The sequence below is a fragment of the Streptomyces sp. NPDC012835 genome (genome assembly GCF_042900885.1).
Classification (GTDB): Bacteria; Actinomycetota; Actinomycetes; order Streptomycetales; family Streptomycetaceae; genus Streptomyces.
The window spans coordinates 127281-184951 of sequence record NZ_JBIBBW010000002.1; the positions used below are offsets into that span (position 1 = coordinate 127281).

General features: G+C 71.9%; 48 protein-coding genes (2 of these 48 cut by a window edge). 18 read left to right on the forward strand and 30 right to left on the reverse strand.

What is annotated here, in order from left to right; genetic code table 11:
- The 4 genes in view from tal to pgl are tightly spaced (at most 4 nt apart) and all read left to right on the forward strand, a layout consistent with a single transcriptional unit that may run on beyond the window.
- Positions 1 to 1035, forward strand: the 3' portion of a protein-coding gene (gene tal, locus ACFY6S_RS08105) for a transaldolase (RefSeq protein ID WP_388820211.1). Its footprint begins 84 nt before the window's first position; only the last 1035 of its 1119 coding nucleotides appear in the window; its start codon lies off the left edge, out of view; the stop codon is at positions 1033 to 1035.
- 4 nt (positions 1036 to 1039) lie between these two features.
- A complete protein-coding gene (gene zwf / locus ACFY6S_RS08110; RefSeq protein ID WP_388820213.1) occupies positions 1040 to 2572 on the forward strand; it encodes a glucose-6-phosphate dehydrogenase in 1533 nt (510 codons plus the stop codon).
- A complete protein-coding gene (gene opcA, locus ACFY6S_RS08115; protein ID WP_388820216.1) occupies positions 2569 to 3621 on the forward strand; it encodes a glucose-6-phosphate dehydrogenase assembly protein OpcA in 1053 nt (350 codons plus the stop codon). Before zwf ends, opcA begins: the two co-directional genes overlap by 4 nt.
- On the forward strand, positions 3618 to 4400 hold the full coding sequence (gene pgl / locus ACFY6S_RS08120) for a 6-phosphogluconolactonase (RefSeq protein ID WP_388820219.1): 783 nt from the start codon (positions 3618 to 3620) through the stop codon (positions 4398 to 4400). The genes opcA and pgl overlap by 4 nt, the downstream gene beginning before the upstream one ends.
- 122 nt (positions 4401 to 4522) lie before the next feature.
- Here the strand turns inward: pgl and ACFY6S_RS08125 are convergent, their stop codons facing one another.
- From ACFY6S_RS08125 to ACFY6S_RS08195, 15 genes are all read right to left on the reverse strand, one after another.
- Positions 4523 to 5365 (reverse strand): poly-gamma-glutamate hydrolase family protein, encoded by an 843-nt coding sequence (locus ACFY6S_RS08125; protein ID WP_388820222.1) that lies wholly within the window; start codon positions 5363 to 5365, stop codon positions 4523 to 4525.
- Positions 5366 to 5390: 25 nt separating this feature from the next.
- Positions 5391 to 7058 (reverse strand): PH domain-containing protein, encoded by a 1668-nt coding sequence (locus tag ACFY6S_RS08130; RefSeq protein WP_388820225.1) that lies wholly within the window; start codon positions 7056 to 7058, stop codon positions 5391 to 5393.
- The gene (locus tag ACFY6S_RS08135) at positions 7055 to 7549 is read right to left on the reverse strand and encodes a PH domain-containing protein (RefSeq protein WP_388820228.1); all 495 of its coding nucleotides are present in this window, start codon (positions 7547 to 7549) and stop codon (positions 7055 to 7057) included. The genes ACFY6S_RS08130 and ACFY6S_RS08135 overlap by 4 nt, the downstream gene beginning before the upstream one ends.
- A 4-nt stretch (positions 7550 to 7553) precedes the next feature.
- Entirely contained in the window at positions 7554 to 9206 is a 1653-nt protein-coding gene (gene pgi, locus ACFY6S_RS08140) for a glucose-6-phosphate isomerase (protein ID WP_388820231.1), read from the reverse strand.
- 223 nt (positions 9207 to 9429) lie between these two features.
- A complete protein-coding gene (locus tag ACFY6S_RS08145; RefSeq protein WP_114622478.1) occupies positions 9430 to 9765 on the reverse strand; it encodes an RNA polymerase-binding protein RbpA in 336 nt (111 codons plus the stop codon).
- 174 nt (positions 9766 to 9939) lie between these two features.
- Entirely contained in the window at positions 9940 to 10170 is a 231-nt protein-coding gene (gene secG / locus ACFY6S_RS08150) for a preprotein translocase subunit SecG (RefSeq protein WP_181957609.1), read from the reverse strand.
- A gap of 170 nt (positions 10171 to 10340) precedes the next feature.
- Positions 10341 to 11135 (reverse strand): triose-phosphate isomerase, encoded by a 795-nt coding sequence (tpiA, locus tag ACFY6S_RS08155; protein ID WP_388820235.1) that lies wholly within the window; start codon positions 11133 to 11135, stop codon positions 10341 to 10343.
- 7 nt (positions 11136 to 11142) lie between these two features.
- Complete coding sequence (locus ACFY6S_RS08160; RefSeq protein ID WP_388820238.1) at positions 11143 to 12354, reverse strand: phosphoglycerate kinase; 1212 nt, start codon at positions 12352 to 12354, stop codon at positions 11143 to 11145.
- Between the two features lie 122 nt (positions 12355 to 12476).
- Complete coding sequence (gene gap / locus ACFY6S_RS08165) at positions 12477 to 13481, reverse strand: type I glyceraldehyde-3-phosphate dehydrogenase (protein ID WP_388820241.1); 1005 nt, start codon at positions 13479 to 13481, stop codon at positions 12477 to 12479.
- A 326-nt stretch (positions 13482 to 13807) separates the two neighbouring features.
- Positions 13808 to 14797, reverse strand: a complete 990-nt coding sequence (gene whiA / locus ACFY6S_RS08170) for a DNA-binding protein WhiA (protein ID WP_388820244.1) — start codon at positions 14795 to 14797, stop codon at positions 13808 to 13810.
- Positions 14788 to 15822, reverse strand: a complete 1035-nt coding sequence (yvcK, locus tag ACFY6S_RS08175) for a uridine diphosphate-N-acetylglucosamine-binding protein YvcK (RefSeq protein ID WP_388820247.1) — start codon at positions 15820 to 15822, stop codon at positions 14788 to 14790. Before yvcK ends, whiA begins: the two co-directional genes overlap by 10 nt.
- Positions 15819 to 16766 (reverse strand): RNase adapter RapZ, encoded by a 948-nt coding sequence (rapZ, locus tag ACFY6S_RS08180; protein WP_388820250.1) that lies wholly within the window; start codon positions 16764 to 16766, stop codon positions 15819 to 15821. Before rapZ ends, yvcK begins: the two co-directional genes overlap by 4 nt.
- Positions 16763 to 18958, reverse strand: coding sequence for an excinuclease ABC subunit UvrC (gene uvrC, locus ACFY6S_RS08185; protein ID WP_388820253.1), 2196 nt, complete (start codon positions 18956 to 18958; stop codon positions 16763 to 16765). The genes rapZ and uvrC overlap by 4 nt, the downstream gene beginning before the upstream one ends.
- Positions 18959 to 19063: 105 nt before the next feature.
- Positions 19064 to 19492: a Rieske (2Fe-2S) protein gene (locus ACFY6S_RS08190; RefSeq protein ID WP_388820255.1), complete on the reverse strand. Its 429-nt coding sequence runs from the start codon at positions 19490 to 19492 to the stop codon at positions 19064 to 19066.
- 65 nt (positions 19493 to 19557) lie between these two features.
- Positions 19558 to 20172 (reverse strand): MarR family winged helix-turn-helix transcriptional regulator, encoded by a 615-nt coding sequence (locus ACFY6S_RS08195; protein WP_388820258.1) that lies wholly within the window; start codon positions 20170 to 20172, stop codon positions 19558 to 19560.
- Positions 20173 to 20369: 197 nt separating this feature from the next.
- On the opposite strand from ACFY6S_RS08195, the gene ACFY6S_RS08200 reads away from it, so the two are divergent.
- Both ACFY6S_RS08200 and ACFY6S_RS08205 read left to right on the forward strand, forming a co-directional pair.
- The gene (locus ACFY6S_RS08200) at positions 20370 to 20564 is read left to right on the forward strand and encodes a ferredoxin (RefSeq protein WP_388820261.1); all 195 of its coding nucleotides are present in this window, start codon (positions 20370 to 20372) and stop codon (positions 20562 to 20564) included.
- A gap of 42 nt (positions 20565 to 20606) precedes the next feature.
- Complete coding sequence (locus ACFY6S_RS08205) at positions 20607 to 21824, forward strand: cytochrome P450 (protein ID WP_388820264.1); 1218 nt, start codon at positions 20607 to 20609, stop codon at positions 21822 to 21824.
- Between the two features lie 122 nt (positions 21825 to 21946).
- Here ACFY6S_RS08205 and uvrA read toward each other — a convergent pair whose 3' ends face one another.
- Entirely contained in the window at positions 21947 to 24949 is a 3003-nt protein-coding gene (uvrA, locus tag ACFY6S_RS08210) for an excinuclease ABC subunit UvrA (protein WP_388820267.1), read from the reverse strand.
- 251 nt (positions 24950 to 25200) lie between these two features.
- Here uvrA and ACFY6S_RS08215 point away from each other — a divergent pair, with 251 nt between their 5' ends.
- Entirely contained in the window at positions 25201 to 25887 is a 687-nt protein-coding gene (locus ACFY6S_RS08215; RefSeq protein ID WP_388820270.1) for a maleylpyruvate isomerase family mycothiol-dependent enzyme, read from the forward strand.
- A gap of 57 nt (positions 25888 to 25944) precedes the next feature.
- A complete protein-coding gene (locus tag ACFY6S_RS08220) occupies positions 25945 to 26598 on the forward strand; it encodes an MBL fold metallo-hydrolase (RefSeq protein WP_388820273.1) in 654 nt (217 codons plus the stop codon).
- A 149-nt stretch (positions 26599 to 26747) separates the two neighbouring features.
- Here the strand turns inward: ACFY6S_RS08220 and ACFY6S_RS08225 are convergent, their stop codons facing one another.
- The 4 genes from ACFY6S_RS08225 to ACFY6S_RS08240 form a co-directional block, all read right to left on the reverse strand.
- Complete coding sequence (locus ACFY6S_RS08225; protein WP_388820276.1) at positions 26748 to 27767, reverse strand: TerC family protein; 1020 nt, start codon at positions 27765 to 27767, stop codon at positions 26748 to 26750.
- Positions 27768 to 28273: 506 nt separating this feature from the next.
- The gene (locus tag ACFY6S_RS08230; protein ID WP_388820279.1) at positions 28274 to 28888 is read right to left on the reverse strand and encodes a TerD family protein; all 615 of its coding nucleotides are present in this window, start codon (positions 28886 to 28888) and stop codon (positions 28274 to 28276) included.
- A gap of 139 nt (positions 28889 to 29027) precedes the next feature.
- The gene (gene uvrB / locus ACFY6S_RS08235; RefSeq protein ID WP_388820282.1) at positions 29028 to 31151 is read right to left on the reverse strand and encodes an excinuclease ABC subunit UvrB; all 2124 of its coding nucleotides are present in this window, start codon (positions 31149 to 31151) and stop codon (positions 29028 to 29030) included.
- Between the two features lie 72 nt (positions 31152 to 31223).
- On the reverse strand, positions 31224 to 32138 hold the full coding sequence (locus ACFY6S_RS08240; protein ID WP_388820285.1) for an MHYT domain-containing protein: 915 nt from the start codon (positions 32136 to 32138) through the stop codon (positions 31224 to 31226).
- A gap of 204 nt (positions 32139 to 32342) precedes the next feature.
- Between ACFY6S_RS08240 and ACFY6S_RS08245 the strand changes: the two genes are divergently transcribed.
- From ACFY6S_RS08245 to ACFY6S_RS08265, 5 genes are all read left to right on the forward strand, one after another.
- Entirely contained in the window at positions 32343 to 33230 is an 888-nt protein-coding gene (locus ACFY6S_RS08245) for a glycerophosphodiester phosphodiesterase (protein ID WP_388820288.1), read from the forward strand.
- Between the two features lie 69 nt (positions 33231 to 33299).
- Entirely contained in the window at positions 33300 to 33851 is a 552-nt protein-coding gene (locus ACFY6S_RS08250; protein WP_388820291.1) for a methylated-DNA--[protein]-cysteine S-methyltransferase, read from the forward strand.
- 314 nt (positions 33852 to 34165) lie between these two features.
- Positions 34166 to 35395 (forward strand): formaldehyde dehydrogenase, glutathione-independent, encoded by a 1230-nt coding sequence (gene fdhA / locus ACFY6S_RS08255; RefSeq protein WP_388820294.1) that lies wholly within the window; start codon positions 34166 to 34168, stop codon positions 35393 to 35395.
- A 114-nt stretch (positions 35396 to 35509) separates the two neighbouring features.
- Positions 35510 to 36448 (forward strand): pseudouridine-5'-phosphate glycosidase, encoded by a 939-nt coding sequence (locus tag ACFY6S_RS08260; RefSeq protein WP_388820297.1) that lies wholly within the window; start codon positions 35510 to 35512, stop codon positions 36446 to 36448.
- Positions 36445 to 37350 (forward strand): carbohydrate kinase family protein, encoded by a 906-nt coding sequence (locus ACFY6S_RS08265; RefSeq protein ID WP_388820299.1) that lies wholly within the window; start codon positions 36445 to 36447, stop codon positions 37348 to 37350. Before ACFY6S_RS08260 ends, ACFY6S_RS08265 begins: the two co-directional genes overlap by 4 nt.
- A gap of 131 nt (positions 37351 to 37481) precedes the next feature.
- Here ACFY6S_RS08265 and ACFY6S_RS08270 read toward each other — a convergent pair whose 3' ends face one another.
- The 3 genes from ACFY6S_RS08270 to ACFY6S_RS08280 all read right to left on the reverse strand — a co-directional run bounded on the left by ACFY6S_RS08270 (position 37482) and on the right by ACFY6S_RS08280 (position 41625).
- Positions 37482 to 38138: a uridine kinase gene (locus ACFY6S_RS08270; RefSeq protein ID WP_388820302.1), complete on the reverse strand. Its 657-nt coding sequence runs from the start codon at positions 38136 to 38138 to the stop codon at positions 37482 to 37484.
- A gap of 76 nt (positions 38139 to 38214) precedes the next feature.
- Positions 38215 to 40851, reverse strand: coding sequence for a SpoIIE family protein phosphatase (locus ACFY6S_RS08275; protein WP_388820305.1), 2637 nt, complete (start codon positions 40849 to 40851; stop codon positions 38215 to 38217).
- Positions 40852 to 40938: 87 nt separating this feature from the next.
- Positions 40939 to 41625: a winged helix-turn-helix transcriptional regulator gene (locus ACFY6S_RS08280; RefSeq protein ID WP_388820308.1), complete on the reverse strand. Its 687-nt coding sequence runs from the start codon at positions 41623 to 41625 to the stop codon at positions 40939 to 40941.
- A gap of 86 nt (positions 41626 to 41711) precedes the next feature.
- Between ACFY6S_RS08280 and ACFY6S_RS08285 the strand changes: the two genes are divergently transcribed.
- The 3 genes from ACFY6S_RS08285 to ACFY6S_RS08295 all read left to right on the forward strand — a co-directional run bounded on the left by ACFY6S_RS08285 (position 41712) and on the right by ACFY6S_RS08295 (position 46475).
- On the forward strand, positions 41712 to 42923 hold the full coding sequence (locus ACFY6S_RS08285; protein WP_388820311.1) for a pyridoxal phosphate-dependent aminotransferase: 1212 nt from the start codon (positions 41712 to 41714) through the stop codon (positions 42921 to 42923).
- A 369-nt stretch (positions 42924 to 43292) separates the two neighbouring features.
- On the forward strand, positions 43293 to 44456 hold the full coding sequence (locus tag ACFY6S_RS08290) for a S1 family peptidase (RefSeq protein ID WP_388820314.1): 1164 nt from the start codon (positions 43293 to 43295) through the stop codon (positions 44454 to 44456).
- A gap of 213 nt (positions 44457 to 44669) precedes the next feature.
- Complete coding sequence (locus tag ACFY6S_RS08295) at positions 44670 to 46475, forward strand: translation initiation factor 2 (protein WP_388820317.1); 1806 nt, start codon at positions 44670 to 44672, stop codon at positions 46473 to 46475.
- A 103-nt stretch (positions 46476 to 46578) separates the two neighbouring features.
- Here the strand turns inward: ACFY6S_RS08295 and ACFY6S_RS08300 are convergent, their stop codons facing one another.
- The 4 genes from ACFY6S_RS08300 to ACFY6S_RS08315 form a co-directional block, all read right to left on the reverse strand.
- Complete coding sequence (locus ACFY6S_RS08300; protein WP_388820320.1) at positions 46579 to 49044, reverse strand: tetratricopeptide repeat protein; 2466 nt, start codon at positions 49042 to 49044, stop codon at positions 46579 to 46581.
- 47 nt (positions 49045 to 49091) lie between these two features.
- Positions 49092 to 50339 carry an SWIM zinc finger family protein gene (locus tag ACFY6S_RS08305; protein ID WP_388820322.1) on the reverse strand — a complete coding sequence of 416 codons (1248 nt, stop codon included), beginning with the start codon at positions 50337 to 50339 and terminating at the stop codon, positions 49092 to 49094.
- The gene (locus tag ACFY6S_RS08310) at positions 50339 to 53401 is read right to left on the reverse strand and encodes an SNF2-related protein (protein ID WP_388820325.1); all 3063 of its coding nucleotides are present in this window, start codon (positions 53399 to 53401) and stop codon (positions 50339 to 50341) included. Before ACFY6S_RS08310 ends, ACFY6S_RS08305 begins: the two co-directional genes overlap by 1 nt.
- A 236-nt stretch (positions 53402 to 53637) precedes the next feature.
- Positions 53638 to 54699: a slipin family protein gene (locus ACFY6S_RS08315; RefSeq protein WP_388820329.1), complete on the reverse strand. Its 1062-nt coding sequence runs from the start codon at positions 54697 to 54699 to the stop codon at positions 53638 to 53640.
- A 323-nt stretch (positions 54700 to 55022) separates the two neighbouring features.
- On the opposite strand from ACFY6S_RS08315, the gene ACFY6S_RS08320 reads away from it, so the two are divergent.
- A complete protein-coding gene (locus tag ACFY6S_RS08320) occupies positions 55023 to 55367 on the forward strand; it encodes a hypothetical protein (protein WP_388820332.1) in 345 nt (114 codons plus the stop codon).
- A 180-nt stretch (positions 55368 to 55547) separates the two neighbouring features.
- Entirely contained in the window at positions 55548 to 55910 is a 363-nt protein-coding gene (locus ACFY6S_RS08325) for a DUF6343 family protein (RefSeq protein ID WP_388820335.1), read from the forward strand.
- Between the two features lie 147 nt (positions 55911 to 56057).
- Here the strand turns inward: ACFY6S_RS08325 and ACFY6S_RS08330 are convergent, their stop codons facing one another.
- The 3 genes from ACFY6S_RS08330 to ACFY6S_RS08340 form a co-directional block, all read right to left on the reverse strand.
- Positions 56058 to 56438: a tetratricopeptide repeat protein gene (locus ACFY6S_RS08330; RefSeq protein WP_388820338.1), complete on the reverse strand. Its 381-nt coding sequence runs from the start codon at positions 56436 to 56438 to the stop codon at positions 56058 to 56060.
- A 49-nt stretch (positions 56439 to 56487) separates the two neighbouring features.
- Positions 56488 to 57117: a dephospho-CoA kinase gene (coaE, locus tag ACFY6S_RS08335; RefSeq protein ID WP_388820341.1), complete on the reverse strand. Its 630-nt coding sequence runs from the start codon at positions 57115 to 57117 to the stop codon at positions 56488 to 56490.
- Positions 57118 to 57355: 238 nt separating this feature from the next.
- Positions 57356 to 57671, reverse strand: the end of a protein-coding gene (locus ACFY6S_RS08340) for a PAC2 family protein (protein WP_388820343.1). 629 nt of this gene lie beyond the right edge of the window; 316 of the gene's 945 nt are visible here — the last part of the coding sequence; the start codon falls outside the window, past its right edge; it ends in the stop codon at positions 57356 to 57358.

Here is a 57671-nt window from a genome sequence, read left to right on the forward strand (position 1 = left end):
AACCTCGCCGAACTGATCGACCAGCAGCACGTGGTCGGCGTCACCACCAACCCGTCGATCTTCCAGAAGGCGATCAGCGGCGGCGACGGCTACGACCAGCAGCTCGCCGATCTCGCCACCCGCAGGGTCACGGTCGAGGAAGCGGTCCGCATGATCACGACGGCGGACGTCCGCGACGCCGCCGACATCCTGCGTCCGGTCTTCGACGCGACCGACGGCCAGGACGGCCGGGTCTCCATCGAGGTGGACCCGCGCCTGGCGCACAACACCGAGGCGACCGTGGCCGAGGCCAAGCAGCTCGCCTGGCTGGTGGACCGCCCGAACACCCTCATCAAGATCCCGGCGACCAAGGCCGGCCTGCCGGCGATCACCGAGACGATCGGCCGGGGCATCAGCGTCAACGTCACGCTGATCTTCTCGCTGGAGCGCTACCGCGAGGTCATGGCGGCCTACATCGCGGGGCTGGAGAAGGCGAAGGCCGCCGGCCTGGACCTCTCCAAGATCCACTCGGTGGCGTCCTTCTTCGTGTCCCGCGTGGACACCGAGATCGACAAGCGGCTCGACGCGCTGGGCACCGACGAGGCCAAGGACGCGCGCGGCAAGGCGGCCCTCGCCAACGCCCGGCTCGCCTACGAGGCGTACGAAGAGGTCTTCGGCGGCGAGAGGTGGGCGGCCCTGGACCGGGCGCAGGCCAACAAGCAGCGTCCGCTGTGGGCCTCGACCGGCGTCAAGGACCCGGCGTACAAGGACACCCTGTACGTGGACGACCTGGTGGCCCCCAACACGGTGAACACCATGCCGGAGGCCACGCTCGAAGCCGCCGCCGACCACGGCCGGATCACCGGTGACACCGTGCGCGGCACCTACGACCAGGCTCGGGCCGACCTCGAAGCCGTCGCCAAGCTCGGCATCTCGTACGACGACGTCGTGCAGGTGCTGGAGGACGAGGGCGTCGAGAAGTTCGAGGCGTCCTGGACCGACCTGCTCAAGTCGACCGAGGCGGAGCTGAAGCGCCTCGCCCCTTCGGAGGGCTGATCCCTTGACCGCAACCCACGGAGCGAACCCGCTCCGTGACGCCGCGGACCGACGGCTCCCGCGTATCGCGGGGCCGTCGGGCCTGGTCATCTTTGGCGTCACGGGCGATTTGTCCCGCAAAAAGCTGATGCCTGCCGTCTATGACCTCGCCAACCGTGGTCTTCTGCCGCCGGGCTTCTCCCTCATCGGCTTCGCCCGTCGCGAATGGCAGGACGAGGACTTCGCGCAGGAGGTCCACGACGCGGTCAAGGAGCACGCGCGCACCCCGTTCCGCGAGGAGGTCTGGCAGCAGCTCGTCCAGGGGATGCGCTTCGTCCAGGGCGTCTTCGACGACGACGACGCGTTCGAGAACCTGAAGGCGACGATCGCCGAGCTGGACAAGGCGCAGGGGACGGGCGGCAACTTCGCCTTCTACCTCTCCGTACCGCCGAAGTTCTTCCCGCAGGTCGTCCAGCAGCTCAAGAAGCACGGGCTCGCGGACCAGAAGGAGGGCTCCTGGCGGCGCGCCGTCATCGAGAAGCCCTTCGGCCACGACCTGACGTCGGCGATCGAGCTGAACAAGGTCGTCCACGAGGTCTTCCCGTCCAACGAGGTCTTCCGGATCGACCACTACCTGGGCAAGGAGACCGTCCAGAACATCCTGGCGCTGCGCTTCGCCAACACCCTCTTCGAGCCGATCTGGAACCGGTCGTACGTCGACCACGTGCAGATCACCATGGCCGAGGACATCGGCATCGGCGGCCGGGCCGGGTACTACGACGGCATCGGCGCCGCCCGTGACGTCATCCAGAACCACCTGCTCCAGCTGCTCGCGCTGACCGCGATGGAGGAGCCCGCCTCCTTCGACGCCGACGCGCTCGCGGCGGAGAAGACCAAGGTGCTGGGTGCCGTGAAGCTGCCCAAGGACCTGGGCGAGAACACGGTGCGCGGGCAGTACGCGGCCGGCTGGCAGGGCGGCGAGCAGGCCGTCGGCTACCTCCAGGAAGACGGCATCGACCCCCGGTCGAAGACCGACACGTACGCCGCCGTGAAGCTGGAGATCGACAACCGCCGCTGGGCGGGCGTCCCCTTCTATCTCCGGACCGGCAAGCGGCTCGGCCGCCGGGTCACCGAGATCGCGGTCGTCTTCCAGCGCGCCCCGCACTCCCCCTTCGACCACACGGCGACGGAGGAGCTGGGGCAGAACGCCCTGGTCATCCGGGTCCAGCCGGACGAGGGCGTGACCATGCGGTTCGGTTCAAAGGTGCCGGGCACCTCGATGGAGGTGCGGGACGTCTCGATGGACTTCGCGTACGGCGAGTCCTTCACGGAGTCCAGCCCCGAGGCGTACGAGCGGCTCATCCTCGATGTGCTGCTCGGCGACTCGAACCTCTTCCCGCGCGTGGAGGAGGTCGAGCTGTCCTGGAAGATCCTCGACCCGATCGAGCACTACTGGGACAAGCACGGCAAGCCCGCGCAGTACGAGTCCGGGACCTGGGGTCCGGTCGAGGCGGACGAAATGCTCGCACGAGACGGACGGAGCTGGCGTCGGCCATGAAGATCGACCTAACGGACACCACGTCCAGCAAGATCAACAAGGCGCTGGTGCAGGGGCGCCGGGCGATCGGCACCCCCGCCATCGGCATGGTCCTCACCCTGGTCCTCGTCACCGACGAGGAGAACCAGTACGACGCGCTCAAGGCCGCCAACGACGCGTCCCGCGAGCACCCGTCGCGCAAGCTGGTCGTCGTCAAGCGGGTCTCCCGTTCGCCGCGCGACCGCGCCAAGGCGAGGCTCGACGCGGAGGTACGGGTCGGCGCCGACGCGGGCACCGGCGAGACGGTCGTGCTGCGCCTGTACGGCGACGTCATAGACCACGCCCAGTCGGTGGTGCTGCCGCTGCTCCTGCCGGACGCCCCGGTCGTCGTGTGGTGGCCGGTCAACGCGCCGGTGAACCCCGCCAAGGACTCGCTGGGCAAGCTGGCGCAGCGCCGGGTGACGGACACCTACGCCGCGGAGAACCCGGTGGAGGAGCTGACGGCGCGGGCCGATGCCTACACCCCGGGCGACACGGATCTGTCCTGGACCCGGATCACCCCGTGGCGTTCGATGGTGGCCGCCGCCCTCGACCAGGTGGACTGCGAGGTCACCTCGGTGGAGGTGGAGGGCGAGGAGCACAACCCGAGCTGTGAGCTGCTCGCCATGTGGCTCGCGAACCGGCTGCGGGTGCCGGTGAAGCGCAGCGTCTCGGGCGGCCCCGGACTCACGGCCGTACGGATGGAGACGACCTGCGGGCCGATCAAGCTGGACCGGGCGGACGGGTCGCTGGCGACGCTGTCCATCGAGGGCCAGCCGGACCGCGCGGTGGCGCTGAAGCGGCGGGAGACCGCCGAGCTGATCGCGGAGGAGCTGCGCCGGCTGGACCCGGACGACACCTACGCTTCGGCGCTGCGTTTCGGGGTGCACCGGCTGGGCGACGCGGAGCGGCCGTCGGTCTCGACGCCCGCCCACGCGGCGGCCTCGGCAGCGGCCTCCGGGGAGTCGTCCGGCTCCGCTTCGTCGGCGGCCACTCCGGCCACCATGCCGAAGAAGGCGTCCCCGAAGTGAGTACGCCGCAGCTGGTCGTCCACCGCGACAAGGAGCTGATGGCGCAGGCGGCGGCGGCCCGGCTGATCACACGGATCGTGGACGCCCAGGCCGCCCGGGGCTCCGCCTCGGTGGTGCTGACCGGTGGCCGCAACGGCAACGGGCTGCTGGCCGCGTTGGCGGCGGCGCCGGCCCGGGACGCGGTGGACTGGTCGCGCCTCGATCTGTGGTGGGGCGACGAGCGCTTCCTGCCGGAGGGCGATCCGGAGCGGAACGCCACCCAGGCCGGGGAGGCGCTGCTCGACTCGGTGCCGCTGGACCCCGCGCGGGTCCACGCGATGCCGGCCTCGGACGGTCCGTACGGCAGCGATGTGGAGGCGGCGGCCGCCGCCTACGCCACGGAGCTGGCGGCGGCGGCCCGGCCCGGGGACCACGGCCGGGTGCCGACGTTCGACGTGCTGATGCTGGGCGTCGGTCCTGACACCCATGTCGCCTCGCTCTTCCCGGAGTTGCCGGCCGTACGGGAGACGGAGCGCACGGTGGTCGCCGTGCGTGGCGCGCCGAAGCCGCCGCCGATCCGGATCTCGCTCACGCTGCCGGCGATCCGCGCGGCGCACGAGGTGTGGCTGCTGGCGGCGGGCGAGGACAAGGCGGAGGCGGCGGAGATCGCGCTGTCGGGAGCGGGCGAGATCCAGGCTCCGGCGGCCGGCGCGTACGGCCGTGGCCGCACCCTGTGGCTGCTGGACGCGGCGGCGGCCTCGGCCCTGCCGCGCGCCCTGTATCCCCCGGCGTCCGCCTGACGCCACCGTCGGCCCGCCCCCGGGACCTCTTGGGTCCAGGGGGCGGGCCGACGCGTGTGCGGGCGCGTCCGGGTCGGGGCGGGCGCGGGACGCGGGAAGGGCCCGGTCGGAGAATGGCCCGGTCAGAGAATGGCCTGGTCGGAGCGGGCCTCCAGCCGGGCGATGGCCGTACGGGCCGCGCCCACGAACCGGTCGAAGACCTCGTTGGTGGAACCGGGGCGTCCGGCGCGGGTGTTGACGCCGAACATGGACTGGCGCAGCTCGGTGGTGATCTCCAGCTGACCGCCCTTGGAGAGCACGGTGCGGTTGGCGATGTTCAGGGGCTGCACCCCGGCGAGGGCGGGCTTGGTCGAGCCGTCGATCGTCACGAATCCGGCCGCGCCGAAGGCGTCGTGCAGATACTGCTTGAAGGTGTCGTTGAGGCCGCCCACGACGATGGCCTCGGGCCGGCTGCCCGCGACGCCGGCCTGTGCGGCCGTACAGCCGTGCAGGCTCAGCACGTTGAGGCTGCCGCCCGCCATCGACAGGGCCACGCGGTCGTCGCAGTTCACGGACGTGACGTGCAGTTCGCCGTTGTTGCTCGACCGCAGCCCCTCGAACATCCAGTAGTCGTACACCGGACCGGCCGCGGGTCTGACCTCGAAGGTGGCCGGGTGGTAGCCGGCGATCCCGAGGCACAGCTCCGAGGTCCCGGTCTCGATGCCGCCGCCGTGGAGGGCCATGACCGTGGTGCGGTGGAACGGGTAGGCGGCGCCGAGGCTGTTGTCGTACTTCTCGTGCCGCTTGTAGCGGCGGGCGAAGTCGGTGCCTTCCTGTCCCGCGAGCTTGCGGTACAGGTCGGTGTTGGAGGCGTACAGGTCGTCGGCGGCGTAGGCGGGGGCGGCGCCCGCCCCGGTCAGCAGGGGACCGCTCACGGCGGCGGTGGCGAGGACGGTGAGCACCGCACGGCGGCTGGTATTTGTCATACCGTAATGATCCATACGCCCTGCGTCAGCGGGTCGGCGGGGGCACGGCCGTCGCGGACGCGGCCGGACCGTCCGTGGCCGGGTCGCCGGGCCTGTCCCGCACGAGAAAGGGCTCCAGCAGCCCCGGTACGGCCTCGGCGGCGAAGGCGAGCCCCTCGTCCCGGGCCACGTCGCGCAGGTGGTAGGCGCCCTCCCCCGCGGCCGTGGTCGCGGTCACCGTCAGCAGCCCGGCGCGCCGCTGGAAGACGGACTGCTTGACCGTCCAGCCGATCACACCGCCGCGCTGGAGCGCCACGGTGGTACGGCGCAGGGTGCCCGAGCGCGCCAGCAGATAGCCGCCGCTCAGTCCGTGGCCCAGATTGCGGTAGGCGTCGAGGGCCAGCAGCACGGCGAGCGGCAGCGTCACCGCGGCGCAGACCGCGGCGATCCGGAGAAGGACGTCGGTCAGCAGCACGCCCAGCAGAGCGAGGACCGCGACCGGTGCCAGCGCCGCGGCCAGGGCCCAGCGCAGCCGCCGGCCGCGCGCGGCCCGGGGGTGCCGGACGAGGCGGGCGGCACGGGTCGGGGAGACGGCCTCGCGCAGTACCCGCGCGGCCACCGCCTCCGCCACCTCGCGCGGCGCGGCCGGCAGCAGGGTCTTGTGGTCGGCGTGCTCGTCCTCCTCGTCCCGCGCGAGACCGGTGGCGACCGCGTCGAGTCTGGCCGCGCCCGCCAGCCGCACGCCGAGCGGCTCGACCAGCTCCACCCCGCGCAGCCGGCGCTCCTCGATGGAGACCGAGCGGGAGGTGAGCAGCCCCCTGCGCACCCGCAGGGTGGCGCCCGGCTCCCGTTCCAGCCGGTAGTTCCACCACATCTCCGTCCACAGCCCGAGTGCGCCGATCACCCCGGAGAGCGCGGCGGCGGCCACGACGGAGGCGATCAGCCAGCCGAGCGGGGTGTCGTGGAAGCGGTCGTCGGCCCAGTGGAACAGCCGGGCCTGGACGCCGAACCAGTCGCTCACCTGGAGCACGGTCCCGATCGAAGCGCCGCCCAGCACGGGCGCGAGGAACGAGATCGGGGCGTACCGCATCCACCGGAGGTCGAGGACCGCCAGCATGCCGTCGCGGTCCGCGCCGGACGCGCCGCTGACGGGACGGGCGAGGAGTTCGGTACGCAGCCGCTCGCCCTCGGCCCTGGTGACCGGTTCCAGCTCCAGCGTGGACTCACCGCCGGACTGTTCCCCGGTGCCGATCCGGACCTTGACCAGACCGAGTATCCGCAGCAGCGGGTGGGCGGTCAGATCGACGCTGCGGATGCGTTCGCGCGCCAGGGAGCGCCGTTTGACGAGGAAGAGGCCCGTGTGGAGTTCGGCGCGCTCGGGCCCGACGCGGTAGCGGGTACGGCGCCAGCGGACGTACTCCCCGCACAGCCCGAAGCCGACGACCAGCACCGCCCCGGCGGCCACCCAGGCGAGCGCCCGTCCCAGCGGCATCCGGCCGGTCATGCCGATGGCGGTCGGCACCCCGCCGCCGAGGACGACCCCGGCCAGGACGAGGGCCGTGACCAGCAGGGTGCGCGGGTCCAGCCGCCGCCACCCCTCCTCGCCGGCCGCTTCCGCCGGAGCGGCCGGGGCGGTGCGGGCGACGGCGTCGGCCGCGCCCTCGTCCTCGCCCGGCACCGGCACCGGCCGCACGAACTCCACGGGCTCGCTCATGTGGCGTCCCCGGGGATGCCCTGGGTGATGTGCGTCAGCCGCTCGGCCAGCTCGGCCGCCACTTCGTGGTCGAGCCCCGCGATCCGCACCGCGCCCTTGGACGACGCGGTGGTGACGATCACCGTGGAGAGCCGGAACAACTGCTCCAGCGGACCGCGCACGGTGTCCACGGTCTGTATCCGGGACATCGGCGCGATCCGCCACTCCTGCCAGAAGAAGCCGGTACGGACGTAGACCGCCTCATCCGTCACCTCCCACCGGTGCACCCGGAACCACCACGCGGGGACCAGCACGGTAAAGGCCAGTCCCAGTACGGCCAGCACGGCGGCGGGCACCAGCAGCCAGGTCCGTGCCGGGGCGATCAGCGTCCCCAGCACGGCCAGTACGGCGACCGGGGCCAGGGTCAGCAGCAGCCACTGCGTACGCCACCAGCCGACGGCGCGCGCTGCCGGTGTGTTGTTCGGCGGCCGGAGCCGTACCCCCTCCCCCATCGGCTCAGCGACCGCGCAGCGAGCGGTACGTGGCGACGAGCGCCGCCGTCGAGGCGTCCAGCCCCTCGCCCTCCGCCTCACCGGTGAGCACGGGCTCGATCTTCTTGGCGAGGACCTTGCCCAGCTCGACGCCCCACTGGTCGAAGGAGTCGATGTTCCAGACGGCGCCCTGGACGAACACCTTGTGCTCGTACAGCGCGATCAGCTGGCCCAGCACGGACGGGGTGAGGGACCCGGCGAGGATCGTGGTGGTCGGGTGGTCGCCCCGGAACGTCTTGTGCGGCACCAGCTCCTCGGGCACGCCCTCCGCCCGTACCTCCTCGGGCGTCTTGCCGAAGGCGAGCGCCTGGGTCTGCGCGAAGAAGTTGGCCATCAGCAGGTCGTGCTGGGCGACGAGACCGGGCGGCAGATCGTCGACGGGCCGGGCGAAACCGATGAAGTCGGCCGGGATGACCTTCGTGCCCTGGTGGATCAGCTGGTAGTAGGCGTGCTGTCCGTTGGTGCCGGGCGTGCCCCACACGACGGGGCCGGTCTGCCACTCGACCGGGTGACCGTCCCGGTCCACCGACTTGCCGTTCGACTCCATGTCCAGCTGCTGGAGGTACGCGGTGAACTTCGACAGGTAGTGGCTGTACGGCAGGACCGCGTGCGACTGCGCGTCGAAGAACGCCCCGTACCAGACGCCCAGCAGCCCCAGCAGCAGCGGCGCGTTCTCCTCGGGCGGCGCAGTGCGGAAGTGCTCGTCCACGAGGTGGAAGCCGTCGAGCATCTCGCGGAACCGGTCGGGGCCGATCGCGATCATCAGGGAGAGCCCGATGGCCGAGTCGTACGAGTAACGCCCCCCGACCCAGTCCCAGAACTCGAACATGTTGGCGGTGTCGATGCCGAAGCCGGACACCTTCTCGGCGTTGGTGGAGAGCGCCACGAAGTGCTTGGCGACGGCGCTCTGGTCGGCGCGCAGGCCGGTCAGCAGCCAGTCCCGCGCCGAGGTGGCGTTGGTGATGGTCTCGATGGTGGTGAAGGTCTTCGACGCGATGATGAACAGCGTCTCGGCCGGGTCCAGGTCCCGGACCGCCTCGTGCAGGTCGGCGCCGTCCACGTTGGAGACGAAGCGGACCGTCAGCTCCCGGTCGGTGAAGGAGCGCAGCGCCTCGTAGGCCATCGCGGGACCGAGGTCGGAGCCGCCGATGCCGACATTGACGATGTTCTTGATGGGCCGGCCGGTGTGACCGGTCCACTCGCCGGACCTGATCCGGTCGGCGAAGGCGCTCATCCTGTCGAGAACGGCGTGCACCGCCGGTACGACGTTCTGACCGTCCACCTCGATCACGGCGTCGCGGGGAGCGCGCAGCGCGGTGTGCAGCACCGCCCGGTCCTCGGTCGTGTTGATCTTCTCGCCGCGGAACATCGCGTCCCGCAGCTCCGCCACACCGGTGGCGGCGGCCAGCTCGCGCAGCAGCCCCAGCGTCTCGCCGGTCACCAGGTGCTTGGAGTAGTCCAGATGCAGATCGCCCACCCGCAGGGTGTAACCGGTGCCGCGTGCCGGATCAGCGGCGAACAGCTCCCGCAGCCCCGTCCCGCCCAGCTGCTCCCGGTGCTTGCCCAGAGCGCTCCACTCGGGCAGCCGGTTGAGCTTCGTGCGTCCCTCTGCGTTCATTCGGACATCAGCCCACTTCTTCTCGTGCTTGCAGACATGCCCCGCTTTCTTCCCAACCTAATTGATCAGACGGCTGTGCGAGACGCCGACAAGTACGAGGCACGCGCGGGACGTGTACGGGGGCGGCCGGACGGCGGCAGACGGGCGGGAAGCGCTCCGGCCGGGCACCTCTGCGGTGCCCGGCCGGAAGAAAGGCGGGGGAATGAGCGGGAAAACAAAATGGCTAGAATTCGCCGCGAAGCTTGGCCAGCGCTTCGGCCAGGATCGCCTCGCCGTCCGCGTCGCTGCGCCGCTCGCGTACATAGGCGAGATGCGTCTTGTACGGCTCGGTGCGGGGCGGGTCCGGCGGGTTGTCCCGGTCCTGGCCTGCCGGGAAGCCGCAGCGCGGGCAGTCCCACGTCTCCGGAACCTGCGCGTCGCTGGCGAAGCTCGGCACCGTCTCGTGCCCGTTGGAGCACCAGAAGGAGATGCGCAGGCGGGGCGCTGACTCGCCGCGCTCGGCCTCACCCATCGGCCCCGCTCCGACCCGGCTTCCCCGGATCGCGTTGCCACTTGCCACGGTCGTAACTCCCTGCGTGATGGTGCCGCAATGCATCGGTGGGCAGCTCCGCTGCCGGGCCGGCCACAGTCTACGTAAGGCCCAACGCGCTTGCGGTAAAGGGAGTTACTCCCCTGACGCCCGGCGCGGAACCTCATGATAGGCCGCGCCCGCGGCGTCGTACCGTACCTCTGCTCAGCTGTCCAGCTTCAGCAGCAGACCCAGCACGACAATGCACGCGAACCACAGCAGACCGACAACAACGGTGATGCGGTCGAGGTTACGCTCGGCAACCGACGACCCACCCACCGACGACTGCATTCCGCCACCGAACATGTCGGAGAGGCCGCCGCCCTTCCCCTTGTGCATCAGCACCAGCAGCATCATCAGCAGGCTGAAGATGATGAGGGCGATCGAGAACCCCATAACCACGGCTGGACCAACTTCCTCGGACTGACAGGACTGACATCTGACAGGACTGAAAACGGATAACGGGGGCCGGTCCGCCCGCCCCGAACACGTGGAGTCGCGCTCCGGATACTCGGTCGGCGTTCTCGGCCCCCGCCAGGGTACGACGGATCCGTGCTACCGCATACTTACTGGTCGCGGAACCTGACGATCTTGACGAACTCGTCGGCGTCCAGCGCCGCCCCGCCGACCAGAGCGCCGTCCACGTCGGGCTGCGCCATGATCGCGGCGACATTCCCGGACTTGACCGAGCCGCCGTACTGGATACGGACGCCGTCGGCCAGCTCCCGCGAGTACAGCTCCGCGAGCCGCGCGCGGATCGCCGCACACACCTCCTGGGCGTCCTCGGGGGTGGCGACCTCGCCGGTGCCGATGGCCCACACCGGCTCGTAGGCGATCACGACGGTCGCGGCCTGCTCGGCGGGGATGTCCCGGAGGCCGCCGTCGAGCTGGGCCAGCGTGTGCGGCACCTGCTGTCCGGCCTTGCGGACCTCAAGTCCCTCGCCGACGCAGAGGATCGGGGTCAGACCGTGCCGGAAGGCGGCCTTCACCTTGGCGTTGCAGACCTCGTCCGACTCGGCGTGGTACTGCCGGCGCTCCGAGTGCCCGACGGCCACGTAGGCGCACTTGAGCTTGGCGAGCATCGGGCCGGAGATCTCGCCCGTGTACGCGCCGGAGTCGTGCGCCGAGATGTCCTGGGCGCCGTACTTGATCTTGAGCTTGTCGCCGTCGACCAGGGTCTGCACGGACCGCAGGTCGGTGAAGGGCGCCAGTACGGCGACCTCGACGGCGTCGTAGTCCTTGTCCGACAGCGCGAAGGCGAGCTTCTGGGTGTGCGCGATGGCCTCAAGGTGGTTGAGGTTCATCTTCCAGTTGCCCGCCATCAGCGGGGTGCGGCCGGTCTTTTCGGTGGGAGCGGTCATGAAGAGTTCAGTCCTCCAGTGCGGCGAGGCCGGGAAGCGTCTTGCCTTCGAGGTATTCGAGGCTCGCGCCGCCGCCGGTCGAGATATGGCCGAATGCGTTCTCGTCGAAGCCGAGGATGCGGACGGCGGCGGCGGAGTCGCCACCGCCGACCACCGAGAAGCCCGGGGAGTCGACGAGCGCCTGGGCGACGGCGCGGGTGCCCTCGGCGTAGTCGGGGTGCTCGAAGACGCCCATCGGGCCGTTCCAGAACACGGTGGCCGCGTCGGCGAGCTTCGAGGCGTAGAGCCGGCCGGTCTCCGGGCCGATGTCCAGGCCCATCCGTCCGGCCGGAATGGCGTCGGCGGCCACCGTCTCGGGGTGGGCCGGCGCCTTGGTCTTGAGGTCGGGGAATTCGGCGGCGACCAGGACGTCGACCGGGAGCACGAACTCCACACCGCGCTCCTTCGCCCGGGTCAGGTACTCCTGGACGGCCGGGATCTGGTCCTCCTGGACGAGCGAGGAGCCGATCTCGTGGCCCTGCGCCTTGAGGAAGGTGAAGACCATGCCGCCGCCGACCAGGATGCGGTCGGCCTTCTCCAGGAGGTGGTCGATGACGGCGAGCTTGTCGGAGACCTTGGCGCCGCCGAGAACGACCGCGTACGGCCGCTTCACGTCGTCGGTGAGCTTCTTGAGGACACCGACCTCGGTGGCGATCAGATAGCCGGCGGCGTGCGGCAGCCGGGCCGGCAGGTCGAAGACCGAGGCGTGCTTGCGGTGCACCGCGCCGAAGCCGTCGCCCACGTACAGATCGGCCAGCCCGGCCAGTTCGCCGGCGAAGGCGCCGCGCTCGGCGTCGTCCTTCGAGGTCTCGCCCGCGTTGAAGCGGAGGTTCTCGATGACGGCGACCTCGCCGTCGGCGAGGGCCGCGACGGTCGTACGGGCGGACTCGCCGACCGTGTCCGTCGCGAACGCCACCGGGGCGCCGAGGAGTTCGCCCAGGCGCGTGGCGGCGGGGGCGAGCGAGAAGGCGGGGTCGGGCGCGCCCTTGGGGCGGCCCAGGTGGGAGGCGACGACGACGCGCGCGCCGGCCTCGGCCAGCTTGGCGACGGTCGGCGCGACGGCCCGGATACGGCCGTCGTCGGTGATGGTGGTGCCGTCGAGCGGGACGTTGAGGTCGGCGCGGACGAATACGCGCTTGCCCTTGACCCCGTCGGTGAGAAGTTCGTCGATCGTCTTCATCAGCTGCTGGACTCCTTGAAGATGTCTGGACAGGCCGACAGGGCTCGGACGGCGCCGCTGGAACGTGTCCAGTGCGCCGCCCGAGCCCTGTCGCTCATGTCGAGGTGCCTACCGGCCCTGAATCAGAGCTGGCCGCCGACGAAGACGGTCAGGTCGACCAGACGGTTGGAGTAGCCCCACTCGTTGTCGTACCAGCCGATGATCTTCACGCTCTTGCCCTGGACCATGGTCAGGGAGGAGTCGAAGGTGCAGGAGGCCGGCCAGTTGACGATGTCCGAGGAGACGATCGGGTCCTCGGTGTAGTCCAGGTAGCCCTTCAGCTCGCCCTGGGAAGCCTTCTGGAAGGCGGCGTTGACCTCTTCCTTGGTCACCACGCGCTCCGTCTCGACGACCAGGTCGGTGACGGATCCGGTCGGGACCGGGACACGCATCGCCATGCCGTTGAGCTTGCCGGCCAGCTCCGGGATGACCAGGCCGAGGGCCTTGGCCGCACCGGTGCTCGCCGGAATGATGTTCTCGGCGGCGGCGCGGGCGCGACGCAGGTCCTTGTGCGGGAAGTCCTGGAGACGCTGGTCGCTGGTGTAGGCGTGGACCGTGGTCATCAGGCCCGAGACGATGCCGAAGTTCTCCAGGAGAACCTTGGCCATCGGCGCCACACAGTTGGTGGTGCAGGAGGCGTTGGAGATGATGTGGTGGTTCGCCGGCTCGTACTTGTCCTCGTTGACGCCGAGCACGATGGTGATGTCCTCGTCCGAGGCCGGAGCCGAGATGAGGACCTTCTTGGCGCCACCGGCGATGTGCTTCGCGGCGTCGGCCTTCTTGGTGAAGATGCCGGTCGACTCGATGACGATGTCGACGCCCAGCTCACCCCAGGGGATGTCGGCCGGGTCGCGCTCGGAGAGCACCTTGATGGTGTGACCGTCGACCGTGATGGTGTCGGCGGTGTGGGACACCTCGGCCTTGAGGCGGCCCAGGATGGTGTCGTACTTCAGCAGATGCGCCGTGGTCGCAGTGTCACCCAGGTCGTTGACAGCCACGATCTCGATGTCTGCACCCTGCTCCAGCAGCGCGCGGAAGTAGTTACGACCGATGCGGCCAAAGCCGTTGATGCCTACGCGGATCGTCACGAACCGATCTCCTCGTTGGTACGCCGGTTTTCGACGCCGGCGAGTTGTATGGGATGTCCCCGACCGCTTATGACCCTACCTCTCCACGGGCCGCGCGGTGACATCGAGTGGCCCCCGCGGCCGGCGCCCGCCCGCACCCGCCATTACCGGCGAGTACGGACAGACCCGGCGCCGCTGCGCACCGTGTCCGGACGGAGGCCCGCACGGCTGCGCGCGGACCCGTACGGGCGGCCCGGCCGGACCGGGTACGGGCACGGCGGTCCGGACCGCGCCCACCGGATCGCGTCCGTCCACCGTGACCGTGTGGCGGCCCGGCCGCTGCGGCGTCAGCCGACGAGACCGTCGGCCAGCTCCTCGGTGAGGTTGGACTCCGTGCCGGGAATCCCCAGGTCCTGGGCCCGCTTGTCGGCCATGGCCAGCAGCCGCCGGATACGTCCGGCGACCGCGTCCTTGGTCAGCGGCGGGTCGGCCAGCGCCCCCAGCTCCTCCAGGGACGCCTGCTTGTGCTCCATCCGCAGCCGGCCGGCGGCGGCCAGATGCTCGGGCACCTCCTCGCCCAGGATCTCCAGCGCGCGCTGCACCCGGGCGCCGGCGGCGACCGCCGCACGCGCGGACCGGCGCAGATTCGCGTCGTCGAAATTGGCCAGCCGGTTGGCCGTGGCGCGGACCTCGCGGCGCATCCGCCGCTCCTCCCAGGCCAGCACCGATTCGTGCGCCCCGAGCCGGGTCAGCAGTGCGCCGATCGCGTCCCCGTCCCGTACGACCACGCGGTCCACCCCGCGCACCTCGCGGGCCTTGGCGGCGATCTGGAGTCTGCGGGCCGCGCCGACCAGGGCGAGGGCCGCCTCGGGCCCCGGGCAGGTCACCTCCAGCGAGGAGGAGCGGCCCGGCTCGGTGAGCGAGCCGTGGGCCAGGAACGCGCCGCGCCAGGCGGCCTCCGCGTCACAGGTGGCGCCGGAGACGACCTGTGGGGGAAGCCCGCGGATCGGGCGCCCCCTGCCGTCCACCAGGCCGGTCTGCCGGGCCAGCTGATCACCGCCGGTGATCACCCGTACGACGTAACGGCTGCCGCGGCGCAGCCCGCCGGGGGCCATCACCACCAGCTCCGAGTTGTGCCCGAAGATCTCCAGGATGTCCTTGCGCAGCCGGCGCGCGGCGATGCTGGTGTCCAGCTCCGCTTCGATCACGATGCGGCCGCTCACCAGGTGCAGCCCGCCCGCGAACCGAAGGATCGCCGAAACCTCCGCCTTCCTGCAGCACGTCCGGGTGACGGGGAGGCGGGCGATCTCGTCCTTCACCGCTGGCGTCATCGCCATGGGCCGATCCTTCCATGCATCCGAAAAATACGGTCGTACGCGGCTGCCAACAGTTCGGGATCATGGACCGGCGAACTGTCGGGCGCTGCCACCGGCGCCAGCTCGACCGCGGCACCGAACCGTTTCGCGGCATCGGAGAGAGATTCGCAGTCAGGCACGGCGGCCTCGTCGGCCAGCACCACGTCCAAGGCGAGTTTAGGGGCGTGTCGCCCCAAAACCTCCAAATGACGCTGCGGTGAGAAGCCATCGGTTTCACCGGGTTGCGGAGCGAGGTTCAGCGAGAGGACGCGGCGTGCCTTGGTCTCGACGAGCGCGTCGAGCAGCTCGGGCACCAGCAGATGGGGGATGACCGAGGAGAACCAGGAGCCGGGGCCGAGCACCACCCAGTCGGCGTCCATGACGGCGGCGACGGCCTCGGGAACGGCCGGCGGATCCTGCGGCACGAGGTGGACGGACTGCACCTCGCCGCGGGTGAGCGCGACGGTCGCCTGGCCGCGTACGGTGTCGATCCGGTCGGGGCGGGCCGGATCGTGCCCCCGGACGAGCGCCTGGAGCTCCAGCGGCACGGCGGACATGGGCAGCACCCGGCCGTGCGCGCCGAGGAGCTTGCCGACCAGGTCGAGGGCCTGGACATGATCGCCGAGCTGCTCCCAGAGGGCGACGATCAGCAGATTGCCGACCGCGTGCTCGTGCAGGTCGCCCTGGGACTGGAAGCGGTGCTGGATCACCCGCGCCCAGGTCTGGCCCCAGTCGTCGTCGCCACAGAGCGCGGCGAGGGCTTTGCGCAGGTCGCCCGGCGGCAGGACGCCCAGCTCCTCCCGGAGCCGGCCGCTGGAGCCGCCGTCGTCAGCGACGGTGACGACGGCGGTGAGATCGCCGGTGATCCGGCGGAGCGCGGCGAGGGAGGCCGACAGGCCCATTCCCCCGCCGAGCGCGACGACCTTCGGCTGGGCGCCGCGCCCCCGCCCCGAGAGCGCGGGGACGCCCCGGCGCAGTCGGCGCATACGGAAGGTCCGTCCGGTCACTCGCGCCCCAGGTCCCGGTGGACGACCACGGTCTCGACGCCCTCCGAGGCGAGGCGCGCGCCGATCTTCTCGGACATCGCGACGGAGCGGTGCTTGCCGCCGGTGCAGCCGACGGCGACGGTCACATAGCGCTTGCCCTCGCGGCGGTAGCCGGTGGCGATCAGCTGGAGCAGCTCGGTGTAGCGGTCGAGGAACTCCTTGGCGCCGGGCTGGTTGAAGACATAGGTGGCCACCTCCTCGTTGAGCCCGGTGAAGGGGCGCAGCTCGGGGACCCAGTGCGGGTTGGGCAGGAAGCGGCAGTCCACCACCAGGTCGGCGTCGACCGGCAGCCCGTACTTGTAGCCGAAGGACATGACGGTGGCCCGCAGTTCCGGCTTCTCGTCGCCGGCGAACTGGGCGTCCATCTTGCTGCGCAGCTCGTGGACGTTGAGGTCGGAGGTGTCGATCACCAGGTCGGCGTCGCCGCGCAGCTCACGCAGCAGATCGCGCTCGGCCTCGATGCCGTCGACGATCCGGCCGTCGCCCTGGAGGGGGTGCGGGCGGCGGACGGATTCGAAGCGCCGCACCAGCGCCTCGTCGGAGGACTCCAGGAAGACGATCCGCCGGGTGACCTCCTTGGCGTCGAGGTCGGCGAGGGATTCGCGGAGGTTGTCGAAGAAGCGCCGCCCCCGGACGTCCACCACGACCGCGATCCGTGCCACGTTCCCCTGCGAGCGGGCCCCCAGCTCCACCATGGTGGGGATGAGAGCGGGCGGCAGGTTGTCCACGACGAACCAGCCGAGGTCCTCCAGGCACTTGGCGGCGGTGCTGCGGCCCGCGCCCGACATGCCGGAGATGATCACCAGCTCGGGGATGGCCGCCTCGACGGCCTCGCCGTTCTCCTTCGTGGTGCCCGTACTGCCCGTACTCACGTGCCCAGCTCCGTCCCGGTCGTGCTTCGTCATGCGTGCTGCCCCCCGTTGTCTTCGATGATCTCTCCTGTAGCCGTGTTCACCGCGGGTGCCGCCGGGGCCGCGGCGGCGAAGGCCACGGCGATCGACTCGGCCGTCTTGCGGCCGACGCCGGGCACCTCGCAGATCTGGTCGATTGTCGCCTGCCGCAGCCGCTTCACCGAGCCGAAATGCTTGATGAGGGCCTGCTTGCGGGCCTCGCCCAGCCCGGCCACATCATCCAGCGGGCTGGTCCTGACGCGTTTGGCCCGCTTGGCGCGCTGATAGGTGATGGCGAAGCGGTGCGCCTCGTCGCGCACCCGCTGGAGCAGATAGAGCCCCTCGCTGGAGCGGGGCAGCACGACCGGGTCGCTCTCCCCCGGCACCCAGACCTCTTCGAGGCGCTTGGCGAGGCCGCAGACCGCGATGTCGTCGATGCCCAGCTCGTCGAGGGCCCGCTGGGCGGCGGCGACCTGGGGCTGACCGCCGTCGACCACCAGGAGCTGGGGCGGGTAGGCGAACCGCCTGGGCCGGCCGTCGTCCTCGGTGAGCGGCTCGGGGCCGGGCTCCGGCTCGGCCGCCGGGGCCTGCTCCCCGGTGGTCCGGGGCTGTTCCTCGGATGTCCGGGGCTGTTCCTCGGATGTCCGCGCCTGCTCCCCGGCGGCCCGGGGCTGCTCCTTTTCCGCGGCCCGGAAAGGCGCGGGCACATGGCCCTGATCCGGGCTGTCCTGCCGAAGCTCGGCAGGGGGCTTCGGCCCGGCGGGGCTCTCCGGCTCCTCGGACCACTCGCCCGTGCGCTCCTTCTCCTGGAGGTAGCGCCGGAAGCGACGGGTGATCACCTCGTGCATCGACCGTACGTCGTCCTGGCCCTCGAACGTCTTGATCTGGAAGCGGCGGTACTCGCTCTTGCGGGCCAGGCCGTCCTCGAAGACGACCATGGACGCCACGACGTCGTCGCCCTGGAGGTGCGAGATGTCGAAGCACTCGATGCGCAGCGGCACGCTGTCCAGGTCGAGCGCCCGGGAGATCTCCTCCAGGGCGCGCGAGCGGGTGGTGAGGTCGCTGGCGCGTTTGGTCTTGTGCAGGACGAGGGACTGCTGCGCGTTGCGCGCGACCGTCGCCATCAGGTCCTTCTTGTCGCCGCGCTGCGGGATGCGCAGCGAGACCTGGGCTCCCCTGCGCTGGCTCAGCCACTGGGTGAGGGCCTCGGTCTCGTCGGTGTCCCGGGGCAGCGCGGGGACGAGCACCTCCTTGGGCACGGCGTCGCCGCGCTCCTCCCCGTACAGCTGCTGGAGCGCGTGTTCCACCAGGCCCGCCGTCTCGACGGCCTCGACCTTGTCGGTGACCCAGCCGCGCTGGCCCCGGACCCGGCCGCCGCGGACATGGAAGATCTGGACGGCGGCTTCCAGCTCGTCCTCGGCGACCGCGATCAGGTCGGCGTCGGTGGCGTCGGCCAGCACGACGGCGTTCTTCTCCATCGCGCGGCGCAGCGCGGCTATGTCGTCGCGCAGCCGGGCCGCCTTCTCGTACTCCATCTCCTCGGCCGCCTCGGTCATCCGCCTCTCCAGGCGACGGAGGTACGCCCCGGTGCGGCCGGCCATGAAGTCGCAGAACTCCTCGGCGAGTTCGCGGTGCTCCTCGGGGGTGACCCGGCCGACGCAGGGTGCCGAGCACTTGTCGATGTAGCCGAGGAGGCAGGGGCGGCCGGTCCGCGCCGCGTTCTTGAACACCCCGGCGGAGCACGTCCGTACGGGAAAGACGCGGAGCATCAGGTCGACGGTCTCGCGGATGGCCCAGGCGTGTCCGTACGGTCCGAAGTAGCGCACGCCCTTCTTCTTGGCGCCGCGCATCACCTGGACCCGCGGAAACTCCTCGTTGAGCGTGACGGCGAGGGACGGATAGCTCTTGTCGTCGCGGTACTTGACGTTGAAGCGGGGGTCGTACTCCTTGATCCAGGAGTACTCCAGCTGGAGCGCCTCGACCTCGGTGGAGACGACGGTCCACTCGACGGAGGCGGCGGTGGTGACCATGGAGCGGGTGCGCGGGTGCAGGCCCGACAGGTCCTGGAAGTAGCTGGCGAGCCGCTGGCGCAGGCTTTTCGCCTTCCCGACGTAGATCACCCTGCGGTGGTCGTCGCGGAATTTGTAGACCCCCGGCGAGTCGGGGATCTGTCCCGGCTTGGGGCGGTAGCTGGAGGGGTCGGCCATACACCCCACCCTACTGTCGGGCACCGACAGCGGGGCGGTACGGGGGAACGGCTCACGACGTTTCGGAGCCCGCCCGCCGCCCCCGCCCCTCCGCGTCGCCCGACATCAGCTCCGTGGACCCGCGACGAGCTTCCCGCCCGCCGCCGTCACCGGCACTTCGGGCAGCGGCGCGGTCGCCGGACCGTGCAGCACCTCGCCGGTGGTGACATCGAACTTGCTGCCGTGGCACGGGCAGTCCCCCACGGTGCCCTCCAGCTTCCCCAGGAGGCAGCCCGCGTGGGTGCACTGCGCGCTGAACGCCTTGTACTGGCCCTTCGCCGGGCAGCTGACCACGACCCGCTGCTCCTTGTAGAGCTTGGCGCCGCCGACCGGCACCTCGGACGCGTCGCCGAGATCGACCGGGGCGGTGGGCGTGGGGGGCTCCGCGTGGCCGAGCTTCGAATCGGTGGAGCAGGCGGCCGCTCCCAGTCCAGCCACTCCCGCGAGGGCGGCGCCCTTCAGCACGGTACGGCGGGGGGCTGACGGGCCGGCCATGGTGTCTCCACTGGTCAGGGGGTCGGTGACATACCTGACGATACCGGCGCCCTTCCGGCGGCAGATCAGGGGCCGCCCTCCGTGGCGATCCCGTGTCCGGGAGCCGGAAAGGGACGGGGAGGGGACTCGGGGTCGGGAGGGGACGCCGGGTCGGAGGGGAAAGCCTGGTCAGGAGGGTCAGCGGGAGGCGCCGCGTCCCCTGTATCGGTGCCGCTGCCGCCCGTACGGCGGTGGCTGGAGATCCGGCTCAGCACTTCGACGGCGTGATCGATGCGGTCGGCGGCCACCCCGTCGAGGCTCTCGGCCAGCGACGTCTGGAAGGCGCGGTCGACGCGCGTCAGGGTGTCCGCCCCGAGGGCGGTGGGCGTGATCCGCTGCGCCCTGCGGTCCGCCTGTTCCCGTACGCGTTCGACCAGGCCCTGGCGTTCGAGTTCGCGCACCTGCCGGGTGACATGGGGGGTACGGACGCCCAGCCGCTCCGCGATCCGGCCGATCCGCATCGGCTTCTCCTCCTTCACCAGCACGCGCAGCAGAGCGAGCCCGGCACGGTCGACGGGCATTCCGGCCATGGCGACGATCCGCTCGTGGGTGCGGGGGCGGGTGAGGTCGTAGGCGAGCGCGGACAGCAGCGCCTGCAACTCGGCGATGCCGCGTCCCGTCCGGTCGGATGAACCGTGCACCCGCCCCATCATGCCGGAGACCGTCCGCGCCATGGAGCCGCTCGGCGCGGAACCGCGGGCTCCGGGGCCGGACAGCGGCACGGAGTTGGCCGAAGACGTACTTGCCCCATACACACACCGAAGAGACGCTACTTAAGGTAACTAACTTCAGCCCCGCACCGGCCTACCGGTATCCGCGGAGAAGTGGAGAAAGCACCATGCGTATCGCGATCGACCAGGACAAGTGCTGCGCCGCCGGTCAGTGCGTACTCGCGGCCGACGACCTCTTCGACCAGCGGGACGAGGACGGCGTCGTCGTGCTGCTCGACCCCACGCCGCCCGCCGACGCCCTCGACCGGGCGCGGGAGGCGGCGACCCTGTGTCCGGCCGCGGCCATCGAGGTAAGCGCCTGACCCGCACGACCAGCCATCCCCATCTGCCTGGAGGAAGCGTTCATGCCCGAGACGGCCGTACCCACCTTTCCGCTGAGCCGCGCGTCCGGCTGCCCCTTCGACCCCCCACCGCAGTACGCGGCGCTCCGCAAGGAAGCGCCGGTCTCCCCGATCCGGCTGTGGAACGGGCAGGTGGCCTGGCTGCTGACCCGCTACGCGGACCAGCGCGCCGTACTCGCCGATCCGCGGTTCAGCGCCGACGCCACCCGGCCGGGCCACCCGGCCCAGAGCGCGGGCGTGGAGGCCAGCCGCAACCCCGGCCGGTTTCCGTTCATCGTCCGGGACGACCCCGAGCACAACCAGCAACGGCGCATGTTCACCGCCTACTTCACGGTCAAGCGGGTCGCCGCCATGAAGCCCCGCATCCAGCAGATCATCGATCAGCTCCTGGACACCATGGAGGCGGCCGGTCCGCCGGCCGACCTGGTGAGCGCGTTCGCCCTGCCGATGCCCTCGCTCGTCATCAGTGAACTGCTCGGTGTCCCGCACCGGGACCGCGCCCTCTTCCAGCGCACCTCACGGGCCCTGGTCACCCTCGACAGCACGCCGGAACAGGCCAGGACGGCGGCCAGGGAACTCGCCGAATATCTGGACGAGCTGATCACCGTCAAGGAACGCGAGCCCGCCGATGATCTGCTCAGCGGTCTGGTCGCGGAACGGGTGCACACCGGCGAACTGGGCCGGGCGCATCTGGTCGAGAACGCGATCCTGCTGCTGGGCGCGGGCCACGAGACCACCGCGAACATGACGGCCCTGGGCACCCTCGCCCTGCTCCACCACCCCGAGCAGCTGGCCGTCGTCCGCGACTCCGAGGACCCCGCCCGCGTCGCCAACGCCGTGGAGGAGCTGCTGCGTTACCTCACCATCACCCACAGCGGACGGCGCCGGGTGGCCACCGAGGACGTGGAGGTCGCGGGAACGGTCATCCGCGCGGGCGAGGGCGTGGTCCTCGCCAACGACGCCGGGAACCGGGACGAGACCGTCTTCCCCGACCCCGACCGTCTCGACATCGACCGGCCCGGGGTGCGGCGTCACATCGCCTTCGGCCACGGCAGCCACCAGTGCCTCGGCCAGAATCTGGCCCGCGCCGAGCTGCAACTCGCCTATCCGGCGCTGCTGCGGCGCTTCCCCGGTCTGCGCACCGCCGTCCCCGACAGCGAACTCCGCTTCAAGGAGGACATGCTGGTGTACGGCGTCCACGAGCTGCCCGTCGCCTGGTAGCCGGCCGGGCCGGCGCCGCCGACCGCCGGCCCCGCCCCACCGGCCGCCCGGCCCCCGTCCCGCGTTTCGGCTGCGGGACGGGGGCCGGGCGGCCGGCACCGGGCCGCGCCCGGCGGCCGGGCTCAGGAGCGGCGCGAGCCGGTGGCGGACTTCTTGGCCGACGGCTTCTTGGCGGCGGTCGCCGTCTTCGCCGCTGCCGTCTTCTTGACCGCCGTCGCCTTCTTGGCCGCCGTCTTCCGCGCCGGAGCCTTCTTCGCGGGGACCGACGCGTCGCTGATCCGCTCGGCGTCGAGGATGTCGCGCAGGAACTTGCCGGTGTGGCTGGCCGGCACCCCGGCCACCTGCTCCGGGGTTCCCTCGGCGACGACCAGTCCGCCTCCGTTGCCGCCCTCGGGACCCATGTCGATCACCCAGTCCGCCGTCTTGATGACGTCGAGGTTGTGCTCGATGACGATCACCGAGTTGCCCTTGTCGACCAGCCCCGACAGCACGGTGATCAGCTTGCTGATGTCCTCGAAGTGCAGACCCGTCGTCGGCTCGTCCAGGACGTAGACCGTACGGCCCGTGGAACGCTTCTGCAGCTCGCTCGACAGCTTCACACGCTGCGCCTCGCCGCCCGAGAGGGTCGGCGCGGACTGGCCGAGCCGGACATAGCCGAGGCCGACCTCGTTGAGCGTCCGGAGATGGCGCGAAATGGTGGGAACGGCCTCGAAGAAGTCCAGCGCCTCCTCGATCGGCATGTCCAGCACCTCGGCGATCGACTTGCCCTTGTAGTGGACCTCCAGCGTCTCCCGGTTGTAGCGCGCCCCGTGGCAGACCTCGCAGGGGACGTAGACGTCCGGCAGGAAGTTCATCTCGATCTTGATGGTGCCGTCGCCCGAGCAGTTCTCGCAGCGACCGCCCTTGACGTTGAAGGAGAAACGCCCGGGGAGGTAGCCGCGGACCTTCGCCTCCATCGTCTCCGCGAAGAGCTTGCGGACATGGTCGAAGACACCGGTGTACGTCGCCGGGTTGGACCGGGGCGTCCGGCCGATGGGCGACTGGTCGACATGGACGACCTTGTCGACCATGTCGTCGCCGTCGACCCGGGTGTGCCGGCCGGGCACCGACTTCGCACCGTTCAGCTCGCGTGCCAGATGCGTGTAGAGGATGTCGTTGACCAGCGTCGACTTGCCGGAACCCGAGACTCCCGTGATCGCGGTGAACACCCCGAGCGGGAAGGAGACGTCGATGTCCCGGAGGTTGTGCTCCCGGGCTCCGTGCACCGTGAGCCGGCGGGCCGGGTCGACGGGACGGCGGATGTCGGGGGTCGGGATGGACCGCTTCCCGGAGAGGTACCGGCCGGTCAGCGACTCCTTGTTGGCCAGCAGGCCCTTCAAGGGGCCGGAGTGCACGACCTTGCCGCCGTGCTCACCCGCGCCGGGGCCGATGTCGACCACCCAGTCGGCCACCTTGATGGTGTCCTCGTCGTGCTCCACGACGATCAGGGTGTTGCCCATGTCCCGCAGCCGGACCAGGGTCTCGATGAGCCGGTGGTTGTCCCGCTGGTGCAGGCCGATGGACGGCTCGTCCAGGACGTACAGCACCCCGACGAGACCCGAACCGATCTGGGTGGCGAGCCGGATGCGCTGTGCCTCGCCGCCGGAGAGAGTGCCGGCCGCGCGGTTGAGCGAGAGGTAGTCGAGACCGACGTCGACCAGGAACCTCAGCCGCTCGTTGACCTCCTTGAGCACCCGCTCGGCGATCTTCTTGTCGCGCGCGTTCAGCCTGAGCCGGCCGAGGAAGTCGGCGCAGTCGCTGATGGACAGCGCGGAGACCTCGGCGATGGACTTGTCCATCACCGTGACCGCGAGGACGATCGGCTTGAGCCGGGTGCCCTCACAGGTCGGGCAGGGCACCTCGCGCATGTAGCCCTCGAAGCGCTCCCTGCTGGTGTCGCTCTCGGCCTCGGTGTGACGCCTCTTGACGAAGGAGACGGCGCCCTCGAAGGCGGGGGTGGTGTAGGCGCGCTCGCGCCCGTACCTGTTGCGGTAGCGGACCTCGACCTGCGTCTTGTGCCCGTACAGCAGCGCCTTCTTGGCGCGCTGGGGCAGCCCGGCCCACGGGATGTCCGTACGGAAGCCGAGGGCCTTGGCGAGGCCGCCGATCATCCGGCCGAAGTACTCCTTGGTGTGGCCGTGGGACCAGGGGTGGATCGCGCCCTCATCGAGGGACTTGTCCTCGTCCGGGACGATCAGCTCCGGGTCGACCTCCATGCGCGTACCGATGCCGGTGCAGTCGGGGCAGGCGCCGAAGGGCGAGTTGAAGGAGAAGGAGCGGGGCTCCAGCTCCTCGAAGGAGAGGTCGTCGTACGGGCAGTACAGATGCTCGGAGTACATCCGCTCGCGCTCGGGGTCGTCCTCGGGGAGGTCGACGAAGTCGAGCACGACCATGCCGCCGGAGAGCCCGAGGGCGGTCTCGACGGAGTCGGTGAGCCGGCGCTTCGCGCTGTCCTTCACCGTGAGGCGGTCGACGACCACCTCGATGGTGTGCTTCTCCTGCTTCTTCAGCGTGGGGGGCTCGGTCAGCTGGACGGTCTGCCCGTCGACCCTGGCCCGGCTGTACCCCTTGGTCTGGAGGTCGGAGAAGAGATCGACGAACTCGCCCTTGCGCTCGCGCACCAGCGGCGAGAGGACCTGGAAGCGGCTGCCCTCGGGCAGCTCCAGGACCCGGTCCACGATGGCCTGCGGCGACTGGCGGGAGATCGGCCGGGAGCACTGGGGGCAGTGCGGCTTGCCGATCCGGGCGAAGAGCAGCCGGAGGTAGTCGTAGACCTCGGTGATCGTGCCGACCGTCGAGCGCGGATTGCGCGAGGTGGACTTCTGGTCGATGGAGACGGCCGGGGAGAGCCCTTCGATGAAGTCGACGTCCGGCTTGTCCATCTGGCCGAGGAACTGCCGGGCGTACGAGGAGAGCGACTCCACGTACCGGCGCTGCCCCTCGGCGAAGATCGTGTCGAACGCGAGGGAGGACTTGCCCGACCCGGAGAGCCCGGTGAAGACGATGAGTGAGTCACGCGGGAGGTCGAGCGAGACGTTCTTGAGATTGTGCTCGCGCGCGCCACGGACGATGAGACGGTCGGCCACGCCGGTCCGCACCTTTCTGGAGAAAACGGGGCAGAGCCCCCGCCCGGACCGTCGGGTCCGGGCCTCGGGGGCCGCCGGAACGAGTGAATCGCCAAGCGGTGGATCGCCGGGCTTCGGGGCCGGCCTCGGGAGCGCCGGTGGAACTGCCTACATGCCAGGATGCCTCTTCCGAGCTTATAGCACGTGCATTCGATTTACGGCGGCCCTTCGTCGTCTTCACCCGATCGAGTGGCAGCGCTATCGTCGGCGGCATGATCGATCACGCGCGGGACCTGGAATCCCTACGGGAAGCGACCGACCGACTCCTCGGCGCGGCCGCCGCACTGGACAACGCCGCTGTCGCCGAGCCGTCACGGCTGCCGGGCTGGAGCCGCGGTCACGTACTGGCGCACATCGCCCGAAACGCGGACGCGCTGCTGAACGTTCTCGAGGGCCGGCCCATGTACACGGACGCCGCGACCCGCGACGCCGACATCGAGCGGGGCGCTCCCCGGTCCCTCGCGGTCCAGCTCGCCGATGTACGTAACACCGCGGACCGCTTCCGGCATTCCGCGGACCGTCCCGCCGACTGGAGCCGGGTGGTCACGCTGCGCAACGGCGTGACGGATATGGCCGCCAGGGTGCCGTTCCGCCGCTGGGTGGAGATCGAGCTGCACCACGTCGACCTGGGGATCGGCCGCGATCTGGAGGATCTCTCCGAGGAGTTCACCGGACGCGAGATCGAGTTCCTGGCGGAGCGCTTCTCGGGCAACCCCGAGGTGCCGTCGCTGACGCTGACGGCACCGGACGGCCGGACCTGGCGCACCGGCCGCCGGGACGGGGCCGCGCTCGCGGTGACCGGCCCCGCGCCCGACCTGCTGGGGTGGCTGGCGGGCCGCCGCGACGGGGCAGCGCTGGACCACTCGGGCGGGCCGCTGCCCGCGCTTCCGCCGCTCTAGGTGTTCTGCCCACGGGTGCGGCTGGTGTGATCACGGGCCGGCTATAGGCTGCGCGGCATGACATACAGCGGAGCGGTGAAGGTCGGCGGACCGGCGGACGTGCATGAACTGCCCGCCCTGATGATCTCCAAGGTCGCCGTCGGGCCGATGGGGAACAACGCCTATCTGCTGCGCTGCCGGGCCACCGGCGAGCAGCTGCTGATCGACGCGGCCAACGACGCGCCGACCTTGCTGACCCTGATCGGCGCCGACGGCATCGCGTCCGTCGTCACCACCCACCGTCATGGCGACCACTGGCAGGCGCTGGCGGAGGTCGTGGCGGCGACGGGCGCCACCACATACGCGGGCCGGTACGACGCCGAGGGCATCCCCGTACCCACCGACGTGCCGGTCGACGACGGGGACACCGTCAGGGTCGGGGAGATCGAGCTCAGGGCGCTGCACCTGGTGGGCCACACGCCCGGCTCCATCGCGCTGGTCTACGACGACCCGCACGGCCACGCGCATGTCTTCACGGGTGACTGCCTCTTCCCCGGCGGACCGGGGAAGACCGCGGGGCCCGCCGAGTTCACCAGCCTGCTGGACGGGCTCGAAGCGAAGATCTTCGACGTCCTGCCGGACGAGGCGTGGATCTACCCGGGCCACGGCGACGACTCCACCCTCGGCGCCGAGCGCCCGCACCTGGCCGAGTGGCGGGCGCGGGGCTGGTAGCCGGAGGCTTCGCCGGTCGCGGGGCCGGGCGGGCGGCGGCAACGGACGGAAGGACCGGGTCCGCCCTCTGCCGGGCGTGGGCTCTGCCGGAGGGGCACGCGGGGCGAGTGGCGGCTCTGACACCCGCCCCGCGCTTCTGACCGCGTGGGTCAGACCTGGATGCTGTCCTTGCCGGACTCGCCGCCCCGGCCCGGGTCGTCGCCGTCCGCCTCGGCCGCCTCGCGCTCCGCCTGCTTCTTGGAGGCGATGAGGCTGGTGATCGTGGTGACGACCAGCACACCGCAGATGACCGCGAGCGAGACCGGAATGGAGATCTCGGGGACGTGGACCCCGGCCTCGTGCAGTGCGTGCAGCACCAGCTTCACACCGATGAAGCCGAGGATCACCGACAGGCCGTAGCTGAGGTGCACCAGCTTCTTGAGCAGGCCGCCGATCAGGAAGTAGAGCTGACGCAGCCCCATCAGGGCGAACGCGTTGGCGGTGAAGACGATGTACGGGTCCTGCGTCAGGCCGAAGATCGCGGGGATGGAGTCCAGCGCGAAGAGGACATCGGTGGTCCCGATCGCGAGCATGACCACCATCAGCGGCGTCAGGACCCGCTTGCCGTTGGCCCGGATGAACAGCTTGGTGCCGTGGTAGCGGTCGGCGACGCCGAAGCGCTTCTCGATGGACTTCAGGAGGCGGTTCTCCTCGAACTCCTCTTCCTCCTCGTCGGAGCGCGCCTCCTGGATGAGCTTCCAGGCGGTGTACATCAGGAACGCGCCGAAGATGAAGAAGACCCACGAGAAGCTGGCGATGATGGCGGCGCCCGCGGCGATGAACACGGCGCGCAGGATCAGGGCTATCAGCACACCGATCAGCAGCACGCGCTGCTGGAGATGGGTCGGCACCGAGAACTTCGCCATGATCAGGACGAAGACGAAGAGGTTGTCGACGCTGAGTGACTTCTCGGTGATGAAGCCCGCGAAGAACTCTCCGGACGCCTGCGCCGTACCGAACAGCATCAGGCCGAGGCCGAACAGCGCGGCGAGGGCGATCCAGACGACCGTCCAGATGCCGGCTTCCTTCATCGACACGTCATGGGGCTTGCGCCCGATGAAGAAGTCGACGGCGATCAGGGCGGACAGACCAAGAATGGTCAGCACCCACAGGTTCAAAGAGACGTCCACTGTTCCTCCGGCTTGGTACGGCAACTGATCAGCGTTGTCCGCTGCCGGAGGTCTCCTCCACCCGGGCGGCTCAGCCGCGTCCCGGGCCGACGCCCCGGGACCGATGGCGGTCCGTATTGACGGGTACGTCGCGATGGTGGGAGTACTCCCCTCCGCTGCGAAGAAGACTACAGCAAAACCCAAGAAAAGGTAAAGAGGAAGGTAAAGAAGCCCCAAGTATGCAGGTCAGGACGATGGTGCGCTACATTTTTGCGCCACTTGGCGCAAAAGTCCGCCGCCGGAGCCGGTGGACCGTTTTCGTGTCACGGGAGGCCGCGCGGGCCGGTGGCCCGGGCGGCCCGGCCGGCGACCCCGGGTCGGGGGCCGCCGGTCCAGACCTCGTCGGCCGAGTCACCCACGGCCACCCCTCGCCACCGGCAACCGCGACACGTACTGCGCGGGCGGCATGGAGGGATACACGGCCTTTCCCGGCCACCCGTCGGGCAGCCCGCTCGCGGCAGCGCGGGCTAGAGCTGCGGCAGGATCGCCGGCATCAGGTCCTGGAACGTACGGCCGTTCGCCGGGCTGCCCAGGGCCGTCATCCGCCACCCGGCGTCGGAGCGGTGGACCTTCGCCATGATCTGCGCGGTGTATCGGCCACCGCCGTCCAGGGTGTACCGGGCCAGCTCCTGGCCGTTCGTCTCGTCGACGATGCGGCAGAACGCGTTCTGGACCTCCTGGAACGTCTGGCCGGTGAACGAGTTCACCGTGAAGACGATCTGGTCGATATGGGCCGGAACCCGCTCCAGGTCGACCAGGATCGCCTCGTCGTCACCGCCCTGTCCCGCCCCGCCGACCAGATTGTCCCCGGTGTGCTTCACCGAGCCGTCGTCGCTGACGAGGTGGCGGAAGAAGACGACGTCGACCGGCCGCTTGTCGGCGAACAGCACCGCCGAGGCGTCGAGGTCGATCTCGCGCGTACGGGAGCCGAAGAGTCCCCGGCGCGGCGCGGCCTGCCAGCCGAGCCCCATCCGCACGGCGGTCAGGGTGCCGCCGCCCTTCTTCTCCAGGCTGATGCCCTGCCCCTTGGCCAGATTGACGCCAGGGCCGCCGGGCGCGCTGCCCTTGGATACGTCCACCACGCGCTGTCCCCCTTCTCGAATGGCTCCCCGCCACCGTCCGTGTGCGGTTGCGGGGAACCCTACGCAGGGTCCGGGGTGGCTCAGCGGCTCCGCGCCGGTTCTGTGGCGCTCCTGCGACACAACCCGACGCCCCGGTGTGTCAGGCGAGTCCCGCCTCTCTCATCTGCCGCAGCTCCTTCTTCAGCTCGCCGACCTCGTCACGCAGCCGGGCGGCCACCTCGAACTGCAACTCGGCGGCGGCGGCCCGCATCCGGTCGGTCATCTCCTCGATGATCCCGGCCAGTTCCGCCGCGGGCCGGTCCGTGACCACCGCGCCGGCCGCGCCGCCCTTGCGGCCGGCCTTCGCGCCGAGCGAGGGCACCGGGGCCTTGGCGGGCTTGCCGTCCTTGGCCTGCCGGTAGCCGGTGCCGAGCAGCGCCTCGGTGTCGACCTCCTCGCGCGCGATGGTCGCGACGATGTCGTTGATCTTCTTGCGGAGCGGCTGGGGGTCGATGCCGCGCTCCGTGTTGTACGCGATCTGCTTCTCGCGGCGGCGGTTCGTCTCGTCGATGGCGTGTTCCATCGCCGGTGTGATCTTGTCCGCGTACATATGGACCTGGCCGGAGACATTGCGCGCCGCCCGGCCGATGGTCTGGATCAGCGAGGTGCCCGAGCGCAGGAAGCCCTGCTTGTCCGCGTCGAGGATCGCCACGAGGGAGACCTCGGGGAGGTCGAGGCCCTCGCGCAGCAGGTTGATCCCGACCAGGACGTCGTACTCCCCGGCCCGCAGCTCGCGCAGCAGCTCGACCCGGCGCAGGGTGTCGACGTCGCTGTGCAGATAGCGCACCTGGATGCCCAGCTCCAGGAAGTAGTCGGTGAGGTCCTCGGCCATCTTCTTGGTGAGGGTCGTCACCAGGACGCGCTCGTCCTTCGCGGTGCGCTCGCGGATCTCGTGCACCAGGTCGTCGATCTGGCCCTCGGTGGGCTTGACGACGACCTCCGGGTCGACGAGCCCGGTGGGGCGGATGATCTGTTCCACGAAGCCGTCGGAGCGGGACAGCTCGTAGTTGCCGGGAGTGGCGGAGAGGTAGACGGTCTGGTCGATCCGCTCCTGGAACTCCTCCCACTTGAGGGGCCGGTTGTCGAGGGCGGACGGCAGCCGGAAGCCGTGGTCGACCAGGGTCCGCTTGCGGGACGCGTCCCCCTCGTACATCGCGCCGATCTGCGGCACGGTGACATGCGACTCGTCGATGACCAGCAGGAAGTCCTCGGGAAAGTAGTCGAGGAGGGTGTTGGGCGGCGAGCCGGGGCCGCGGTCGTCGAAGTGCATCGAGTAGTTCTCGATGCCGGAGCAGGAGCCGATCTGCCGCATCATCTCGATGTCGTACGTGGTGCGCATCCGCAGCCGCTGGGACTCCAGCAGCTTGCCCTGCTTGTCCAGCTCGGCCAGCCGGGATTCCAGCTCGCGCTCGATCCCGTTGACCGCCTTCTCCATCCGCTCGGGTCCTGCCACGTAGTGGCTGGCGGGGAAGACGTACAGCTCCTGGTCGTCGCTGATGACCTCGCCGGTGAGCGGGTGCAGCGTGGAGAGCGCCTCGATCTCGTCGCCGAACATCTCGATCCGGACGGCCAGCTCCTCGTAGACCGGGAAGATCTCGATGGTGTCGCCGCGCACCCGGAAGGTGCCGCGCGCGAACGCCAGGTCGTTGCGCGTGTACTGGATGTCGACGAAACGGCGCAGCAGCTCGTCCCGGTCCATCTCGGCGCCGACCTTCAGCGGCACCATGCGGTCCACGTACTCCTGCGGGGTGCCGAGGCCGTAGATGCAGGAGACCGAGGCGACGACGACCACGTCCCGGCGGGTCAGCAGAGAGTTCGTCGCCGAGTGGCGCAGCCGCTCCACCTCCTCGTTGATGGAGGAGTCCTTCTCGATGTAGGTGTCCGACTGGGGGACGTACGCCTCCGGCTGGTAGTAGTCGTAGTAGGAGACGAAGTACTCGACGGCGTTGTTGGGGAGCAGCTCGCGGAACTCGTTCGCCAGCTGGGCGGCGAGCGTCTTGTTCGGCGCCATCACCAGGGTGGGGCGCTGAAGCCTCTCGATCATCCAGGCGGTGGTCGCCGACTTGCCCGTGCCGGTCGCGCCGAGCAGGACGACGTCCTTCTCCCCCGCGCGGACACGCCGCTCCAGGTCGGCGATGGCCGTCGGCTGGTCGCCACTGGGCTGGTAGGAGCTGACGACCTCGAAAGGCGCCACCGTACGTTCGATCTTGGAAACGGGCCGCATGAATCCACCGTACGACCCCGCACCGACAGTCGGGCGATTCCGGCGGCGGACGGGCGCCGGAACACCGGCCGGTCACCAGTCGTGGAGGTCCTGGGAGCCGCGGCGGGGCCGGGCGGATCGGGCGGCCGCACGGTCCGCTGGTTCGCGGTGGGGGACGCGCGTCCGGGTCCGCTGCGCGGGCACCCGCGTGTGGCCGCACGGACCGGGAACGGCCGGTGCGGGGCGCTCCTCCCGGTCCGGCCCGCGGGTGCGGTTGCGGCCGGTCACCAGGAACGGGTCGAACAGCACGGCCACCCCGGCCAGCAGCAGGAAGACCGCCGGGCCGATCAGCATCGGGATGAGCAGTTCGGTGGCCGGGGCGCCGCCGGGCGCCCCGCCGGTCTCCGCCAGATGGACATGGACCGCGGCCATCCCCGTGTAGTGCATGCCGGTCGCGGCGAGGCCCATCACCAGGCTGGCGACCAGGCCGGCCCGGAAGCCTCCGTAGGAGACGACGACCCACAGCCCGGCCGTCGCGGCGGCGACGGCGATCAGGACGGAGAGCGTGACGGTCGGGATGTCGTAGTCGACGCGCCCGTTCACCCGCACCCCGGCCATGCCGAGGTAGTGCATGGTGGCGATGCCCAGGCCGGTGATGATGCCGCCGGTGACGAGCGCCATCCGGGTGGAGCCCCGGTATCCGACGATGAAGATCCCGATGCCGACCATGACGATGCCCACGGCCAGACTGGCGAAGGTCGTCGGCGCGTCGTAGCCGATCGGCGCCTCGGCGACGGAGAAACCCGTCATCGCGATGAAGTGCATGGTCCAGATGCCGGAGCCGACCGAGGCCGCGCCGAGCGCGAGGCCGCCCGGCTTCCAGGAGCTGCGGGCGCGCAGGGATCTCGCGGTGCAGCGCAGGCCGAGTGCCGCGCCGAGGCAGGCCATGAGAAAGGCCGCCACGGGTGTGACGAGGCCGTAGCTGAATCCGTCGATGGTGCCCTGCATAGTGGTGTGCCCTTCGCCCCTTGTGCTTACTGTACGGATGCGCTGGTTCCGGGAGGGTAGGACGGCAAGCGCGCGAATCAAACAGATGTCTGACGATTTGTCGATATGACCTTGGCCTCATTATGGCCCTGGCCCCCTCAGGGTCCGCTCCGCGTACGCGCCTCGATTCCCCTCTTCTTATCCGCACGAGCACGAGGAGTTCCGTTGAAGACACGATCCTCACTGACTGTGGTCGCCGCGCTGCTGGGTGCCGCGTTACTGGTCGCGCCGAGCGCCGCCACGGCGGTCGGGCAGGCCCACGAGGCGGACACGCGGCACGGGCGCCCGCTGGTCATCGCCCACCGGGGCGCCTCGGCGTACGCGCCCGAGAACACCCTCGCCGCCGTCGACCGGGCCCATGACCTGGGCATCGACTGGGTGGAGAACGACGTCCAGCGCACCAGGGACGGCGAGCTGGTCGTGATCCACGACGACACACTGCGGCGGACCACGGACGCCGAGCGGGTCTTCCCCGACCGCGCTCCCTGGAAAGTCAAGGACTTCACGGCGGCGGAGATCGCGCGGCTGGACGCGGGCAGCTGGTTCGGCGAGCGGTGGGCGGGCGCACGGGTGCCGACCCTGAGCCGCTATCTGAGATCCGTCGAGGCCAACGGCCAGAAGCTGCTCCTGGAGATCAAGTCGCCCGAGCTGTATCCGGGCATCGAGGGCGACATCCTGCGCGTGCTGCGCACGGAGGGCTGGCTGGACCGCTCGCACGTCGCGCGCAGGCTGGTCGTCCAGAGCTTCGCCGCGGACAGCGTCCGCACGGTGCACGAGCGGCGACCGGAGATCACTACGGGTTTCCTGGGCACACCGGAGGTGGCGGATCTGCCCGACTACGCCGCGTTCACCGACCAGATCAATCCGTCGCACACCTCGCTCACCACCGCTCATGTCACGGCGGCGCACCGGCTGAAGGGCCCGCACGGCAGACCGCTCACGGTGAACACCTGGACGGTCGACGACGCCGCGGGCGCGGTACGGGTCAGGGACCTCGGGGTGGACGGGATCATCACCAACAGCCCCGACGTGGTGCGCGACGCGCTGGGCTGAGCCGGGCGGCGGAGCCGTCCGGGCGGTCGCCGAACCCGATTGTCGGTGGCGGCCCGTACCGTGGTCCGCATGAACGAGTACGGGGAGTCGCGGCCCACGGTGGAGTGGGCGGTCGTGCCGAGCGACATCGGGCCGCTGCTGCTGGCCGCGACCCCGCGCGGGCTGGTGAGCGTGGTCTTCCACGCCCGGGGGCCGGTGCGGGAGCGGGCGCTCCGGCGGATGGCCGGCCGGCTGGGCGCCGAGCCGGTCGCGTGCGCTTCGGGGCTGCTGGCCGAGCCGATACGCCGGTTGTCCGGGTATTTCGCGGGTGAGGTGCTGGAGTTCGGGCTGGCGCTGGACTGGTCGCTGTCCTCCGGGTTCAACGAGCGGGTCCTGCGCGAGTTGGCGGCCGGCGTCCCGTACGGCACGGTCGTCGGGTACGGAACGCTGGCGGAGCGGGTGGGGCACCCCGGGGGCGCGCAGGCGGTGGGTGCGGCGATGGGCTCCAATCCGCTGCCGGTGGTGGTGCCCTGCCACCGGGTGGTGGAGAGCGGCGGGGGGCTCGGCGGCTTCGGCGGCGGGCTGGAGACGAAACGGCAGCTGCTGGCCCTGGAGGGGGTCCTCCCGGCACCGCTGTTCTGAGCCGGGAGGGCCCCCTCGGGGCCCCGCCGAGCCGTCGCCCGGCCGATCCCGCACTCGCCTGGTCCCGCACTCGCCGAACCAGGGTCGATTCGCGGACTTTACTGCTACTTGTCCGCTTTCTAGGTCGGACTTAGGCTGAGTGGTGGAGCACCACCGCGCGTACAGCCCGGCGAAGTCGGCGCACCGGCGTCCCCGTACGCGGCACTGGCCGGACCGCCCGAGCGGTAGCAGACTCCACCCGGACCGAGTCATCCGCGCGGCGAGCGCACCCGACGAGCACATCCGACGCAGATCCGAAGGGACGGCGAACCGGCATGAGCGGTGGAAACAAGGCGGTCGCGTACATCAAACCGGGCATCGTGGACGTCAGGACCACGGAGTATCCGACGCTCCAGCTCCAGGACGGGCCGGGGGTGGCCCCGGACAATGTGGGGCGCACCTGTCGGCACGGGGTCATCCTCAAGGTGCTCGCCACCAATATCTGCGGCAGCGACCAGCACATGGTGCGCGGCCGCACCACGGCGCCGGAGGGCCTGGTTCTCGGCCACGAGATCACCGGCGAGGTGATCGAGTGCGGCCCCGACGTCGAGTTCATCACGGTCGGCGATGTCGTCTCCGTGCCCTTCAACATCGCCTGCGGGCGCTGCCGCAACTGCAAGGAGCGCCAGACCGGTATCTGCCTCAACGTCAATCCGGCCCGGCCGGGCGCGGCGTACGGCTATGTCGACATGGGAGGCTGGGTCGGCGGTCAGGCCGAGTATGTGATGGTGCCGTACGCGGACTTCAATCTGCTCCGCTTCCCCGACCGGGACGCTGCCCGGGAGAAGCTCCTCGATCTGACGATGCTGTCGGACATCTTCCCGACCGGTTTCCACGGCGCGGTGACGGCCGGCACGGAGGTCGGCTCCACGGTGTACGTGGCGGGTGCGGGGCCGGTGGGTCTGGCGGCGGCCGCGTCGGCCCAGTTGCTCGGGGCCGCCGTCGTCATCGTCGGCGATCTCAACGCGGAACGGCTGGCGCAGGCCCGTAGTTTCGGCTGCGAGACCGTGGATCTCACCCGGGGCCCGGTGGAGGACCAGATAGCCCAGCTCCTCGGCGAGCCCGAGGTGGACGCGGCCGTCGACGCGGTCGGATTCGAGGCGCGGGCGCACGGCCGGGATTCCGAGGAGGCTCCGGCGACCGTGCTCAACTCCCTGATGGGCGTGGTGCGGGCGGGCGGCGCGCTCGGCATTCCGGGGCTGTACGTCACGGAGGACCCGGGAGGCGTCGACCAGGACGCCAGGACGGGGACGCTGAAGGTGCGCCTCGGCCTCGGCTGGGCGAAGAGTCATCAGTTCAGCACGGGCCAGTGTCCGGTGATGAAGTACCACCGGCAGCTGGCGATGGCGATCCTGCACGACAAGGTCCACATCGCCAAGGCGGTCAACGCGACGGTGATCTCGCTGGACGACGCACCGCGCGGGTACGCGGAGTTCGACCACGGCGCGAGCCGGAAGTACGTGCTCAACCCGCACGGCGCGCTCGACGGGGTGCGAGCCGCCTGACCGTCCCGTCGCCCGCCGCCGGGCCCCTTCCCGAGCCGCTTTCCGCGCCGCCGCCGGGACCGACCGGCGGCGGGCGACGTTTGCGCGGGCCCCGGACGCGCCATGGATGGGGACATGTCAGACACCACATCGCACCGCACCGCGTCGCAGTTGTCCCCCGAGGTACGTGAGGCGTTCGCCACGGGCCGTCCCGTGGTCGCCCTGGAGTCGACGATCATCGCGCACGGACTGCCGCGCCCGCGCAATCTGGCGGTCGCCCGGGAGCTGGAGTCGCTCGTACGAGCCGGTGGCGCCGTACCCGCGACCGTGGCCGTGCTGGACGGACGGCCCCATGTGGGCCTGACCGAGGACCAGTTGGAGCGGACGGCGGCGGACGAGTCCATACGCAAGCTGGGCCACCGTGACCTCGCTCCCGCGCTCGCGGCGGGCGCCAGTGGGGCGACGACGGTCTCCGCCACGGCGTTTCTGGCCGCGCGCGCCGGAATCCGGGTCTTCGCCACGGGAGGTCTGGGCGGAGTGCACCGCGGCTGGACCGAGAGCCAGGACGAGTCGGCGGATCTGCGGCTGCTGGCGGGCGCCCGGATCACCGTCGTCTGCGCGGGCGTCAAGTCGATCCTCGACGTGCCGGCCACGCTCCAGCGGCTGGAGACCCTCGGCGTCACGGTCCTGGGATACGGGACGGACCGTTTCCCCGGCTTCTATCTCGCCTCCTCCGGCGAACCGGTCGACTGGACGGTGCGTACCCCCGAGGAGGTCGCGGCGGTGATGGACGCGCAGGACGGGCTCGGCGGCCCGGAGTCGGCGATCATCGTCGCCCATCCCGTACCGGAACCGGAGCAGCTGGATCCGGTGCTGCACGACCGGGTGCTCGCCGAGGCCCTCGGCGCGTGCCGGGAGCGGGGCATCGGCGGGCAGGCCGTCACCCCGTTCCTGCTGGAGCAGCTGACGCGGCGCAGCGGGGGCGCGTCCCTGGAGGCCAACCTCGCGGCGGTGCGCGGCAATGTACGGCTCGCGGCACGGATCGCCGTGGCCAGGACCGCGGCGGGCCGGTGAGCGGCGGTGCGCTGCTGGTGATCGGGGACGTGGTCACGGATGTGGTGGCCCGCCACCGTACGCCGCTCGCCCACGGCACCGACACGGCGGCCGAGATCCGTACGCTGCCGGGCGGCGCGGGGGCCAACGCCGCCTGCTGGGCGGCGCGCGCCGGATGCCCCGACGTACGGCTGCTGGCCCGGGTGGGCACGGACTCCCACGACTGGCACGGGGAGCGCCTGCGGCGGGCGGGGGTACGCGCGCATCTCGTCCGTGACGAGCGGGCGCCGACCGGAACGGTGATCTGCCTGGTCGGCGCCGACGCGGAACGCACCCTGCTCACCGACGGCGGCGCGACGCTGCGGCTGACGCCCGCGGACTGGTCGCCGGCCCTGCTGGAGGGGGTCGGCCGGCTGCATCTCTCCGGCTATCTCTTCTTCGCCGCGACCACCCGCGAGCTGGCCGCGGTCGCGATGGAGTCGGCGCGGGAGCACGGGATTCCGGTGAGTGTGGACCCCGCTTCGGCCGGATTCATCGAGGAGTTGGGTGTCCGTCGCTTCCTGACGGCCGTGGCGGGCGCGGAGACGCTTCTGCCCAACGCGGACGAGGCGCGGCTCCTCACCGGCCGTACCGACCCGGAGGAGGCCGCCGCCGAGCTGAGCCGACGGGTACCGCTCGCGGTGGTCACCCTCGGCGGCGCCGGCGCGCTGGTCGCCGAGGCGGGCGCGGTCACGGCACGGCTGCCCCCGGTCCCGGCCGAGGCGGTGGATTCGACCGGCGCGGGAGACGCCTTCACCGGCGCCTTTCTCGCCGCCCGTCTCGCGGGCTCTTCGCCCGCGCGGGCCGCTGCGGCGGGGTGCCGGGCGGGAGCCCTCGCGGTGACGATCCCGGGCGGGCGGCCACGGACGGCCCGGACGTCATGACCGCGCGGGCGTATCCGGGGCCTCCGAGCCTCCAGCGCTTCCGCGGCTTCCAGCTCTTCCAGTACTTCCACGGCTTCCAACGCCTCCGGGGGCGGCCCGAATACCGGCGGCACGGATCGCCGCGTCCGGGGTCAGTCGCGGTCCTGGCCGCCGCCGAAGCCGCCCCACGCGGGGTGCCGCGGATCGTCGGTCCGTACCACCACGTCGGCGGTCCCGGCCGGGGCGACCTCGGTCTCGTACCTCTCGAACGCCGGGAGCGTCCAGCGTTCCGGCTCCTCCGTGCGACGCCGGAGCGCGTCGGGGGACAGCCGCAGATGGACCGTGAGGTCGAAGGGGAACCAGTGCCCCATCAGCAGCGGTCCGTGCAGCACCAGCACGCCGCCGGGCGGGAGTTCGGCGCGCGGGCTGCGCGTCGCCCGGTCGGTGGCCGGATCCCAGAGGTCGGGCAGGACGAGCCCCGTACCGCCGGGCTCCAGCGGTCCGAGGACCTCCCGCCACAGGGCGCCGGTGTCGAACCAGCCGCTGTAGTACGTGTCGGGGTCCTCGCGCCCGTACTCGTAGCGCAGCGAGGCGGGGCGCAGGAAGCCCGCCGTCCCGACCACCAGGACCGAACGGCCGCGCAGCCGCAGCGCCTCGGCCAGCGCCTCGGCCCGCTCACCTGTCCCGGCGGCCGGTGCTCCGTCGACGGCGACGCGCGGCCACGAACCGCCGTCCGCCGTCGTGGTGTTCAGCACCCGCTCGGCGAGGGTGTCGGTCAGCCGCTCCCAGGTGATCGCTTCAAGTCGCACCCGGCCATCTTCGTCCACCGGATTCCGGAACGGGCGCGGGCACGGACGCCGGGGGGAGGCCGGACGCGGGCGCGGGTCAGCCGATCTCCACCGGAAGCGCCTGTTCCGCCCAGATCGTCTTCCCCGTCGCGCTCTGCCGGGTGCCCCAGCTCCGGGTGAGCTGGGCGACCAGCAGCAGCCCACGGCCGCCTTCGTCGGAGACGCGCGCCCGGCGCAGATGGGGGGCGGTGTTGCTGCCGTCGGAGACCTCGCAGATGAGGCTCTCGTCGTGGATCAGCCGCAGCTGAATGGGCGCCTCGGCGTAGCGGATGGCGTTGGTGACCAACTCGCTGACCACGAGTTCCGTGGTGAAGACCGCCTCTTCCAGTCCCCAGGCGGCCAGCTGCGCCGAGACGTTTCTGCGCGCCTCCGCCACGATGGCCGGATCGCGGGCCAGCTCCCAGGTCACCACCTGACCCGTGCCGAGCGCGCGGGTACGGGCCAGCAGCAGGGCGACGTCGTCGGCCGGATGGGCCGGGAGCAGCGAGCCCAGGACGGTGTCGCAGATCTCCTCCAGCGGTGCGCCGGGCCGCGCCAGGGCGGTGCGCAGCGCGGCCAGCATCTCGTCGGGGGCGCGCTCGCGCGACGCGATCAGCCCATCGGTGTAGAGGGCGAGCAGGCTGCCCTCCGCCAGCTCCACATCGACGCTCTCGAAGGGCAGTCCGCCCAGCCCGAGCGGGGGTCCGGCGGGCACGTCGAGGAATTCGACGCCACCGTCCGGGCTGACCACGGCGGGTACCGGGTGTCCGGCGCGGGCCACGGAACAGCGGCGGGAGACCGGGTCGTACACCGCGTAGAGACAGGTCGCTCCGACATCTCCACTGATCTCCCCGTCGGCCCCGCCGGCCCCGTCAGCCCCGCCGGCCTCCTCGGTATCGGCGCCACGGGCGTTCGCCGCCTCGGCGGAGAGATGGGTGACGAGATCGTCGAGGTGGGTGAGGAGTTCGTCAGGGGGGAGATCGACATCGGCGAGGGTGCGGACCGCCGTACGGAGCCGGCCCATCGTGGCCGAGGCCCGCACGCCGTGTCCGACGACATCGCCCACGACCAGGGCCACCCGTGAACCGGAGAGCGGGATCACGTCGAACCAGTCGCCGCCGACCCCGGCCCCCGTGTCGGTGGGCAGATACCGGAAGGCCGCCTCGATCGCCACGTGTTCGGGCAGCGCCGCCGGCAGCAGGCTGCGCTGGAGGGCGAGGGCGATCGCGCGTTCGCGGGTGTAGCGGCGGGCGTTGTCGACACAGACGGCGGCCCGCGCCGTGATCTCCTCGGCGAGGAGCAGATCGTCCTGTTCGAAGGGGTCCGGCCGGCGGTGGCGGGAGAAGGTCGCCACGCCGAGGGTGGTGCCGCGGGCCCGCAGCGGGACGGCCATCATGGAGTGGAAGCCGAACGCGCGTATCTTGGCGGCGCGGTCCGGGGCCTGCTTCTCCCAGCTCGCCGTACCGGGGTCCATCACCGTCTCCAGCAGGCCCTTACCGCTGCTCAGGGATCTGGCGGGGGGTGTCGAACCCGGATAGACGGCGGTCTCCCCCACCGGAATCACCAGTTCGGGGCAGCCTTCCAGGACCGAGGCGCAGGCGGCGCGGCGCAGCATGACCTCGCCACTGAGCGGACCGGGGCGCGGTTCGCCGCCGTCGGTGACGGCGGGCAGCAGATCGACGGTGACGAAGTCGGCGAGGAGGGGCACCGACACCTCGGCCAGCTGCTGGGCGGTGCGTTCGACGTCGAGGGTGGTGCCGATACGGGTACTGGCGGCGTTGACCAGGAGCAACCGCTGCCGGGCGACGTACTGTCTGGTCCGGTCGTGCGCCGCCACGATCACGCCGCGCACCCGGCCGTCGACGGTCCGGATCGGAGCGATGGACAGGGACCAGACGAGTTCGCGCGCGTGGCCCGCCATGCGGGTGGGCAGTTCGAGCTGCTGTGCCTCGCCCGTCTCCACCGCCAGCCGCATATGCCGCTCGATGTCGTCGGCCACGGGTCCCGGCGCGAATTCCGGGAGCCGCAGTCCGCGGATGTCCTTTTCGGTGACGCCCAGGGCGTGCTGCATCCCCTCGCTGGCGTGCCGCAGCCGCAGGCGCGTGTCGTACATGCCCTCGGTGCACGGGGACTGGACGAAGGACTGCTCGAAGAGTTCGGCGTCCGCCGGGTCGTGGTGTACGGCCGGGTCGCCGTGTGCCGCCGGGTCGTCGTGTACGGCCGGAGCGTCGTGTGCCGCCGGGTCGTCGTGTGCCGCCGGGTCGTCGTGTGCCGGGGCCGGGTCCGGTCCTTCGGGACGGGAGACGAGAAGCCACTCGCCGGCGCCGTCCCGCGTCGTGCGGGGGTGTGCCAGCAGGGGCACGTCCAGGTGTCTGCCGTCGCGGTGCCGCAGCGTCACCGTCCCCCTCCAGCGGCCCCGCTCGTCCATGGTCCGCAGGGCTCGCGCGACGCTGTCGGGGAGGCGGGGCGAGCGGCCGGGAGCGGGGGCCGGGGCGGTGAGGAGGAGGGCGGCGGACCGGCCCACGATCTCGGAGCGCCGGTATCCGAGCAGCGCGCGGGCTCCCGCGCTCCAGCCGGACACGACGCCTCGCGCGTCGACCGTCGCCGTGGCCGCGCCGAAGGCCGAGGCGGTCACCTCGCCCACCGTGGCGGTTTCGGTATCCGTGGGTGCCTCCGGTCGTTCCTCGTCTTTCATCCCACCCGTCCCGCTTCGTGGGAAAATATGACATCAGGGATGAATCTTCCCGTTTTCGCCGGACAGGAAACGGGAGCGCACCGGCCCCTACCCTCGGGGCGGACCGGCCCACTCGCCGCGCAGCTCCTTCGCGAGCACCCCGTCGCCCGTCACCTCGATACGTCCGTCACGCACCCCGTCCGCGACCGTCAAGGACCCTTCGCTCAGCTCGCGGCAGGCCCCCGCGTCCAGCACCAGACAGGCGTCGGGGCGCTCGGCCGGACCGTCCCCGTACACGCCTTCGCCCGCACGGGCCGCCTCCGTCCCGTCCACACCGAGCCGCACATGGAACACACCCTCGTCGAGGCGCACTTCCACGACGCCCTCCGTACGCGGCCCGGCCGGCGACCCCGACAGCGCCCGCAGCAGCGGTACGGCGAACCAGTGCGCCCGCACAGCGTCGGTCGGGCGGCGCTCGCGCAGCGCCGGAGCGCCCCACTCCGCCAGCGCGCCGAGGACCGGCAGCAGGGCGCGCCCGCGCCCGGTGAGTTCGTACACGTACGCGGCGGCGGGCGGGGGCAGCTTGCGCCGCGTGGCCAGTTCGTCGCGCTCCATGTCCTTGAGCCGGGACGCGAGGACATCGGTGCTGACGCCCGGCAGATCGGCGTGCAGATCGGTGTAGCGACGGGGACCGGCCAGCAGCTCCCGCACGATCAGCAGGGTCCAGCGGTCGCCCACGGCGTCGAGGGCGCGGGCGGCGGCGCAGTACTGGTCGTAGCTTCTACGGCGTGGCATGCGACTCAGTTTAGACATGTCGTTGGACTTTCCAAGCTGGCACTTGGTAAAACCAAGTATCGCATCAAGGTCTGGGAGGCCACCGCATGGAATTCCGGCAGTCGAGCAAGCTGAACGAGGTCTGCTACGAGATCCGCGGCCCGGTCATCGAGCAGGCGGACGCACTGGAGGAGGCGGGCCACAGCGTGCTGCGCCTCAACACCGGAAACCCGGCGCTCTTCGGGTTCGAGGCGCCGGAGGAGATCGTCCAGGACATGATCCGGATGCTGCCCAGCGCGCACGGGTACACGGACTCGCGCGGCATCCTCTCCGCCCGCCGCGCGGTCGCCCAGCGCTATCAGACCCTGGGGCTGCCCGATGTCACCGTCGATGACATCTTCCTCGGGAACGGCGCCTCCGAGCTGATCGCGATGTCCGTGCAGGCACTGCTGGAGGACGGCGACGAAGTCCTGATCCCCGCCCCCGACTTCCCGCTCTGGACGGCGGTCACCACGATGGCCGGGGGCCGGGCCGTGCACTATCTGTGCGACGAATCGGCCGACTGGTACCCGGATCTGGACGACATGGCGGCGAAGATCACCGACCGGACGAAGGCCGTCGTGATCATCAACCCCAACAACCCCACCGGCGCGGTCTATCCGCGCGAGATCGTGGAGGGCATCCTCGATCTCGCCCGCCGCCACCAGCTGATGGTGTTCGCGGACGAGATGTACGACCAGATCGTCTACGACGACGCGGTCCACCACACCGCCGCCGCCCTCGCCCCCGACCTGGTCGTCCTGACCTTCAGCGGGTTGTCGAAGACGTACCGCGTGGCCGGTTTCCGCTCCGGCTGGCTGGTCGTCTCGGGTCCCAAGCAGCACGCGCGCAGCTATCTCGAAGGGCTCACGATGCTCGCCTCGATGCGCCTGTGCCCCAACGCGCCCGCCCAGTACGCCATTCAGGCCGCTCTCGGCGGCCGTCAGACCATCAAGGAACTGGTCGCGCCGGGCGGCAGGCTCCACGAACAGCGGGACCGGGCCTGGGAGAAGCTGAACGAGATCCCCGGTGTCTCGTGCGTGAAGCCGAGGGGCGCGCTGTACGCGTTCCCCCGGCTCGACCCCAAGGTCCACAGGATCCACGACGACGAGCGGTTCGTCCTGGACCTGCTGCTGCGCGAGAAGATCCAGGTCGTCCAGGGAACGGGCTTCAACTGGCCGCGCCCCGACCACTTCCGGATCCTGACACTGCCGTACGCGGACGATCTCGACGCCGCCATCAGCCGGATCGGCCGGTTCCTCAGCGGCTACCGGCAGTGAGCGCCGTACGGTGATCCGCACCGGGGCGGCGCCTGCGTGATCCGCACAGGAAGGTTCCGGCCGCACCAGGGGGAGATTCCGGCCGCCCGCGCCTGCCGCGGGCAACCGCGTCGAGCGGCCGTCGGGGCGTGGCGCGCCCCGGCTCCGGCGCCTTTCCCCACCGCGGCGGGCCGACGCGATCGCGCCATGTCCGGATAGGGACGCGGCCGAGTGGGCGGCCCGCGCGAACAATCGGCTCCGACGCCCTGATCTTTTGGTATGGACCTGCCAATAGTCGTCCGCTACGCTCCGGCTGACAGCGCCAGAGAGCGCTCTCACGCACCTGCTGCTCCACCCCCACGACGCTGGAACCAGAAGGGCCATCCCCCAATGAGACGTACGACAGTCATACGCACCGGTCTGTCCGCCCTCCTCCTCATCGGAACCTGGGCGACCGCCGGGTTCGCCCCCGCCGCCGCGGCAGCCCCCGCCGACGCTCCCGCCACCGACGCGCCGGCCTCCGCCGGAATGCTCACCGCCATGCGGAAGGACCTGGGGCTGACGGACCAGCAGGCCAAGGTCCGGCTGGCCGCGGAGAAGACCGCGACCGCCGTGGAAGGAAAGGCCGTTCGCGCGGCGGGATCGTCGTACGGCGGCTCGTGGTTCAACCCGGACAGCAACAGCCTGACGGTCGCCGTCACCGACTCCGGCAAGGCCGAGGCCGTCCGGGCGACCGGTGCGACCGTACGCGTGGTGAAGCACAGCGCCCGGCAGCTCGACGCCGCCAAGGCGAAGATCGACGCGTTCGCCGGGTCCGCCCCCGACGGCGTCGGCAGCTGGGGAGTGGACGCCCGGACCAACCAGGTCGTGGTGAACGTCGTCGCGGGCCACCAGAACGACAAGGACGTCCGCGCCTTCGTGGCCCGGGCCCGGCAGGCCGGCCCCGTCACCGTCGAGGAAGGCGCCGAGGCTCCCAGCACCACCGCCGCGGGCACCGTCGGCGGCGACCCGTACTACACGGGCAACGTCCGGTGTTCCATCGGCTTCTCCGTGAACGGCGGCTTCGTCACCGCCGGCCACTGCGGCGGAACCGGCGCCTCGGTCAGCGGCTGGGACGGCTCGTACATCGGCAACTTCCAGGGCTCGACCTTCCCCGGCAACGACTACGCCTGGGTCAACGTCGGCAGCGGCTGGTGGACCGTCCCCGTCGTCCTCGGCTGGGGCACCGTCTCCGACCAGCTGGTCCGCGGCTCCAACGAGGCCCCCGTCGGCGCCTCCATCTGCCGCTCCGGTTCCACGACCCACTGGCGCTGCGGCACCCTCCTGGGCAAGAACATCACCGTCAACTACGGCAACGGCGCGCTCGTCTACTCGCTGACCCAGACCAGCGCCTGCGCCGAGGGCGGCGACTCCGGCGGCTCGTTCATCAGCGGCGACCAGGCCCAGGGAGTCACCTCGGGCGCCTCGGGCAACTGCTCCAGCGGCGGCCAGTCCTTCTACCAGCCGATCAAGCCCATCCTCAGCCGCTACGGCCTCACTCTCCAGACCGCCTGACCCCACACCTCGCCCCCCCTGCCCGCCCCCGCCCCGCCCCTCGCGGCCGGGCGAACGGGTCCACGGGTCCACGGGTCCACGGGTCCACGGGTCCACGCCGGAGCCGGGGGTACGGAACGCTCGCGCGCCCACGCGCCGCGACCTCCGTACCCCCGGCTCCGGCCGTGTCACGCGCCCGGGCGGCGCCTGCGCCCTGCGCGTACGATCTTCAGCATGTCGCCGGAGCCACCGTACGGGCCCTCAGCCGTATGGGCAGTTGAGGAAACGGACGCGTCGGGCCGCACATCGCGGGGGACGAACGCTCCCGGCCCGGACACCGGGCAGCGGACCGTGCTGTACGCCGTTCGGTCGGCGACCGCGCTGAACCGGTTGCTGGACACGGTTCCGGTGTTCGCCGGGGACCACCGGGTGCGGCCACGGTTCACACTCGTGCCCGGATCCGACTTCGGTACGGACGCGCTCGCGGCGCTCGACGGGGTCGGAGCGCGCACCGTTCCGTGGGCTGAGGCGGTGCGGGGCGGGCACGATCTCGTGGTGGCGGCCAGTCCCAACGGGCCGCTGCACGAGCTGCCGGGGCCGCTCGTGCTGCTGCCGCACGGAGCGGGATTCAACAAGCGGCTGCCGCACACGTCCGGGGACGATTCCGCTTCCGGTCTGCATCCACGGCAGTTGCTGCGCGACGGGGCCCCGCTGGCCGCGCTGCACGCGCTCGCGCACCCCGACCAGCTGGCCGCGCTCGCCGGGCGCTCCCCCGCCGTCGCGGAGCGGGCCGCCGTCGTCGGGGATCCGACGCTGGACCGGATCCTGGCCTCCGGGCCGCGACGGGAGCGGTTTCGCGAAGCGCTGGGAACCGGCGGGCGGCGGCTCCTGGCCGTGGTGTCCACCTGGGGTCCCGAGTCGCTGCTCGCGCGCCGGCCGGGGCTGCCGGGGCGGCTGACCGCCGCACTGCCCTACGACGGCTATCAGGTGGCTCTCGTCGCGCACCCCAATGTCCACAGCGATCTCGGCGAGTTCGCGCTGCGCCAGCGGCTCGCGCCCGCGCCGGACTCCGGGCTGCTGCTGACGCGGCCCTACGAGGAGTGGGCGGCGGTGCTCGTCGCCGCCGATTGCATATTGACCGACCACGGCTCCACGGCGCTGTACGCGGCGGCCCAGGACCGGCCGGTGATCGGCTGCTACGAGGGCGGTACGGAGCTGATCCCGGCCAGCCCCATGGCCGACCTCCTGGCCCACGCGCCTCGTTGGTCGGACCACGAGCCGCCCGACGCCCAGATCGAGGCCGCCGTCACCGCCCACCGTCCCGGAGCCGGCACCGCGCTCGCGGCCTCGGCCTTCGCCGAACAGGGGCGCTCGCTGGAGCGGTTGCGCACCCGCTGCTACGCGCTGCTCGGGCTCGATCCGTACCCCGGGCCCGTCCCGGTGCGCCCCCTGCCCGTTCCGCGGATCCCGGCGGGACGGCCGACGGCTCTGGTGGCCCACGTCGACCTGGCCGGGACGGCCGTGTCGGTGGCCCGCCACCCGTTGGACGGCGGTCCGCACGGCGGACATGTGACGGCGGAGGACGGCTACTCGACGCTGAACGAGATGCGGAGCGCCGGGCTCATCCACCGGCGCGCGCGGCAGCCCCGCACGACCGCCGACGCCGCAGCGGGCTGGACCGTGGGCTCGTGGAGCGCCCATGTCCTGGCGGAATTCGCGGCCTGCCGGACCGCCGCGGCCGTCCTCGCCCACGACCACTGCGTCCTGCGGCGACGCGAACTCCCGCACTCCGCACCCGGCGGCGCGGAGCTGCTGTCCGTACGTCTCGACGCCCGCACTTCCGACGCGTCCGGCATGCCGGCCCGCGCCGAGCCCCGGGTACGGCCCGACCCCGCGGCCGTGCTCTCCGGCGTCCACGACTGGCTGGAGGCGAACCCGGACCCCGGCCTGCCCGTGACCCTCGACTGCGTGGTGGGAGGGCGGCGTGCGACGGTGACGCTGGCGTACGAGCCGGACGGGGGCGCGGACGCGGAACTCTGACCACGCCGCGCCGGGCCGCATCCGCCGCCCATCGGATCCGATGCGGGCGGACCGCTCACGACAGGCGGGCCACTCGCGACGGGTACGCCCGCGACCGGCGCGCTCAGGGGTTCTCCGGCGCCGCCCCCGCCCGTACCCGCAGCTCGTGCGCGCGGGCGCGGTACGCCTGCGCCGCCCGCCGGTCGCCGCTCTCCTCCGCCAGCTCGGCGAGTTCCTCACCGAGCGCTGCCTCGTCGTATGTGGAGCCGCGCCGCCGCTCCAGCTCCAGCGCCCTCTCCAGAGCGGCCACCGCCCGGTCGGGACGGCCCAGACCGCGCTGGATACGGCCCAGTTCGGCCTCGGACCGCGCGGTCATACGGTCATGGCGCAGCTCGCGCGCCAGCCGCAGCGCGGTGTCCGTCTCGGCCTCGGCCTCGGGCAGCCGGCCCGCGGCGCGCAGGGTCCTGCCGAGCAGGAAGCTCTGGAGGAGGACGCCGTATTCGTTCGGCACCGGGAGCGCGCGATGGATGTCGCGGGACTGCCGGAAGCAGGCTGCGGCCCGGTCGGGCTCGCCGCGCCACGCGAGGAACTTGCCCCGGAACTCCAGCGCCGAGGCGTGCAGTTTGGTTCCGGGGACGACCGCGTCGGCCGACCGCACGGCCTGCTCCGTCTCCGTGCCCGCCTCGCCGACCCTGCCGCCGAGCCAGAGCGCCTGGGCCAGCTGGCAGCGCAGCCGGATCAGCGCGTCGGGGCGCTCACAGCGCTGGGCGGCGTCGCGGCCCAGCGTGAAGGCGCGGATCGCGTCGTCGTGATTGCCGTGGTCCTCGTAGTGCTTCCACAGCGGCTCGCACAGCGACCAGGCGTGGGTGTCCTCGCCGAGGCCGGCCGCGATCCCGACCCATCCGTACAGCGCCCCGCGTTCGGCATCCAGCCAGCGCCGGGCGGCCGGCTCGTCCGCGAACGGCAGGTCGGGCGCGTACGCGAGCTCCGGGACGGGCTCGGCCTGCCGCATCCGCTTCGCCGCTATGGCACGGTCGGCCCGCTCCGCCTGCCGGCGGTACCAGAGCAGGAGCCGGCGCAGTCCCTCCTCGGTCTCGGCGGGGTCGCCGTGCCGGTCCGCGCAGCGGGTGGCGTGGGCCCGCAGCAGCCCGTGCAGGCGGAACCGTCCGCCGCCGCGCGCGGGAGACACGGAGGGGGACATCTCCAGCAGCCCGGCCCGCACCAGCCCGCCGAGCGCGTCCTCCGCGTCGTCGAAGCCCGTGCCGAGGAGGGCGGCGGCGGCCTCGGTCGTGATGTCGTAACCGGGGTGCTGGGGCAGCAGCCGGTAGAGCAGCGCGGCGGGCGCCGGCAGCTCGTCGTACGTCGTGTTCCAGACCGCTTCCACCACGGGCAGTCCCCTCTCCTGGAGTTGGGACGTGAGATCGGCGACGAGCCGCTCCATACGTCTGGTGGGGTGCTCGTGGAGCAGGGTGCCCACCGCGCGCAGGGCGGCGGGGAAGCCGTCGCAGAGGCGGGCGAGCGCGTCCGTCGTCCGGGGGGACTCGTCGGGCCGTACGGCGGTGACGATCTTGCGGAGCACATCGGAGGCGTGCGCGTGGGACAGCGGCCCCAGCGCGAGTCCGATCGCGCCGCGCGCCTCCAGCGCGGGCAGTCTGCGCTGCCCGGTGACGAGGACCAGCGCGTCGGCGGAGTGCGGCAGCAGGGTGGTGATCTCGTCGGCGGACCAGGCGTTGTCCACGACCAGCGCCGTGCGCGCGCCGCGGGTCTTCTCCCGGTACAGCTCCACCAGCGCGCGGTACTCACCCGGCAGCCAGCTCTCCGCGACTCCGAGGCGGCGCAGCCGGTGCCGGATGACCGCTTCGACGTCGATGGAGCCGGCGGTGCGCCACTCGTCCAGATCGAGGTAGGCGCTGCCCTCGGTGAAGCGGGGGGCGAGTTCGTGGGCGAGCCGGACGGCCAGCGCGGTCTTGCCGATGCCGCCCACTCCGCTGATCACGACCACCAGGGGGCGTACGAGCGGGGATTCACGGCGCTCGTCGAGGGCCCGCAGCACCCGGGCGCGCTGCTCGTCCCTGTTCTCGAACGGCTCCTCCTCCAGCGGAAGCTGGTGGACGGCCGCTGCCGGCAGCACGGCCACCGTCGCGTCGAGCCGGTGGCCGGCGGCGGGGCCCTGGCCGACGGCGGGACCGTGGAAGTGGAGATGCTGGGTGAGGGTGCCGATCTCGCCCGCCTGCACGGCGGAGCCGGCGCCGACATCGCCGTTGAACACCGTTGCACCGGGGGCGAGTTCGCCCAGCAGCTGCCGCAGCTCGGCTGCCGCTTCCGGGTCGGCCCGCAGGGTGCGGTGCAGCCGGTCGCGCCACTCCTCGTGCAGGCGGCGGGCGGTCTCCTCGTCGTTGTCCCGGTGGGCGGCGGCCAGCGCGGCGCGCGCCGACTCCAGGTCGGAGCCCACCGCGTCCGGAGCGGCGGAGCGCCGTGAGCCGAAGAAGCGCGCCATCCGGTCGCGGGCGCGCGCCCAGCCGTCCGTCGCGACCTCCTGGAACAGCGCCGTCACGACCGCCGTCGCCAGCGCCACCAACTCGGCTTCCACCGCGCCCCCTTCGACCGTCGATCAGTACGGACATCCGAGCCTACCGGTCACCTCCCGAGCAGGGCCGTGAGTGCGCCCACCGGGTCGGTGTCGGGGGTGCCGCGCGGCCACCAGTCCTCCCGGTCGCGGTCCGACTCGTATCCGTACCAGAGGGCGTCGCGGCCGAACCTGAGCTGGAGGGCCGGGGTGGAGAGGCGGTTGCGCCAGGGGCGGAAGTGCGGGAAGTCCGCCGCGACGAGTGCGGGACGGGCCCGGTCGAACGGCCCGGCCGGCGGGTCCCACGCCTCTTCCAGTACGGCGAGTCCGGCCGGGCCGCCCTGGCGCCAGGCCGCGACGGCGCGGGCCAGGTCGGTGGGGGTGCGGTCGAGGGCCGCCGCCAGATCGCGGTAGAGGGCACGGGTGGAGGCGGCCAGCCCCGAGCCGGGGTGGGCGGCGGCCAGACGCACCGCGTCCTGCCAGGGGGTGAGCGCGCCGACGGGGTCGAGCCCGGTGGTGAGGAAGGTGTGGGCGCGGGCCGCGGCCTCGGTGGCGAGCAGGTCGAGGGCGAGCGGATCGGGCGCGCCGGTGACCTGCGGGTAGGCGGGCGGCCTGCCGGGCAGCGCGGGGGCGGGGAACGGCGGCGGGAGCGCCGGGCGGGTGCGCGGGGCGAGGGCCTCGTCGGCGGCGACGGTGGGCATCGGCGGCGGGGTCGCGGTCCGTTCGGTGGCGGAGCGGGTGGCGTTGCGGCGGGTCAGGTCGGCGAGGATCTCGTGTTCGCCCCGGCCGCGCATCAGGAAGAGGACGAACGGATCCTCGTCCAGGAGCCGGGCCGTCTGGTAGCAGAGCGCGGCGGCGTGCTTGCAGGGGTAGCCGTCGTCGGGGCAGGAGCAGTCCGGCGTCAGGTCGCCGAGGCCGGGCAGAAGGTCGGCCGACGCCGCGAGGGTGTGCGGCATGGCCTTGTCGAGCAGGGCGGCGATGTGATCGGGGCGGGCCGCCGCCGCGTCGAGAAGGTCCTCCCAGTCGGCCTCGCCGAGGGTGCGCAGCCGGATCTCCGTCCGGTAGGGGCGGGGCCTGGAACCGTGCACGTACGCCATGACCCGGCCGGGGGTGACGGTGATCGCGTCGACATGGCCGCCGTCCGCGTAACGGCGCCCGCGCTGAAGTCTGGCCGGGTCGAGTGCGCTGTCCTCCATGGACTCCACCCAGGAGTTGCCCCACCAGGTGGCGGCGAAGTCGTCCTGCGCGCCGGGTCTCGGGGGCAGGGCGGGGAAGGTACGGCGCCGGTCGTCGTGCCGGGGCGTGCGCCGGGTGGTCATCAGGGCCTCCGCAGGGAGACGAGGTCGCCCAGTTCACGGTCGGTCAGCTCGGTCAGCGCGGCCTCGCCCGAGCCGAGGACGGCGTCGGCCAGCGCCCGTTTGGAGGCGAGCATCTCGGCGATCCGGTCCTCGACGGTGCCCTCCGCGATCAGCCGGTGGACCTGCACGGGCTGGGTCTGGCCGATGCGGTAGGCGCGGTCGGTGGCCTGTTCCTCCACGGCCGGGTTCCACCAGCGGTCGAAGTGGACGACATGGCCTGCCCTGGTCAGGTTGAGACCGGTGCCCGCCGCCTTCAGCGAGAGGACGAAGACCGGGGTCTCGCCCGACTGGAAGCGGTCCACCATTCGCTCGCGCTCCAGGACGGGCGTGCCTCCGTGGAGCAGTTGGGACGGGATCGCGCGGGCCGCGAGGTGGGCGGAGAGCAGCCGCGCCATCGACACGTACTGGGTGAAGACCAGCACCGAGCCGTCCTCGGCGAGGATCGTGTCGAGCAGTTCGTCCAGCAGGGCGAGCTTGCCCGAGCGGCCGGTGAGGCGGGCCGCGTCCTCCTTCAGATACTGCGCGGGGTGGTTGCAGATCTGTTTGAGGGAGGTGAGGAGTTTCATGACGAGCCCCCGGCGCGCGATGCCCTCGGCGGCCTCGATGGCGGCCATCGTCTCGCGGACGACCGCCTCGTACAGCGACGCCTGTTCCCGGGTGAGGGCGACGGGGTGATCGCTCTCGGTCTTCGGGGGCAGCTCGGGCACGATGCCGGGGTCGGATTTCCTCCTGCGCAGCAGGAACGGCCTGACCAGCCGGGCCAGCCGCTCCACCGCCTCCTCGTTCTCCGCGTCCTTGACGTCGGCGCTCCTGGCGTTCTCGACGTTCTCCACGATGCGGGCGTGGCGTGACCGGAACGCCTTGAGCGGGCCGAGCAGTCCCGGTGTGGTCCAGTCGAGCAGGGCCCACAGCTCGGAGAGGTTGTTCTCGACGGGGGTGCCGGTCAGCGCGATCCTGGCGGGCGCGGGGATGGTGCGCAGCGCCTTGGCGGTGGACGAGAAGGGGTTCTTGACGTGCTGGGCCTCATCGGCGACGACCATCCCCCAGGGGTGGGCGGCGAGCGCGTCGGCGCTGGAGCGCATCGTGCCGTACGTGGTGAGGACGAAGCCCTCCGAGACGCCGTCGAGGGTGCGTCCGGCGCCGTGGTAGCGGTGCACGGGCACTCCGGGCGCGAAGCGGGTGACCTCCCGCTGCCAGTTGCCGAGGAGGGACGCCGGGCAGACGACCAGTGTCGGCGCGGGACGGGCGCGGTGCAGATGCAGGGCGATGACCGTGACGGTCTTGCCGAGGCCCATGTCGTCCGCGAGGCAGCCGCCGAGGCCGAGAGAGGTCATCAGATCCAGCCAGGCCAGCCCGCGCAGCTGGTAGTCGCGGAGCGTGGCGGCGAGCGCGGGTGGCTGGGGGACGGCGGCGGGGCCGGCGACGAGGCGGTCGCGCAGCGCCGCGAGCGCTCCCGCCGGCACGGCCTCGACCGTCTCGCCGTCCACCTCGGCGGTGCCGGTGAGCGCGGCGGCCAGGGCGTCGACCGGCTCCAGCAGTCCCAGCTCCCGCTTGCGCGCCTTGCGGACGAGGGCGGGATCGACGACCACCCACTGATCGCGCAGTCGGACGATCGGGCGGTGCGACTCGGCGAGCGCGTCCATCTCGCCCTCGGTGAGGGGGTCGCCGTCGAGCGCCAGCTGCCAGTTGAACTTGAGCAGCTCCTCGCTGTCGAAGAACGGCGTGCCGTCCGTCGCGGACCCCGGCGCGGGCCGGACGACCGCGGCGGCGGTGAGCGTACGGGCCAGCTCCCTGGGCCAGTGCACGGCGACTCCTGCCGAAGCGAGGCGGGCGGCGCCGGGACCGAGCAGCTCGTACAGCTCGTCCTCGGAGAGCGGCAGCGCGTCGGGGATGTCGCGCTCCAGCAGCCGGGCGAGCGGGGACCAGACGCGGGCGGCCCGGCGCAGCGCGAGCATCGCGTCGATCCGGGCACGCGGTCCGAAGCTGTCGGCGCTCTCTCCCGCCCAGAGGGAGGCCGCGTCGATGACCAGGGTCGGATCGGCCAGGCTGTGGATCTGCACCAGGGCGGCTCCGGCCCCGCGCGCGGCGTCGTCCGGGTCGGCGTCCCCGGCGGAACGTCGAACGAAGCCGCTCGCCCGGCCCTCCTCCGCGCCACCCCACTCCTCCCCGTCCGTCCCTTCCCGGTGGGCCCCGGCCTCCGGGGCGGCCGGGGCTTGCGCGTGGTCGAACAGCTCGTACGCCGAGAGGTCGAGCCGCAGCGAGACCCGCACCCCCGCGTCCATCCCGGCCGCCGCCTCAGCGGCCCAGGCCCTGGCCCCCGGCAGACGCTGTCCGGCCCACGCGGCGAACGGAGCGCCCGCCGCGTGGGCGGCGGCCGGGGTACGCGGCAGGGAGTCCGCCACGGCGTCCAGGAACGCCCGCACCAGCGCTTCCGGGTCGGGCAACCGGAGCGGGGCGTCCGGGGTGAGCGGTACGGCGTGCGCCTCCGGTGGCATGGCGGCGGCGATGGCCCGCAGTTGCGCGATGTCGTCGGCGTCGAGCGGACCCGCCCGCCAGGCGTCCTGATCGGACGCGGTCAGACCGGGCAGCAGTCTGCCGCGCGCGACGAGGTGCAGCGCGTGCAGCGCGGCGGCGCCCCAGCAAGAGGTGGCGGGATGGGCGGAGCTGTCCTGCCGGGCGCGGAGCAGCAGCGGGAGCGCCTCCGCGACGGGGAGCAGTACGGCGGGGACCGTGAGCGCCCGCGCCCCCTCCCCCTCGTCCCGGACCACCGTCAGCTCTCCCGCGCCCGGCCCCGCCGGGTCCCGAGGGCTGACGGGCCTCGGCGCGTCCCCGGTGTGCCCAAGGGCGTGCGGGGACCAGAAGGCGACGCGCCCCTCGCGCGGCAGTCCGGCCGGCAGGAAGACGGCGGCAGAGCCCGCCGGCACCGGCACGGCACCAGGTGCGTCGTGCGAGAGCGTGGGCAGCGGCGCGGACGCCGAGGCGAGCGCGGGCCGTCGCGCGGGGCTGTACGCGAGTTGTTTCATGGCCGTCGACTCCCTCCCACCAAGGCCCGTCGGACCCCGGGCCATCCCGGGTTCCGATCACCTCTGCGAGTCTAGGCGGGGGGTCTGACAGTCGGTCCCGAACGGTTCGGCGGGGCAGCGCGGCGCCCGAGCAACGCCCGGCCTCCCCGGCGGACATCGGGGAGCCGGGCGCTGCTCGGGCGGCGGGCCGGTGGCTTCAGCTGCGGGCCGGTTGCTTCAGCTGCGGGGCGGTTGCTTCAGCTGCGGGGCGGCGTCGGCTCCGGCCCGGTCGTGGCGGTTCCGTCGTCCGGGGCCGGAGAGTCCCCGACCGGGGAGGCTCCGCCCGGCTCGGTCGGCGGCGGCTCGGGGGCGGTGGCTGCCGGTGCCACCGGCGCGGGCGGTGTCGGCGGTGCGGGTGGAGCCTCCCCGGTCGGCGACTCGGGCCCGGTGGCGGGCTCGGCCCCCGGCCCGGTCACCTCCGTCACCCCGGCCTGCCCGGCAGCGGGAGCGGCCGTCCGCACGGCTCCCGAGACGGCCTGCACAGCCTGGGCGGCCTCGGCCGGCGTGGCGCGCTCCAGGAAGCGGAGCAGCTCGACGGGGAACGGCAGGACCAGCGTGGAGTTCTTCTCGGCGGCGACCGCCACCACGGTCTGCAACAGCCGCAACTGGAGGGCGGCCGGCTGTCCGGCCATCTGTTCGGCCGCTTCGGCAAGCTTCTTCGACGCCTGAAGCTCCGCGTCCGCGTTGATCACACGAGCCCGGCGCTCACGGTCCGCCTCCGCCTGTCGCGCCATCGACCGCTTCATCGTCTCGGGCAGCGACACGTCCTTGATCTCGACGCGGTCGATCTGCACGCCCCAGCCGATCGCCGGACTGTCGATCATCAGCTCCAGGCCCTGGTTCAGCTTCTCCCGGTTCGACAGCAGGTCGTCGAGATCGCTCTTGCCGATGATCGACCGCAGGGACGTCTGGGCCATCTGCGACACCGCGAAGCGGTAGTCCTCCACCCGGATCACGGCGTCGGCCGCGTCCACGACCTTGAAGTAGATCACCGCGTCGACGCGCACGGTGACGTTGTCGCGTGTGATGCCGTCCTGTGCGGGGACCGGCATCGTCACGATCTGCATATTGACCTTGCTCAGCTTGTCCACGAACGGGACGACCGTCGTGAATCCGGGTCCCCGGACGCCCTCACGCAGCCGGCCGAGGCGGAAGACCACACCCCGCTCGTACTGTTTGACGACCCGGGCGGCCGACATCGCGTACAGGGCGCACACGCCGACCACGGCTATGACCGCGATGACCAGTACCTCGACCATGATGGGCCCCCAGACGCCGGACCGATGGTGCTATTAACCACGGTATGCCCTGTATGACCCACCGGTCGAGACGTGCCGGACAAGAAGCGGCAGCACCCCTGGGGGCGCGGTCCCCACCGGGCTCCCGCAGGGTTCCCGCCGGGGCGCCGTCCCCACCGGGCTCTCACCGGGTTCCCGCCGGGGCCCACTCGCCCGGCCGGCCCTGCCCCGGGTGCCGCCACATCGGGAATCGGGCAGTGTGACCTCCAGCGCCGGACTCCGCGCCACGGACCGGCCCCGCCCAGTCACCGCGTACGCCTCTCCCGCACAGACGAGGACCGCCCATGTCCGTGACCCAGCACCGGCGCCTCGGCCTCACCGCCGGGGCAGCGTGCCTCGCCCTCACCGCCGTCACCGGCTGCTCCGGCCTCGGCCGGAGCGCCCTGGGGACCCTCGCGTACGAGACCGGGCAGAAACGCATGGTCCAGGTGGACAGCCCGCCGGTCAGGGGCTGCCACCGGCTCGCACCGGCCGGGGCCGTGGCGGTCACGAACCGCACCCTGCTCGACCTCGTGATGTATCCGACGGCCGACTGCACCGGCGGGAACACGATCTATATCGCCACCGCGACCTCCGACGTGATCGCCCCCGGCTCCGGCCCCTGGCGGAGCTACCGCGTGGTGCACTGACCCATCCGGCCTCGCACTCCTCCCCACCCGTACACCGTGGCGCGCGGCCCTCGCGACACTCGCCCGCATGGCGAAAACTCGCCATCGGTATGTCCCCGCAATCCCGACTGAACAGGCATTCGAAGCCGTGAGCGCGGGTACATAACGGGCAGGTACCTAACGGACGGGAGGTGGGATGTCATGCCTACGCGTACCGGAAGTGAACCCGTCACGGCGCGCAGCGCGCTGCGCATGCGGTTCTGGCTGAGCGTGTGGGGCCTGATCTGCACCGGCGTGGGCACCGTGGCGTTCGCGTTGGCCGGGCGGCCCTGGTGGGCGCTGGCCTGCGCGGTGCTCCTGCTGATCGTCGTGACGGACCTGTTCGTGATCCTGCGGCGGATGCGCCAGGGCCCGCGCTTCCAGCCGGACCGGGGCATAGGCCCGCGTCCGCCGGGTCACGGCCCTGCCGTGCCCCTGGAGGAGGACCGCGAGCGGGAACGCGATCTGGTCCGCCAGCGGCGCAATCGCACGGGCGTCGGCGTGGGCCGCAGGAGGCACACCTGACAGCGGGGAAACCCCCTCGGCGGGAAACCCTGGGCCGAGCCGGAGCCGGACCCGGGCCCACACCCCGGCCCGCCCGATGCGGGCCCCGCGTACGGTCGGTCCTCACGGCCCCCGCGTACGGTCAGCTACCGCCGTCGCCGCGTACGGTCAGTTGCCGCCGTCGCCCGTGCCGGCGTCGAACCGGGCCGCCTTCAGGTACTCCGGCTTGGGGTCCAGCGCCGCCGCCAGGCGGAAGTGCCGCTTGGCCTGCTCGGGGCGGCCCGAGCGCTCGTACGTACGGGCGAGGGCGAAGTGCGCGAACGCGTTGTCCGGCTCCCGCTCCAGGACCAGCTCGAATTCCAGCTCGGCGGGGCGCAGCTGCGCGGCGGCGAAGAACGCGCGGGCGCGCAGCAGCCTGGCCGCCGTGTTCTCCGGGTGGGCCGCGATGACCGAGTCCAGCAGCTTCACGGCCCCGCGCGGATCCCGCGCCGCCAGCAGCTGTTCGGCCGCTCGGTAGTCGATGACGTGGGTTTCCGGACTCTCGGGCACGGTCGCATCCTTCCCTAGCTGCGCGCGTTCAACGCCGGAACCGGGCAAGCTATTCCTCGGCCGCCCGGCCGGTGCGGGAGCGGGCGGCCACTCGCGCGGTCAGCTCCCGCCAGATCTCGCGGACCCGCGGCTCCAGTCCGGCCAGCGGTCCGTCGTTGTCGATGACGATGTCCGCGACGCTCCGGCGCTCCTCCCGGGTGGCCTGGGCGGCCATCCGGTCCCGCGCGTCGGACTCCGTCATGCCCCGTAGCCGTACCAGCCGGTCGAGCTGCGTCTCCGGCGACGCGTCCACGACGACCACCAGGTCGTACAGGGCCGCCATCCCGTTCTCCACGAGCAGCGGCACGTCGTGCACCACGATGGAGTCTGGGCCCGCCGCCGCCTCCAGTTCGGCGGAGCGGGCGCGGACCAGCGGGTGCACGATCGCGTTCAGCGCGCGCAGCCGTTCGTGGTCGGCGAAGACGATCCCGCCCAGTTTCGGACGGTCCAGCGCACCGGCGTCGGTCACCACCTCCGGGCCGAACTCGGCGGCCACGGCGGCCAGTCCGGGTGTCCCGGGCGCCACGACCTCCCGCGCGATCCGGTCGGAGTCGATCAGTACCGCTCCATAGCCGGTCAGCAGCCGGGAGACCTCGCTCTTGCCCGCACCGATACCGCCCGTAAGTCCCAGCCTCAGCATGGGATCAGCCTAGAGCCTCGCGCCCGGGTCCCGCCGGGCAGCTGAATCCGGCCGGACCGTAAGGACCCACCGGCCGTCGGCACCCACCGGCCGTCGCATCCCGCCGAGCCGTCGGCACCCACCGGCCGTCGCCTCCCGCCGAGCCGTCGCATCTCACCGGGGCCGCTTGACCCCTGCCCGCTCGCGAGGGCCCTGACCCCCCGCCGACGCGGCCCGGCCACGGCCGGTGACGGGCCGCTCACGCGCCCCCGTCGCCCTCCCGCTCGGCGAGGAACTTCTCGAATTCACGGCCGATCTCGTCCGCCGACGGCAGCTCCGTCGGCTCCGCGACCAGGTTGCCACGGGTCTCGGAGCCCGCGACGGCGTCGTACTGGTGCTCAAGTCCCTGCACCATCGTGACCAGTTCCTCGTCGCCCTCGCCCAACTGCCGCTCGATCTCGGTCTGGGTGCGCTGCGCCTCCGTACGGAGGGAGTGCGCGACGCTCGGCAGCACCAGGCCCGTCGCGGCCGTGATCGCCTCCAGGGCGGTGAGCGCCGCGTCCGGGTAGGACGAC

Bases quoted from the DNA above. Each gene is read 5' to 3' on its own strand.
- ACFY6S_RS08290 (WP_388820314.1), top strand. From the start codon at position 43,293: ATGAGACGTACGACAGTCATACGCACCGGTCTGTCCGCCCTCCTCCTC.
- ACFY6S_RS08295 (WP_388820317.1), top strand. From the start codon at position 44,670: ATGTCGCCGGAGCCACCGTACGGGCCCTCAGCCGTATGGGCAGTTGAG.
- uvrB (WP_388820282.1), bottom strand. From the start codon at position 31,151: ATGCGGCCCGTTTCCAAGATCGAACGTACGGTGGCGCCTTTCGAGGTC.
- ACFY6S_RS08315 (WP_388820329.1), bottom strand. From the start codon at position 54,699: ATGGTCGAGGTACTGGTCATCGCGGTCATAGCCGTGGTCGGCGTGTGC.
- ACFY6S_RS08125 (WP_388820222.1), bottom strand. From the start codon at position 5,365: ATGACAAATACCAGCCGCCGTGCGGTGCTCACCGTCCTCGCCACCGCC.
- uvrC (WP_388820253.1), bottom strand. From the start codon at position 18,958: ATGGCCGACCCCTCCAGCTACCGCCCCAAGCCGGGACAGATCCCCGAC.
- rapZ (WP_388820250.1), bottom strand. From the start codon at position 16,766: ATGACGAAGCACGACCGGGACGGAGCTGGGCACGTGAGTACGGGCAGT.
- ACFY6S_RS08325 (WP_388820335.1), top strand. From the start codon at position 55,548: ATGCCTACGCGTACCGGAAGTGAACCCGTCACGGCGCGCAGCGCGCTG.
- coaE (WP_388820341.1), bottom strand. From the start codon at position 57,117: ATGCTGAGGCTGGGACTTACGGGCGGTATCGGTGCGGGCAAGAGCGAG.
- secG (WP_181957609.1), bottom strand. From the start codon at position 10,170: ATGGGGTTCTCGATCGCCCTCATCATCTTCAGCCTGCTGATGATGCTG.
- ACFY6S_RS08200 (WP_388820261.1), top strand. From the start codon at position 20,370: ATGCGTATCGCGATCGACCAGGACAAGTGCTGCGCCGCCGGTCAGTGC.
- ACFY6S_RS08190 (WP_388820255.1), bottom strand. From the start codon at position 19,492: ATGGCCGGCCCGTCAGCCCCCCGCCGTACCGTGCTGAAGGGCGCCGCC.
- ACFY6S_RS08135 (WP_388820228.1), bottom strand. From the start codon at position 7,549: ATGGGGGAGGGGGTACGGCTCCGGCCGCCGAACAACACACCGGCAGCG.
- fdhA (WP_388820294.1), top strand. From the start codon at position 34,166: ATGAGCGGTGGAAACAAGGCGGTCGCGTACATCAAACCGGGCATCGTG.
- ACFY6S_RS08220 (WP_388820273.1), top strand. From the start codon at position 25,945: ATGACATACAGCGGAGCGGTGAAGGTCGGCGGACCGGCGGACGTGCAT.
- ACFY6S_RS08260 (WP_388820297.1), top strand. From the start codon at position 35,510: ATGTCAGACACCACATCGCACCGCACCGCGTCGCAGTTGTCCCCCGAG.
- tpiA (WP_388820235.1), bottom strand. From the start codon at position 11,135: ATGACCGCTCCCACCGAAAAGACCGGCCGCACCCCGCTGATGGCGGGC.
- ACFY6S_RS08310 (WP_388820325.1), bottom strand. From the start codon at position 53,401: ATGAAACAACTCGCGTACAGCCCCGCGCGACGGCCCGCGCTCGCCTCG.
- ACFY6S_RS08280 (WP_388820308.1), bottom strand. From the start codon at position 41,625: ATGCCACGCCGTAGAAGCTACGACCAGTACTGCGCCGCCGCCCGCGCC.
- ACFY6S_RS08250 (WP_388820291.1), top strand. From the start codon at position 33,300: ATGAACGAGTACGGGGAGTCGCGGCCCACGGTGGAGTGGGCGGTCGTG.
- ACFY6S_RS08320 (WP_388820332.1), top strand. From the start codon at position 55,023: ATGTCCGTGACCCAGCACCGGCGCCTCGGCCTCACCGCCGGGGCAGCG.
- opcA (WP_388820216.1), top strand. From the start codon at position 2,569: ATGAAGATCGACCTAACGGACACCACGTCCAGCAAGATCAACAAGGCG.
- ACFY6S_RS08215 (WP_388820270.1), top strand. From the start codon at position 25,201: ATGATCGATCACGCGCGGGACCTGGAATCCCTACGGGAAGCGACCGAC.
- ACFY6S_RS08130 (WP_388820225.1), bottom strand. From the start codon at position 7,058: ATGAGCGAGCCCGTGGAGTTCGTGCGGCCGGTGCCGGTGCCGGGCGAG.
- ACFY6S_RS08305 (WP_388820322.1), bottom strand. From the start codon at position 50,339: ATGACCACCCGGCGCACGCCCCGGCACGACGACCGGCGCCGTACCTTC.
- ACFY6S_RS08285 (WP_388820311.1), top strand. From the start codon at position 41,712: ATGGAATTCCGGCAGTCGAGCAAGCTGAACGAGGTCTGCTACGAGATC.
- ACFY6S_RS08160 (WP_388820238.1), bottom strand. From the start codon at position 12,354: ATGAAGACGATCGACGAACTTCTCACCGACGGGGTCAAGGGCAAGCGC.
- pgi (WP_388820231.1), bottom strand. From the start codon at position 9,206: ATGAACGCAGAGGGACGCACGAAGCTCAACCGGCTGCCCGAGTGGAGC.
- ACFY6S_RS08240 (WP_388820285.1), bottom strand. From the start codon at position 32,138: ATGCAGGGCACCATCGACGGATTCAGCTACGGCCTCGTCACACCCGTG.
- whiA (WP_388820244.1), bottom strand. From the start codon at position 14,797: ATGGCGATGACGCCAGCGGTGAAGGACGAGATCGCCCGCCTCCCCGTC.
- ACFY6S_RS08205 (WP_388820264.1), top strand. From the start codon at position 20,607: ATGCCCGAGACGGCCGTACCCACCTTTCCGCTGAGCCGCGCGTCCGGC.
- ACFY6S_RS08275 (WP_388820305.1), bottom strand. From the start codon at position 40,851: ATGAAAGACGAGGAACGACCGGAGGCACCCACGGATACCGAAACCGCC.